The organism is Streptomyces sp. NPDC048560, from assembly GCF_040650955.1.
Classification (GTDB): Bacteria; Actinomycetota; Actinomycetes; order Streptomycetales; family Streptomycetaceae; genus Streptomyces.
The window spans coordinates 168,373-224,777 of the sequence record NZ_JBEZIJ010000009.1; the positions used below are offsets into that span (position 1 = coordinate 168,373).

Below are 56,405 nucleotides of genomic sequence, written 5' to 3' on the forward strand. Positions count from 1 at the left end.
CGCGACGCGGACGCCGTGAGCCACCATGCTTGCGCCCGTATGGAGACGGCAGTGGCGTGACCATCCGTTGCGACGACGCGTCGACCTCCTGGAAGCGTGGGCGTTCCTGGTCCTCTCCGCGCTCCTGGTCCTGGGCGCCCCGGCGGCCGGCGCGGCCGCGGCACGGGCTGTGTACGCACACGACCTGGCTGTCGCCGCCGACCAGGAAGCTTCTCGGAGGCAGGTCCCCGCCGTGGTCGTCCGCCGAGTTCTCCCGGCCGACTTCTCTCTGGGAGAAACAGGCCACGGCGAGACCGTACGGGCCCTTGTCCGCTGGACCGCGCTGGAGGGAGACCCTGACCGCGGCACCGCGCTCGTTCCGGCGGGCCTGGAACGAGGGGATCGCACCACTGTGTGGCTGGACCGCCGAGGCCATGTCACTGCTCCTCCGCTCAGTCATGAACACGTCGTGGCGGGAGCGTTCACCGTCGGGGCCTTCACCGCGGCCGCGGGAGCGGGAGCGGCCGCTGCCACCGGACTCGTCGTGCGCCGCGTGGCCGGTCGCTACCGAATCACGGAATGGGAGCGCGAGTGGCAACGGGTGGGCCCCAGCTGGAGGCGTCACGACGCATGACACGAAAAGGCATGTCCGCCCTCGACGAAGGAGTCCGCCGATGACCGCCTCGCCCCACACCGTGAGTGATGTCATGACCCACACCGCGGTCGCAGTAGGACGCCGCGCGTCGTACAAGGAGATCGTCCAGCTGATGGAGCAGTGGAAGATCAGTGCCCTGCCTGTACTCGAGGGTGAGGGCCGGGTGATCGGCGTGGTCTCGGAGGCCGACCTGCTGCCCAAGGAGGAATACCGGGTCGACGTGCCGACGGCCTCCGACCGGCTGCCGAGCGACGTGGCGAGGGCCGGTGCGGTCTGTGCGGAGGAGCTCATGTCGAGCCCCGCGGTCACCGTGCACCCTGACGCCACCCTGGCCGAAGCGGCGAGGATCATGGCGCGTCGGCACGTCAAGCGGCTGCCCGTGGTGGACCGCGTGGGCATGCTCGAGGGAGTTGTCAGCCGTGGCGATCTGCTGAAGGTGTTCCTGCGCTCGGACGAAGAGATCGCAGCGGAAATCCGCAGCGGTGTGCTGCCGAACGTACCTAACACGACGGGGGTCGAGGTCTCGGTCAGGGACGGGGTGGTCGTTCTGGGCGGGCACCTGGACGACCGGGCACTGGTGCCACTGCTGGCCAGGGCCGTCCGTGCGGTGGAGGGGGTCGTGGACATCCGGCTGGACCTCACACGCGTCTGAACATCGCGGCCTCCGCCCGGGCACCGGCGCCGGCGGCGGTGATCAGGCCAGGGTGAGGAACAGCTTCTCCAGTTCCGCCTCGTTCATGGTGGGGGCACCGCTCTCGGGGACGGTCAGGCATTCCCGCATGCGGGAGGCGATGATCTTGAATCCGGCACGGTCCAGCGCACGGCTGACGGCGGCGAGCTGGGTCACCACGTCTCGGCAGTCGCGGCCTTCCTCGACCATCGTGATCACTCCGGCCAGCTGCCCTTGTGCGCGGCGCAGCCGGTTGAGTACCGCGCGGGCCGAGGCTTCTTCCTCGGCCCGCGCAGCCTCCTGGGTCGCAGAGGTCTCCGGGGCCGTGTCCGGCAAGGTCTGGTTCATCGGTTGAGCTCCTCGGCAAGTTGGGCAAGCGCGATGTCCAGTCTGCGGGTGGCCTCGTCCGCGACCGCGCTCATGGCGTCAAGGCCGGTCGAAGTGACCATGGTGGCGGGGTCGAGTGCCTGCACCACCGTCGTGGAGCCCTCGGTGCGAACCACCACGTTGCAGGGCAGCAGGAGCCCGATGTCCCGGTCGATGTCAAGTGCCCTCTCGGCCAACTGGGGGTTGCAGGCGCCCAGGATCACGTAGTCCTCCATGTCCCGGCCGATCTTGCTCTTGAGCGTTGCTGCGACATCGATCTCGGTGAGCACTCCGAATCCTTGCGAGGCAAGGGCTTGGCGGGCGGCATCCACAGTCCTGGCAAAGCCGGCATGGACGCGCACGGTCCGGGCGTATCCCATGGTTTCCCCTTCTGATGCGACAAGAACGGCAATTCACCTCATGATACCCCTAGGGGTATCACTTACCCGGATTTGATGCGCAGGTGGTGCTGATCTGAGGAAGTAAGCAGGGACCGGTCCGCGCGATACCCACGCCGGACCGCGCCACAGCCGTTCCTATGATTCCCCTCGCACGGCGGTGCTGCCGGGCCGCCGCATCCAGAAGTGCCCACTGAGCCGCGCCGCCACGAAGGCCGGCACAGCAACGGCGGCTGCCAGAGCGAGCTCCGACCAGCCGAGTGCCACGGTGTCCAGTACCGCGCGCAGGAAAGGTACGTAGAGGGCCGCGACCGCCAGCCCGGCCGACACCACCACAGCGGCAGGCAAGAACATGTTCTCCCTGGTCAGCAGCCGGTCCCGCAAGCCGAGCACGACGCCGAGCTGCGCCATCAGGAGAGACAGGAACAGCACGCTCTGCCAGGGCCGGTCGAGGGCGTGGGCCCAGAGTCCCGCTGTCAGCGAGGTCACGGTCACGACCGCCCCCAGGAAGAACATGCGCTGCCACAGGCCATCGCCCAGCACATGCTGCTCCGGTGGCCGCGGCGGCCTCCGCATCGACCCGGGGGAAACCGGCTCGGCGCCCAGTGCCACTCCGGTGAGGCCGTGAGTGAGAAGGTTGATCCACAGAATCTGACCGGCACGCAGCGGAAGCGGAAGTCCGAGGAGAGGGCCGACCAGCATCACCAGGATCTCGGCCATGCCGCCGGCCATCCCGTAGAGGAGAAACCGGCGGATGTTGTCGTACACGCGGCGCCCTTCCTCCACCGCGGCCACCACTGTCGAGAGTTCGTCGTCGGTCAGCACCAGGTCGGCGGCTTGGCGGGCCACTTCCGTGCCGCGGCGGCCCATCGCTACGCCGATGTCGGCGCGGCGGAGCGCCGGACCGTCGTTCACGCCGTCCCCGGTCATGGCGGTGACATGTCCACGAGCACGCCATGCCTCGACGATGTCGAGTTTCTGCTCGGGATCGGTGCGTGCGAACACTCTGACCCGCGTCGGGTCCGGCACCTCACCTGCTGCCAGCGCTCGCCCGGTGACCACATCTGCGGGCGACGCCCCGTGGTCGAGCACACCGACGCGCGATGCGATCGCCTGCGCGGTCGCCGGATGATCGCCAGTGATCAGTACAGGCGTGATGCCCGCGGCCCTGCAGTCGGCCAGCGTCGCCTCAGCAGCCTTCTTGGGCGGGTCGCTCAGGCCGGCGAGTCCCAGCAGTCGCAGTCCGGTCTCACCGTCCCGCAGCGGCGTGGGTGCCTCGTCCCGGAGGGCCGAGGCGATGGCGAGGACCCGGTATCCTTCGGCTGCCAGCGCGGCCGCGTGCTCCCGGGCATGCCGGATGAGCGCTGCGGGTGCGTCGATCACGGCTTCGTCGAGCACGACTTCGGGCGCACCCTTCAGGCAGATCAGGAAGGGGCCCTCGGGTGTGCCGTGCAACGTCGTCATCCTCTTGCGGAGACTGTCGAAGGGCTCCTCGCCCCTTCTCGGGTACCGCGCGTTCAGTTCCTGCTGGTCGTCGCAGCCGGCCTTGGCGGCCGCTGCGAGCAGCGCGGCCTCGGTAGGGTCGCCCAGAGCGGTCCAACGGCCGTCGTCGGCCTCCGACGGCGGACGCAGGCGAGCGTCGTTGCACAGTGCGGCAGCTCGGAGCACTTCCCTTACGGAGTCGGGGCCCCCGCTTCCGGACACCAGGACGTCGCCGGCCGGGTCGTACCCGGAACCGGTGAACCCGGCCTCAGCCTGTGGGGTCCACAGCCGCTCGACGACCATGCGCCCTTCTGTCAGCGTGCCGGTCTTGTCCGTCGCCACCACGGACACCGAGCCCAGGGTCTCCACGGCCGACAGGCGGCGGATCAGAGCGTGGCGCGCGGCCATGCGCCGCGCGCCGAGAGCCAGAGCCAGGGTCACCACGGCTGGGAGTGACTCGGGAACAGCTGCCACCGCAAGGCTGATGGCGGTCACTGCCATCGTCCCGACATCCGTTCCGCGGGCCAGGCCGAGCCCGAAGACCAGGAGGCACAGTCCCAGCGTGACGAGAGCCAGAACTCTCCCCAGCGCCGCCAGACGGTGCTGCAGGGGCGTGGTCTGGGGACGGGTGTCCAGCAGCTGCGCGATCCGGCCCAGGGCACTCGCCTTCCCCGTGGCCGTCACGTGGGCGACCCCCCTTCCACGGAGCACGATGGTGCCGGCCTGGAGCCTGGCCGCCTCCGGGGAGCCGGGAAGAAGCGCCTTGTCCACGGGGACGGCCTCACCGGTCATCATGGACTCGTCGAGCAGCAAGGCGGAGGCGTGGCGGAGCTGGGCGTCCGCCGGGACGATGTCTCCCTCACCCAGCAGAACGAGATCTCCCGGAACGACATCGGCGGACGGCACTTCTCGTTCGAGGCCGCCGCGTCGCACTCGCGCGCCGGGAGCCGACAGGGCGGACAGAGCGGAAACCGCGTGATCGGCTCTGATCTCCTGCACGACGCCGACGGTGGTGTTCACGACGATCACGAGGGCGATGACAACGGAATCGGCATGGTCGCCGATGGCCAGCGTCAGGGCGATCGCTCCGAGCAGAACCATGATCAAAGGGTCGCGGAGCTGAGCCGCGACGCGGGTACGAAGCCGCACCGCGTGCTCCGCCGCCACCGTGTTCGGTCCGTAACGCGCGAGGCGACTGGTGGCCTCTTCCTCCGTCAGGCCGTCGTCGCGGACGGCCACTTCCGTCGGCGTCGGACCTTGCTCATGACCTGACACGGTATCTCCGTTCGACAGCGGGGCGCGCGGGCTCGTACCGGTCGGCGCTCAACCGTGCCGGTGCGTGGGCACGGTGATCACAGGGCATTGCGCCCTGTGCAGGAGGCCGTGCACCACGGAACCGAGTCGCATGCCGCTGTAACCGCCATGTCCGCGCCGCCCCACGACAACCGCCTGTGCCTCCGCCGAAGCCGTGGCAAGCTTCTCCACCGGGTGTCCCCGCAGCACTTCCTGAGTGACCTCCACATCCGGATACGTCTCTCCCCACCCCGCAACGGTTTCGGACAGCACCCGGCGCAGTTCCTCGACGGCGGCGGCCTCGTCACCGAGGTGGACGATCGGCCGGTGCCACACCGCCACGGCATGGACAGAGGCTCCTCGCACACTCGCTTCCTCCGCTGCGAAGGCAACGGCTGCACGTGACGTGTCGCTGCCGTCGACACCCACGACGAGGTGAGGGCTGCCGCTCCGGCCCGTGGGTTCGGGCCGTGCGACCACGACGACCGGACAGTCCGCCCGGGCGCTCACAGGTACGGCCACGGAGCTCGCGCTGATGATTTCCTCGGGGCGGCTCAGACGCCGGGATCCGACGACCACCATCCGCGCCTGGGCCGCCGCCCGGCAGAGGACCGCGGCGGGCACGCCGTCGAGCAGTTCCGTTCCCACAGGGACCTCCGGGCGCATACCCGTCACCACTCCGGCCGCCGCGGCGAGAGCTCCTTCGCCCTGTGCCTTCAGAGCTCTGTAGTGCGGGAGCGTGTCGACGTGATGGGTGTCGCGCGTGGGCGGTATCGCTACGACGAGGCGCAGGGGGATCCTCCTGCGGGCAGCCTCCTCGACCGCCCAGCTGAGCGCCGGGACCGATTGCTCCCGGGGGTCGACGCCGACGAGTATGCCGTTGCGTACGGCGGGAATCGTCATGGCACTTCCTCGACCGGTACGACCTCCACAGGACAGTGGGCATGGTGAATGAGCGCGTGTGCCACTCGGCCGACTCCGGATCCCGGACCCCTGGTCCGGCGTCGGCCTCCTACCACCAGCAGGTCTGTTCCCCGACTGGCCTCGACCAGGACACCTGAGGAGGACCTTCCGGACCGGACGTCCGTATGGACGGTGAGGCTGGGAAACTCGTCGCGGAGCGCTTCCCCGAGGCCCACGACGAGCTCTACGCGCCGCTGGGCGAGTTCGTCCACGTCGTCGAGCATGGTCACGACACTGCCGACGGAGTCCAGTACCTTCCACACGCTCACGAGGCGCAGTTCCGCCTTGCGCAGAAGTGTCTCCTGCGCGGCGTGGCGGAGCCAGCGCAGATCGGTCTCCGCGCGCACCGCCGCGGTGACCGTCCCGCTCTCCGGCCGGTCGAGGTCGCCCCGGACCACGATGACAGGAACCTCGCTGCGCGTCGCCACACCCAGCCCGACGGAACCGAGCAGGAGTGCCGAGAAGCCGCCGCGGCCGCGGTTTCCCACCACGACGCACCCGCCCGGGTCGGCGTATCCGAGCAGGGCGTCCACGGGCTCCCGTCGGCTGAGTTTCCGGGTGACTCCCAGCTCTGGAAAGCGCTCCTGCACCACTTCGGCGGCGTCGGCCAGCAGAGCACGACCGGCTTCTCGATAGCGCTCCACAGTCTCGACGGACAGGGCGATGGACAGTCGGTCCAGGTCGGCGCCGTAGACGAGGCACAGCTCGCTGTCGCGCCGGTTCGCCTCGGCCGCCGCCCACAACGCTGCCGACCTGGATTCGGAAGAACCGTCCACCCCCACCACGACCGTGCCGGCTTCCGCAGTGCCGGTTTCGCCGTTGCGCATGATTCCTCCTCGGGCAGGAAACTCGGCTTCCTGATTCAAAACTGTCAGCGCGGAACCTGGCGGACGAGGGCCGCGAGGGTCCGCCAAAGGGCCGAAGGTCCCTGGCGGAGACCCGTGTCCCTGTGGCTCGCGCGGGGCCGGTCGGCCCTATCAGACCTCGGGCGCCGAGTCCCATCCTGGAAACACCGCACGCGGCCCCTTCGGAACCCGGTGACGAGAGCGGCGAGCCCCATGTCCGACATCACCACGACCGATCTCTACGAAGTGACGATGGCCCTGTCCTACTCGAAGAAGGGATGGACAGGTCCGCGACTTTCAGTCTCTTCGTCCGGGGTCTGCCGAGCCGGCGGGGTTTCCTGGTGAGCGCGGGACTGGAGTCGGCTCTCGATCACCTGGCCGGCTTCCGCGTCACTTCGGACGACGTCCAGGACTTCGCGGACGCTCTGGGCAGACCACCTGCGGAGCTGAGGCCCCTTCTCGGCCTGGCTTTCGACGGCGAGGTCCGGGCCGTCCCGGAGGGCCGCGTCGTGTTCGCCGGGGAACCGCTGCTGGAAGTGACCGCGCCACTGCCGCAGGCCCAGATGGTGGAGACCTACCTCCTCAACCAGGTCAGCCACCAGACGGCGCTCGCCTCGAAGGCGGCACGGTGCGTGCTCGCCTCAGCCGGACACCCCGTCGTGGATTTCTCCCTGCGGCGCACTCATGGGCCGCAGGCAGGGTTCCAGGCGGCGCGCGTGGGCAGCCTGGTGGGGTTCGCCGGCACCAGCAATGTCGCCGCCGCGACACGCCTGAATCTCACCGCTTCGGGGACCATGGCCCATTCGTACATCGAGGTGTTTCCGGGCGAGGAGGACGCGTTCAGGGCCTTCGCACGCACGCACCACGGCCCGGTCGCCTTCCTGGTCGACACCTACGACACGGTCTCGGGCGTGACGACCGCTGCCCGGGTGCTGCGGGAGCTGGGCAGGCCGGGCTGCGCGGTCCGGCTCGACAGCGGGGACCTGGGAGAGCTCGCCGGACGGGCGCGCGCGATCCTTGACGAGGCCGGACTGCCGGACGTCAGGATCATCGCCAGCGGCGGCCTGGACGAGCACGCCATCGACGCTCTCGTGAAGGGCAAGGCGCCTATCGACGTGTACGCGGTCGGTACACGCGTGGGTACGTCGGCCGACGCACCCTACGTGGATTCGGCCTACAAACTCGTCGAATACGACGGCCGTCCCACCATGAAGCTCTCCTCGGGAAAAGTGACCGCTCCCGGGCGCAAGCAGGTCTTCCGAGCCCCCCTGACCACCGACGTGATCGCGCTGTGGGACGAGGCTCCGCCCACCGGGGCCGATCCTCTCCTTCGCACAGTGATGCGCGAAGGATCCCGGCTCGGCCCCCGGGACGATCTCGCCGCAGCGCACGAGCGGTTCGTCGACGACGTCGCCGCGCTGCCCGCATCCGCTCGTCGCATCCGCGATCCCGAGCCACTCGAACCGACCGTCTCGCGCCGCCTCGCAGCACTGACCGGAACCGTTCGCCGAGATCTCGAAGCGCGGCTCCTGGGCGGGCCGGGCCACGGAGGAACGTGGAAACGTCAGGCCGATCCCACCTGACCGTGCGAAGGAGTTGACTCCCATGACGACACCTCACGCCGTCTATCGTCCTGTACGGGTCGAGGCGACCCCGGAGGCGCCGCTGTCACAGTGGCTGTGGCTCGTGAAGTGGCTTCTCGTGATCCCGCACTGTGTGGTGCTGTTCTTCCTTTGGACAGCGTTCTTCCTGGTGGGCGTGGTGGCGTTCTTCGCGATTCTGTTCACCGAGCGGTATCCACGGGCGTTGTTCGACTTCAATCTCGGGGTTCTGCGCTGGACGTGGCGGGTCTCGTACTACGCCTACGGCGCCCTCGGAACGGACCGGTACCCGCCCTTCAGCCTGGGCGAGGTACCCGATTACCCAGCCCGGCTGGACATCGTCTTTCCTCAGCGCCTGTCGCGAGGACTTGTCCTGGTCAAGTGGTGGCTTCTCGCCCTCCCCCACTACGTCGTGACCGGCTTTTTCATGGGGAGCTTCCAGAGCGTCTGGTGGTCGGGAGGGCTGATCTTCGTGCTCGTCGTCATCGCCGCCGTCGCCCTCACCTTCACCGGCACGTACCCCCGCGATCTCTACGACCTGGTCATGGGGCTCAACCGATGGGTGCTCCGGGTCTGCGCGTACGCGAGTCTGATGACGGACGACTATCCACCGTTCCGGCTGGACATGGGCGCGGCCGAGCCGGACGGCGGGCACCAGCCATGACGTCGGCCTCACCTCGCAGGGGCCGTTCGGGCCCGATCCGGGCCCCTCGGCCCCTCCCGCCGCGTGCCGACGTGCGAGGACTCTGAGGACAACCCCTTCCCCGACGGCCCCGTCCGAGGAGTGATCCACATGAGCGGATTCGTCACTGTGGGCCTGGACGGCTCCCCCGAAAGCCTTGCCGCGACCGAGTGGGCCGCACGTGAGGCGGAATTGCGTGGGCTCCCTCTGCGGATCGTCTACGTGCGCGAATGGCCGGTCACGCCCGAGATACCCCTGACGTACTCCGAAACGGACGTCCAGCGGGCTGACTCCCTGCTCCGGAGCGCAGCGGACAAGACCGGGCAGGATCACCCCGGTGTACCGGTGAGCACCGACAGTCTTCCCGGCCGGGCGGCCGAGGTGCTCGCCGCCGAAGCCGGCGCAACGGCGACTGCCGAGTTGCTGGTTCTCGGTTCCCGAGGACTCGGCGGGGTCAGGGGCTTTCTCCTCGGATCCGTCGGGATGACAGTCCTGGGCTCGGCGCGGCGGCCGGTCGTCCTCGTGCGAGCGGCTGCGGGGCGCGCGCGGGCACCGGATGCTACGACGGCAGGACGCAACGGCGACCTGCTGCTGGGGCTCGACCTCTCCCGGCCCAGCGACGACCTCCTCCGTTTCGCCTTCGACGAAGCCGCCTGCCGTGGCTGCACACTCCGCGTGCTGCATGCCTGGTCGCTGCCGGCCTCCTACGGGCGCGCGGAGATCATCGACCCGGACATCGGCCTGGAACTGGGCAACCACGTCGCCCGGAGCCTCAAGGACACGCTGTCGCCCTGGCGTGAGAAGTACCCGTCGACGCGGGTGTCCGAAAAGGCGGTGGTCGGTGCGCCAGGCCCACAACTCGTGTACGCATCCGCCGACGCGGGCCTCGTGGTCGTCGGGCGTCATGTCGGGCGGGCTCCGGTCGGTCTGCACATCGGCCATGTCGCACATGCGGTGATCCATCACTCCGCCGCTCCCGTCGCCGTTGTTTCCCACGGGTGACCGTCCCGGACACCTCGTAAGCGCACGGAGGTTCTCGTGACCGCTCAGACAGTGGATCCGGCCGTGGTCTCGGCGTTCGTCGCGGATGCCGTCGCCGCCCCGTCCATGCACAACATCCAGCCTTGGCGGTTCCAGTACATGCCGAGCACAGGCATCCTGCGCCTGCTCATGGATCCGGCCCGCGTTCTGCCCGCGGCCGATCCGCGCGACTGGGGTCTGCATCTCGGCTGCGGCGCCGCCCTGTTCAATCTTCGCGTCGGCGCGGTACACGCCGGGTGGCAGGCACGGTTCTCCCTGCTGCCCGACGCCGCCGATCCCGAACTGCTCGCGGAGGTCGCTTTCGTACGGCCGCCCACGGCCGACGAGGATCTGGAAGGTCTGTACGCGGCGATACGAAGGCGGCACACGAACAGGAATCCGTTCACCGACGTGGCCGTCCCACCCGAAGTGCGCGACGGACTCAAGGGCGCCGCCGTGGCCGAGGGCGCCCGCCTGGCCTTCCTGAGTCCCTGGCAGGTGGAAACCGTCCTCGACCTGGTACGGGATGCCGAGCACGAGGAAGCCACGGCTCAGGACGTGCGCGAGGACATCGCCCGCTGGACCCGGGCAGGCTCCGGCCGCACGACAGCGGAGGGTATTCCGGAGTACGCCTTCGGTCCCCGCCGTTACGGGGACCAGGGCCTGGCGCGTGACTTCGCGGGCGAGCGGCAGGTGGAGGGACGAGAGACGGCCGTCTTCGAGAAATCGCCCTGCCTGGCCGTGCTGGGCACCCAACGCGACGGCCGAGTCGACTGGCTGCATGCCGGCCAGGCCCTGGAGCGTGTCCTGCTCCAGGCCACCCTCGACGGACTGGCGACGTCCCTCAGCTCCCACGCGCTCGAATGGCCGGAGCTGCGCTGGGCGGTGCGCGACCCGCGCTCTGCCATGGGATACGCCCAGATGCTCCTGCGCCTCGGGTACGGCCCCGTTGTTCCGGCGACCCCGCGCAGAGCGGTGAGCGATGTTCTCGACATCATCTGACCGGCATCCGCCGGGCCCGCGGGAATTGTGGTGGCCACCGCGTCCGAGAGGGCACCCGATGGTCCGTGAGGCAGCTCCGCGCGTGCAGTCCGGCGACGAGATCCTCCTGCCGTCGACGCCGCCGCAGAATCCAGGCGGCCTTCCGGTGAGGCGGGCCTCAGCGAGAAGGCCCGCTCCCGCAGCACTCAAGCCGGCGCGTCACGTACGAAGATCCGCCGGCCGGTGACGCGGCTCGCCCGCACGGAAATCCAGAGGTGTCGCTCTCCGCCCGCCCATGGCTCGGTGTGTGCACGTTGCGTGAGCTCGCGCCGGATCGCGGGGTCTGTCACCTCCCTCGCACTGCCGACGACCAGAACGCTCCATCCCCGGCTGAACGCTTCGTCGATGCGGTCCACCTCGAAGGCCACCTCGTGGTCCCGGGCCCGGGCCGGAAGCGCGTCGTCCGCCGTTCTGAAAGCCACGTTCCCGTCGTTCACCACGTAGTTGACCGGCACGATCGCCGGGCCCTCATCGGTGGCCATTGCCACCCGTCCTACGCCGTGCGTGGACAGCAGAGCCCAGCACTCCTCACTGTCGAGTTCCAGCAGCTCCGGGTGGTAGGCGGCCCGGCCCGTACCGGGCGGCAGGTCCACCGTCGTCCCGGACAGTTCCTCGAGGGAGGTCCCCAATGCGTGGGCCAGCCGTAGCAGGAAGCCGATACCCGGCGTGGCCGACTGTTCCTCGACGTACGAGATGTATCCGGGCGCCGTTCCGGCCCGGTGTGCGACTTCATCCCTGGAGAGTCCGAGCTGTCTCCGGCGCGCCGCCACCCTCCGGCCCAAGTCCCCGGGCACGTGCTCCGGGCCTGCAGGACCCGCTGGCGGTTGTTCGGACATCGTGACGTCCCTCCTCGTTCCGCGTTCCACTCGTGCCCGGCGGTCAGTCGTTACAGCGGCCGATTCCCTATCCCTTTTCATACCCCGACATGAGGCTCCCGGCGACACGCGCGGGGCCGTGGAGCGAGGACGCGTCAGGTGGCGGACCTCGCCCGTGAAAGGCGTACCCCTGAGAGTGGACGGGGAGGGCGTGAGATCACTCGGTCTCGCCGTCGGCCACGGACGACGCTCCCGGGCCGGTGAGCGCGCAGCGGACGTCCACCACGCCCTCCACGGCGCGGGCAAGCCGCTCCGCGACCGGGATGAGGGAACTGTCGCGGACCCGGCCGCTGAGCGTGACGCGCCCTTCCTCCACCTCCACGTCGATGCCCGCGTGTGACACAGGGAAAAGCCGGTCGACGACCTCCTGACGGACCTCGGAGGCGAGTTCCTCGTCGGGCCGCAGGAACACCTTGAGCAGGTCCGCGCGGCTCACGATGCCCTTGAGGACTCCCGTCCCGTCAACCACCGGAAGACGCTTCACCTGGTGCCGCACCATGAGGCGAGCGGCCTCGGGCAGCAGGGCGTCGGGGTGAACGGTAACGGCCGGACTCGTCATGAGGTCCCGGGCACTGACCGCCCCGGCCTTGGCGTATTCGGCGAGGCGCCTCTTCTGGTCAATCATGGTGGGCTCCGTGTCCCGGAGCTCCTCCTTGGCCAGCAGATCCGCCTCGGACACCACACCCACCACCCTCCCCTCACCTTCCAGCACAGGAAGCGCGGTGACCCGCCACTGCCCCATGGTCGCGACGATCTCCTTGAACTGTGCGTCCAGACCTACGGCGACCACCACGGTCGTCATCACGTCCGCCACCGTGTGCGGCGATCGATGAGTCATGGCTTGACGTCCCTTCTCGGGTGCACCGGGGGTGAACGCGGGGCCGCACCACCAGCTTGTCCACCCGTCAGACGGCTTGCGGTACCACTGCGACCGGGCAGGCAGCACGGTGTGCCCTACGCGTCCCAGCTGCGTACCCGTCTGTCCGCTGTGCCGACGAGCGCCGACCACGAGCAGGTCCGAAGCCGCCGAGCGTGCGGGCAGCACCTTGCGCGCCGGTACCTCGGCCGCGGCGCGCCGGACGCGTACCTCCGGATATGACTGCTCGTGGGGCGTCAGCACCTCATACAGCAAGATCGCCACCCCCCTCCTCGCCGTAGCGGGCGAGCACGCGCCCCTCCCAGCGGTCGTATCGCTTCCGCACAGACGCGTGTACCAGGCGCAACGGCAGGCCATGGCGCTGCGCCTGGTCCGCCGCCCAGTCCGCCGCGCGCAAACTGGGTTCGGAACCGTCGACACCGGCGACCAGGGGTGGCTCCATGGCCCTTCCCGCCTCTCGTCATGCCGGCCGGGCGGGCAGTGCCACGACATCGTGCGGAGGACCGCCCAGCACGACCTTCAGGGCGCCGGTCTCGGCGGCCCGGGAGAACACGTCGTACGCCTCCTCTATCTGGTGCAGCTCGAAGCGGTGGGTGACCAACTGGGCCGATGGCAGCCGCCCCGCCGCCATCATGCGCAGCAGAAGCGGCGTCGAGTACGTGTCGACGAGCCCCGTCGTGATGGTCACGTCCTTGATCCACAGGTCTTCGAGGTGCAGGGAGGCCGGCTTGCCGTGGACGCCGACGTTGGAGACGCGCCCCCCGGGGCGCACCATGCGGGTACACAGTTCGAAGGCTTCGGGTACGCCGACCGCTTCGATCACGACGTCCGCGCCGAGCCCTTCGGTGAGATCCCCGACCAGCTCTTCCGGCAGTTCGTCCGCTCCGACGGTGGCGTCGGCACCGATGGCGCGCGCGGCTGCCAGCCGGGGCTCGGCGAGATCGACGGCAATGATCTTGCCTGGTGTGTAGAGCTGTGCGGCGGCGACGGCGGCCAGACCGATCGGCCCCACCCCCACCACCACGACCGTGTCTCCGGGCTCCACCCGCCCGTTGAGGACGCCGACCTCGTAACCGGTAGGAAGAATGTCGGCCAGCAGGACGGCGTCGGCGCTGTCGACGGAGTTGGGCAACGGGTGCACCGAGAAGTCCGCGAAGGGCACTCGTGCGAATTCCGCCTGCGTCCCGTCGATGAGGTGGCCCAGAACCCAGCCGCCGCCTCCACGGCACTGCCCGTAGCGGTTCTCGCGGCAGAACCGGCAGCGTCCGCACGCCGAGATGCAGGAGACGAGGACCCGGTCGCCCGGGCGCACCGTGCGTACCTCACTCCCGGTTTCCACGATCTCGCCCACAGCCTCGTGGCCCAGCACCGTTCCCGGCGCCACTTCCGGCACATCACCCTTGATGATGTGCAGATCCGTCCCGCAGATGGTCGTGGTGTCGACGCGCACGACCGCGTCGGCGGCATCCTTGATCCCCGGTTCCGGAACACTCTGCCAAGAGGTCTTCCCCGGGCCTTGGAATACGAGAGCCTTCATGACGTCGTCTCCTTCTCCCACGTATCTGCCTCACCTCCAGCGTGGCGCGGAGAAGGAGTGGACGCTTGGGCCGATCGGTACCCCTGGAGGACCTGACGGCCCAGCCCCTCGCCGCCCGGCGCGGGCTCTTCCCAGGTCCCCCGGCCCCCTGACGCACCTGGCATCCGCACGACGGACGTGCTCCGGGCTACGACTCGCGGGTCGTTGGCGCTGCCCAGACGACTCGGCTGCCGCCCTCCCGTGGCGTCTGGATGTCCAGGGTCCCGCCCAGGCTCCGCGCACGCTCGGCAAGGTTCCTCAGCCCGCTGCGCCGGCCCTCGCGGGGAATGCCCACACCGTTGTCCACGACGCTGAGGACGACTGCCTTGCCGGTTGCCTGCAGCGCCACCTCCACCCGCGTCGCGTGCGCATGCCGGGCGACGTTGCTGAGTGCCTCCTGGAGCGCCGCGATCACATGGTCGGCCACGTGCGGTGGCACGTCCGTGTCCAGCAGTCCTTCCATGCTCAGGCGCGGGGCGTATCCCAAGATGACCGCCGCTTCGCCGACGGCACGGGCCGTCCGCGCACGCAGACTGGAGCCCTCTTCGCCAGCGTGGTCACGCAGCCCGAAGATCGTCGAACGGATGATCTTGATGGTTTCGTCAAGGTCACCGACAGCTCGCGTGACACGCTCCACCGCCGGCGGGTTCTCGATGAGCCGTGCCGCGCTCTGGAGCGTCATGCCCGTCGCGAACAATCGCTGGATCGCCAGGTCGTGCAGATCCCGGGCGATACGGTCCCGGTCCGCCACCAAGGTCAGCTGTTCCGCGTCGCGCCGTCGCTCGGCGAGTTCCAGCGCGAGCGTGGCCTGCCCCGCGAAACTGAGCAGCGGCTGGAGCTCGGCATCCATGAACACCGGTTCCTCGGTGGAACGTGCCAGCAGCAGGACGCCTCGCACCTGTTCCGTCGCCGCGGTTCCCAGCGATACGGCCACCGCCGGCCCCAGCCCTTCGAACCGCCGTGAGTGCGCGCTGAAGCGGCCGTCATGCTCGATGTTCTCCGAGGTCACCGGCACGCCGACTCGGTATGCCGCTCCCGAAAGCGTCCCTGCGGCCGGCATGACCATGCCCAGACGCTCGTGACTGCCCGCACCGACGGCAAGTTCCACGACGAGGTCGTTCGTACCCGGGACCAGCACGGACACCTCCGCGAGCCGGGCCCCGGTGATCTCCCGTGCCCGCCGTGCGATCAGTTCCAGTACGTCAGCCCTGGGGTTCCCGGCGAGCAGGCTCTTGGTGATCTCACCGCCTGCCTCCAGCCATCGCCGCTGGCGCTGGGAATCCTCGTACAGCCGGGCGTTGTCGATAGCCACCCCGGCAGCTACCGAGAGGGTGGACAGCACCACCTCGTCCTCGGGCCCGAACTCCTGCCCGCCGCGCTTGTCGGTCAGATAGAGGTTACCGAAGACCTCGTCCCGCACACGGATCGGCACACCCAGGAAAGTACACATCGGAGGGTGATGAGCGGGAAATCCGTACGAGGCGGCATGCTCACTCAAGTCGGTGAGCCGTAGCGGTTCGGGGTTGCGGATGAGTTCCCCGAGCAGTCCGTGCCCCGCCGGCAGATGGCCGATCCGGGCAGTCTCCTCGTGGGTCATGCCGACGGTCAGGAACTGCGACAGGCTGCGTCCGTCGGGGCCGATCACACCCAGTGCCCCGTACCGCGCGTCGACCAGCTGCGCGGCGGCTTCCACGATCCTCCGCAGCACCTGCCCGAGGTCCAGTTCCCGGCCTACGGAGAGAACGGCCTCCAGCAGACTGTGCACCCGGTCCCGGGTGCCGCGCGCCGTGTTGATCCGGGCCTGGAACTCCTCCAGCAGGTCGTCCAGACGCATATGCGAAACTCCTGGCAACGGCTCGTCCACGCCCACCGGCCACTCCTCGCGTCGGCACCGGCCCGCGAACCCCCAGGATATCGGCACGCCAGAAGGTCCCGCCATGTCATCGCCACGGCCACGGCCGCGCCGGGTCGGTCGGAGGAGCGAGCGACACGACGGTCGAATATCGCCACTTTCCTCGCCGGATGGCACGGACGTCGACTTCGACGTGCACCACCTCGTGGCCGGCGCGCCGACCGGACGCAGACCCCCGGCACCTTCTTGACGCCGCTCGCCATTCGAGGCCGATCTCGCCCGGCTTCCGGAGACGGCCCGGCACATCCGGAAACCCGCGGCCCCTGCCCCCATCGTGTCCATCCCGTCCACCCGTCCGAGGGGGCGGGGGGGCGCCGCCACCGGGCTGAGATCGCTGCTTCGGCGCGGGAGCCCGCCGTCGCTCGGGGAAGGATGCCGGAATGACGTGGCTTCCGACGCTCGTGGGCGCTGTGCTGGTCCTGTTCATCCTCAGGGACGTGTTCCACACGCTCTGGCACCCGACCCGGCACGGAGGGCTGAGCAGACTGGTGATGATGTCCATGTGGCGACTGTCCGCCCGGTTCGGCGCCAGGTGGCGGCCGGCCGGTCTCGCGGGCCCGCTGGGCATGGTGATCGTCTTCGCCGCGTGGGCGCTGACCGTGGCCCTGGGATGGGCGCTCATCTACTGGCCCCACATGCCGGAGAGCTTCTCGTACGCGACGGGGCTGGTCCCCTCCGAACACGCAGGGCCGGTGGATGCGCTCTACATCTCCCTGGTCACCCTGGCCACGCTCGGTCTGGGAGACATCGCACCGACCTCGGGATGGCTGCGCGTGCTCGCCCCCATGGAAGCCCTGGCGGGCTTCGTCCTGCTGTCGGCCATCGTCGCCTGGATCCTCGGCGTCTATCCGGCCCTCGCCCGCCGCAGGGCGCTGGCCCTGCGGCTGTCACACGTCCGCCGCAGCCGGGCCACCTCTCAGGCCCTCGACTCCGGCGGGGGCGCCGCGCTCCTGGACAGCCTCGCCTCGGCGCTCTCGATCATCACGGTCGACTTCATGCAGTACGCCGAGTCCTACTACTTCTACGACGGTGACGAACACACCTCCCTGTCCGAGCAGCTCGGCTACGTCGCCGGCCTGGCCGAGCATGCCGCCGACGCGAATCACCCGGATGTCCGGTTCTCCGCGTCGGTGCTGCGCACAGCGCTGGATGACCTGTCCGCCGTGCTGGACGACCGCTTTCTGCGCACGGGAGCAGCCCCGGGTGACATCTTCGCGGCCTACGCCGCCGACCACGGTCGCCCCCCGGACAGCGAAGGCGGACGGTGATGGCGCCGCCTCGCACGCCGGAGCTCGTCCGTGCCCCACACGAGGACCGGGAAGGTCGCGACGAGCACGACCACGTCCAGGGGGAGGGCAGTCGTGCCGAAGAGGTCCTGAAGCGGGGGCGCGTAGACGAGGGCGGCCGTGAACGTCAGCTCGAAGGCGATACCGACAAGCAGCAGCGGGTTGGTGAACAGCCCGATGTCACGCAGCGCCGCGTGGTCGGTGCGGGCCGCGAAGGCGGTGCCGACCTGGCAGGTGACGATGCCGGCGAAGGTGGCCGTGGTGGCGGTCACATACGCGTGGTGCAGGGGACTGCCGGCTCCGGTGGGGTCGCCCGGCTGCCAACCCGCGCGCCACAGCACGTAGAAGAAGCCCGCCATGACGAGCGCCGCCGACACCAGGCCCAGGTAGCCCCAGCTGCGGACGAGCATGTCGCGGGAGATCACGCCTTGGCGCCGCGGCCTGGGAGGCGCTCCATGATGCCCGGTTCGGAGCGTTCGCGCCCGAGCGCGAGCGCCGGCAGGGTCTCCGTTCCGAGGTCGATGGCGAGGATCTGCAGCACAGTGAGCGGGAGCGGGACTGTGCCCGCGGACAGCGCGAAGACGAGGAAGGGCACGATCTCCGGGGTCGCATGCGCAAAGATGTAGACGATGAACTTGCGTACGTTGTCGTAGACGCGGCGCCCGGACTCGATCGCTGTCACGATGGTCGCGAAATTATCGTCCGTCAGCACCATGGTGGCCGCTTCGCGGGCCACGTCGGTGCCCGAACGTCCCATGGCCACGCCGATGTGGGCGCGGTGCAGCGCAGGGGCGTCGTTGACACCGTCCCCGGTCATGGCGACGATCCGGCCGTCCGCCCGAAGCGTGTCGGCCACCTTGAGCTTCGTCTCGGGTGAGGACCGGGCGAAGACGATCTCGGCGTCGCCGTCCACGAGGAGCCGGTCCAGCTCATCGTCGCCCAGTGACTCGGATGCCGGGACCATGTGCAGTCGGGGCACTCCGATGCCGACCTCCCGGGCAACAGCCGCTGCGGTGGCACCGTTGTCACCCGTTACGACGTGCACCCGCACCCCTGCCTCGTGGCACCGGCGCACCGCGGCCGCCACCTCGGGGCGCGGCGGGTCGTACAGGCCTACGAGGCCGAGCAGCGTCAGACCCGTCTCGACATCCTGGCGGCGCGACGGGGCGTCCACGCCGCGTGGCAGGTCGCGTACGGCGACGGCCAGCACCCGCATGCCGCGCTTGGCCAGCTCATCCGCCGCACTCGGGGCCGCGTCCGCTCCGGGTCCGGGGAGGACGCGGGTCAGAACCGCCTCGGGTGCTCCCTTGACGATGATCCGCGCGCGCCCGCCCGTCTCGTCGTCCTGCACCACCGACATGAGCCGCAGCCGAGGATCGAAGCGAAACAGCGCTCGTCGCCCGGAGTCACGCCCGCCGATGTCGACCGGCGCCCCCCACTCGGTGGCCCCGGCGACGAGGGCCACCTCGGTGGGATCGCCGTGCAGCACACCGTCGGCCTCACGGGTGACCGTCGTACAGAAGGCGCTCACCCGCACCAACTCCTGGGACCAGGGGCCGGGTTCCGCACCGCGAGCGACCGTCCAGACGGCATGCAGGCTCATCCGGTTGTTCGTCAGCGTGCCAGTCTTGTCCGTGCAGATGACACTCGTGGAACCGAGGGTCTCCACGGCGCTCAGCCGCTTGACCAAAGCTCCCCGGCGGGCCAGCGAGCGGACGCCGACGGCGAGCGCCAGCGTGATGGTGGGCAGCAGCCCTTCGGGGACGTTGGCGACGAGCAGTCCGATGGCGAACATCAGGGAGTCCGTGACCGGCAGCCCGACCACCACACCGATGACGAGGAACAGGACCCCCATGCCGACGGCGACGCCGGCAATGAGCCACGCGACCCGCTTGACCTGCTGCTCAAGAGGGCTGGCCTCGCGTCGGGTCCGCTGGCTCAGGGCGGCGATCCGCCCGAGTTCCGTGTGGTTCCCGGTGGCGAAAACGATGGCCCGCGCCTGCCCCTCCACACAAGTCGTCCCGCTGAAGACGAGATTCGGCTCCTCAAGCAGCGGGGCTCCCAGGAGACCCGCTGCGGCCACCCGCTCAGCCGGGGCGGACTCCCCCGTGAGCATCGACAGATCGACCTCGACCCCGCCCTCGGTGACACGCGCGTCGGCGGGGACCTTGTCGCCCTCCTCCAGAACGATCACGTCGCCCGGTACGAGGTCTCGGGCCTCCACGGTGACGGGCCGCCCATCGCGCACGGCAAGGGTGTGCTCGGGCAGGTAGCGCGCGAGGGTCTCCACCGCTCGCTCGGCCTGCCGCTCCTGGAGCAGTGCGAAGGCCGCGTTGACGGCGATCACCGCCAGGATCGCCCAGCCGAGCACTCCGAGGTCCGCGACAAAGGCAAGCGCGGCGGCGGCCCAGAGCAACAGGGCGAGGGGATGAACCAGCTGCGCGAGCAGGTCCCCCGCCAAGGATGTGCGGACCTTGCGTCGCACCTCGTTCGGGCCGTGGACAGCGAGCCGCCGGGCGGCCTCACGTGCCGACAGTCCGTCGGGTCCTGTGCCCAGTTCGCGGCGCAGCCTGGGCAACGGCTCGCTGGGGTCGAAGGACGGTTCCTCGGCGGGTGCGGTGGCCCGTTCCCCGTCGGGGCGGCTCCTGGCATGGTCAGCCATCGCCTGCCCCTGAACCGCCGCCCCTGCGGAGCCGACCTGACCAGACGGGCTCCACCTGTTCCCACTCGCGTTCCCAGGCCGCCAGGCTGCGGGCTTGGGTTCGCCGTCCCGCGAGGGCAAGAACCGCGACTCCCGAAGCCCCCACGACACCCGCCGCCGCGGCCCCTCCGGCGAACGCGCGCTCGCCGACGCTGCCCGGTACCCGGGCAGGGCTGCCGGCGCCGTCGACCCAGATCGTCATCACGCGGCCTTCGGGCGTCCGGGGAGGAACCTGAATGGTCCCGGACCGCCGAACGCCGTCTGGGTATTCCCACACCGCGGGCGCGAGGAAGCGCGGCTGCGCGCCGTGCCGGGCGGCTCCCGACGGATCCTCTGCCCGCTCGGTGGTGGTCGCCCTCACCTGGTGGCGGTGGTCGGTCAGCTCCCGGTCGGCCTCGGTTCCTGCCTTCCATGGCAGCCCGGCTGCCACGGCGCCGCAGATCAGAGCGATCGTCGTGACGAAGATCAGGGCGGTGCGTCCGAAGTCTTCTCTCGTGGGCAGGAAGGTCCGACCGCCCGAAGGCTCGTGGTGGAGCATGCCGTACCTCCGGGAGGGATGACCGTCGGCGTCAGGGCGCCCTTCAGCCAGGGCATCGTTCAGTGGGTGGCACCCAGTTCGGTTCCGATGTGATGGGCCCACTTCCGGATCATTTCCGGATTGCGGAAGTCTCCCCCCTTGCCTCGGCTCACCATGGCCCGAGCTACCGGGTCCGAGGTCTCGGCAGTCACGGCGCCGCCGAAGGTTATGTGCTCACGCGCTCCGAGCTTCTTCATCCGCCGGGCGACTCCGCGTACGGGCGGTATCTCGTGCTGCTCCGCGGAACTGTCGACAGGACCGCTGCTGAAAAGCCAGAGGGGCCGGTGCCTGAGCTGTTCGGCGTTGCGCCGGGCGCACCGTCGGGCCTTGCCGTTCCAGTGCCCGGCGTAGAGGGCCCCACCGAGGACGACTGCGTCGTAGCCACTGACGTCGGTGACGGTGTCCGCCGGGCGTACGACGGCGTCGAAGCCGTCGTCGCGGAGGGTCCTGCCGATCTCGTCGGCGATTCCGGCGGTCGCGCCGCTCTTGCTTCCGTAGGCGACCAGGACACGTGGGGAGCTCATGACGCAGTTCCCTCATCCGTGGAGTCCGGGCGCTTGACGGTGATGGTCCTCTCGGTAGTGGTCTCCTCGTCGGGCATAGGAATCCGGATGGTGAGGATGCCGTCCGAGTAGGAGGCGTCGACGCCTTCGGCCGGAATGGTCGCGGGAAGGCGTACGGTCCTGCGGAACGAGCCGTAGCGGAACTCCGAGTGCTCCTTGTCCTCCTTGGTCTCCCGGTGCTGCGCGCTGACGGTGATGAAGTTGTCGTCGACGGTGACGCTGATGTCGTCGGCCGGCTCCATTCCCGGCAGTTCGGCGCGCAGCACGTACACGCCGTCCCCGCTGGTCATCTCGATCGGGATGGAATGGGCGGCCGTGGCGGGACGCCACCCGGGCAGCCCGGGGAACTCCCTGCTGAACCAGTCGTTGAAGTCGGGGAAGTGGCTGTGCCTGTGTTGCGCCTTGCCTCCGGTCATTTTCTGCTCCTGGTGTGCGGGTCCGTTGACGGTCACCGTGGGCCCCGTGCCAGTACGGGAGGACAGCCGGGCGCCATGCACAGGTAGAACCGCGCCGCCCCGTGGGGCCGCGGGAACCCGTCTGGTCCGCGGAACTCCACCATGGTCACCGTCTTGGGCTGAGGACTACTGAGCCGGGTCCGGCTCCGTAACCCACTCTTGCTCCCTGGCCCTGTCCTGGCGCAGTGCCCAACGGGGTGGTCCAGGAGAGCCGGATGGGCCCCACCGAGAAGGACCGACCGGCCCATGACCATGTCTCCGCGGATACTCCCTGGTCACGGGGCCATGTCGCGGCGGCGGAGCAGAAGGCGGGCCGCCAGGAGGCCGGCCGCGCTCACGCCCGACAGGAACCGCGAGACGGCACCAGAGGACGTTGCCCCGGGCGAGGGCGTCGTCTGGCGTGTTGACACTCGAACGGGCTGAGGCAGCACAGTTTCGCCGCGGGCTCCCGGGCGAGGGCGACGAAGTCGACGCCGACTTCCACCGAGCGTCACGCGGAACCACCGGGCACTGGCCTCGCGCAGGCGCCGCGAACCGCTCGACGGCCGACATTTCGGTTCCCCCGCCGGTGACCGGGTCGGCTCCACGGTCAGAGGAAGAACTCGTTGACCCGGATGGTGTGGACCGGGCGGCAGGAAAGCGCTTCCATCCTCTCTAGTGAACGCTGCAGGGTCCTGGACCGCCTGGGCAGCACGTCTCCCGTGCCCTCCCGCCGCCCGTGTCGCGCCGGGGGCTCGGCTTCCCGGGCGGCACGGCGTCGCTTCTTCTGGCTCATGGTCGCTCCCCGTCTCGTCCGGCCCCGCTCTCCAGGGCCGCTTCCGCTTTCGCCACGTGCTGTTTCACGGCCGCGAAGCTGTCCGGCGCCACAGAGATCGAGTCGAGGCCCGCCTGGACGAGGATCGCGGTGAACCCAGGGTCGTCGCTGGGTCTCTGTCCGCACAGACCGACGGGACGGCCGGCCGAATGGGCGCGGGCCGTGAGGAGCTGGATGCTGCTGACGACGGCCGGGTCCCGCTCGTCGAAGACGTGGGCGAGGGCCTCGGAGTCCCGGTCGACCCCCAGGGTGAGCTGGGTCAGGTCGTTGCTCCCGATGGAGAACCCGTCGAAACGCTCCGCGAAGTCCTGGGCGAGGATGATGTTGGCCGGTATCTCCGCCATGACGTAGACACGCAGGGCGTTCGCACCGCGTACGAGTCCTTCCTCGGCCATCACCGCGAGCACCTGGTCCGCCTCGCCGAGCGTCCGGCAGAAAGGGATCATGACGACGACGTTCGTCAGCCCCATCCCCTCACGGACCAGGCGCAGGGCACGGCATTCGAGGGCGAACCCCTCTCGGTAGCCCTCGCTGTAGTAGCGGCTCGCACCGCGCCAGCCGATCATCGGGTTGGCCTCGACCGGCTCGAAGGGACGGCCGCCCAGAAGTTTGGCGTACTCGTTGGTCTTGAAGTCGCTGGTCCGTACGACGACGGGGGCGGGCCAGCGGGAAGCGGCGATCCGGGCGACCCCGTGGGCCAGACGGTCGACGAAGTACTGTCCGCGGTCCAGGTAGCCGTCGGTGAGCCGGTCGATCAGATGCCGGTCGCGTGGTTCGAGCGGCTCCGGGTGAAGCAACGCCATCGGGTGGACCTTCACCTGGTGGGCAACGATGAACTCAAGACGCGCGAGGCCGACTCCGTCGGCGGGGAGCCGCCACCAGCGGAACGCGGCCGACGGGTCGGCCAGGTTCAGCATCACCCGGGTGTGCGTGGTGGGAAGCTCCGCGAGATCGGTCAGGGTCTCTTCGTAGGCGAGCAGCCCGTCATGAACGCGTCCGCGCTCACCCTCGGCACACGAGACGGTCACCCGCTTGCCCTCCTGCAGCACCTGGGTGCCGGTGCCGGTGCCGACGACGGCGGGAACGCCGAGTTCGCGGCTGACGATGGCGGCATGCGAGGTGCGTCCGCCATGGTCGGTCACAATCGCCGATGCCCGCTTCATCACCGGCTCCCAGTCGGGGTCGGTGACTCGGGTGACGAGAACCCCACCCTGGGGGAAGCGGTCGAGGTCCACAGGGGCGTCGAGGGCGACGACGGGACCCTGGCCGATCGCTTCGCCGACAGCGATGCCCTCCACGAGCGGTTCGGTGGGCGCGGCGGTCAATCGGCAGCGGCGCAGCGTCGTGGACCGCCGGCGGGACTGCACGGTCTCAGGGCGCGCCTGGACGATCCAGAGTTCACCGGTGCGGCCGTCCTTGGCCCATTCGAGGTCCATCGGGCAGCCGTAGTGTTCCTCGACAGCGGCCGCCCACGCAGCAAGCTCGCGGATCTCCGCGTCGGCGAGGACCCGTCGGTTCCGCTCGGCTTCGAGCGTGTCGACCGTGCGCGTCAGCCCGGTGCCCGCGTACACGGTCTTCAGCCGCTTGGTGCCGACCCGTACATCGATGACAGGGTTGAGGGAGGGGTCATTCATGCTGGGCTTGAACACCGTGTACTCGTCGGGATCGACCTGTCCGCTGACGACGGTCTCGCCCAGGCCCCAAGCGGCACTGACCACGATCACCTCGGGGTAGCCGCTCTCCGGGTCCAGGGTGAAGGCGACCCCGGCGCCTGCGAGGTCGGAACGGACCATGAGCTGGACGCCGACGGAGAGGGCGACGGCGAGGTGGTCGAAGCCCATCCGCTCCCGGTAGTCGATTGCCCGGTCGGTGAACAGGGACGCGTAACAGCGCAGGCATGCCTCAAGAAGACCCGCGGATCCACGTACGTTCAGATAGGTCTCCTGCTGTCCTGCGAAGCTCGCCTCGGGCAGGTCCTCGGCCGTCGCGCTGCTGCGCACGGCGACCTCGGGCGCCTCCCTGCCACTCTCCTCGGCAAGCCGCTCGTACGCGGCGAGGACAGCGTCTCCCAGAGACGGGGCAGCGGCTGCGCGAGGAAGAGCGAGCGGATGGCCGCTCCGACCTCATCGAGCGGGGCCCCTGCGCGCAGGCGGCCGATCTGCTCCTCGATGGCGGCGCGCAGTCCGCGGACCGCGAGGAGTTCCTCGTAAGCGCCGGCGGTGGTGGCGAAGCCGGGCGGTACACGTACGCCCGCGGCACCGAGATGGTTGGTCATCTCTCCCAGCGAGGCGTTCTTGCCTCCCACCCGGCCGACATCTTTCCTGCCAAGCTCGGTGAAAGGTACGACTTTCGGCATCGGTCCCATGGCATCCTCCGCGTCTCTCAGGCGCCTTCAGTACGGGAGCGCTCTGCCGGACGGGGTGCGCAGATCGATAGGGGCCGGCCTGCGGGGCCGGCGGGGCCTGGGGCTGATCCGGATGCGCTGCATGGTGCTCACCTCTGCACGGAGCCGGTGGACGGATACGAAGCCGTCCTCTCGCCTCACTGTCCCGCGTGGGCCCGACCGCACCGCAGTGCCGAGCGGGTCACAGCGCCAGGGCCGGTCGGTCCGTACGGGAAGGGGACCAGTCGGCCCCTGCCAGGTCGCCGACCCGCCGCTCGCGCTCCAGAGTCCCGCTCCGGTCACCGTCGTCCCGCTCGTGCGGTCGTCCTGCTGACGGCTCGGTACGTGAGCCGACGCCGCCGGCCCGAGCCGACGCGGCGGAGCGACTCGGCAGATCGCCGGGAGGGTTCCCAAGAGGCTGAGGCGCTGTTCAGCCCGCTCGCCTTCGCAGTGCACTCCGCTCACGGCTCTCGCCGGACTTCCGCACCGGGCGCTCCGCGTACGAGGATCCGCCGCCCGGTCACGCGCCGTGGTGAGAGGTCCATGACAGTGTCGCGCCTGCCTCCTGGCCAGGGCTTCGAGTACGCCGCGTTCCTGAGACGCCCGGCAGCGACCTGGTCCGAGACTGTGCGGACGACGCCGACGAAAAGCACGCTCCATCCCTGGCTGAATGCCTCGTCCAGATGGTCCTCCTCGAACGCGATCTCCGTGCCTGACATCCCGGCGAGCGGCGAATCCCCGGCGGTCATGAAGAGGATCTCCTCCCCGACGACCTGGTAGTTCACAGGGAAGACCGCGGGCCCGTCGTCGGTGGTGACGGCGACCCTGCCGACGCCGTGATCGCCGAGCAGCGCCCAGCACTCCCGCTCGTCGAGCTCGTCCATCCGCGCGTGGTATCCGGCCCGGATCCGTCCGACAGGAAGGTCGGCGGTGTGCCCGGTGAGCTCCTGAACGGTCGTCTCCAGGGCATTCGCGAGCCGGAGCAAGATCTCGATTCCGGGGGCGGAACGCTGCTCCTCCAAGTACGCGATGTAGCCGGGCGCGGATCCGGCGCGTACAGCCACCTCCTCACGGGACAGCCCGAGTCGCCTGCGCCGGGCGGCGATACGACGGCCGATGTCGCCGGTGGGGCGCTTCGCAGCGGCCGTGTTCATCATCCGTCTCCCTCCGTGGACACACGGTGGTACTGAGGGACGACAGCTACCGGGCACGAAGCATGGTGCAGGGCGCGATGCGCGACCCTCCCCAGCTCCATGCCGACGATGCCGTCCCTTCGCCGCGCCCCGACCACCAGCAGGTCGGCGGCGGCGGAACGCTCCACAAGCACCTTGTGGGCCGGCCCTTCGAGGACGCTCCTGCGCAGGGCAACCTGGGGATGGTCGCGGGCCACCGCGTCCAGAGCCCTGTCCAGCGCTTCGGACGCCGCCCCCTCGAAGTGCGGCGCCGCGTCACCACTGGTGAGAAGCGGGTGATCCACGGGCGAAGCGGTCGGTCGTCGCCAGGTGCGGACGACATCGAGCTCCGCGTTCCTCGCTTCCGCCTCGCGGAAGGCGAAGCGCACAGCGAGGCTGTCGACGTCGTGGTCACCGATGCCCAGCAACACCCGCTCGTGGCGTGCTTCCAGAGCCTGCCGGTCACCACGGACGACGACGACAGGGCAGCGGGACCGGGCGGCGACGACGAGGCCGACAGATCCCAGCAGAAGGTCGGCGAACTCTCCCCGGCCCCGGGAGCCGACGACCAGGGCCACGGCCTCGTGCCCCTCCCGCAGCAGCGCACTCGACGCGTCCTCGGCGAGGACCGCGGTCGTGACGGTGAGGCCGGGCGCACGACGCCTGGCGCGCTCCGCCGCCACGCCGACAACGTTCTCGGCGAACACCTGCCCCGAGGGCCGGTCCACGGTCCAGGTCGGCACGGTCCCTTCGTACCGCTCCCACAGCGAGGCGTGGACCATGCGCAGCGGAAGGCCATGCCGTACCGCTTCGTCGACGGACCAGTCCACCGCCGTGAGGCTGGCGTCTGAACCGTCCACTCCTACCACCAACGGGGTCTCCATGATCCCACCGCCCTTCGGGTGTGAGGTGGCCTGCTCCCACGCTCGCATCCAACCGGGGAGCACGGGTAGGGCCGGTCGGTACCGCCGGGGTACCCGGTCCGGCCGGACGGCTCACGCCGCTCGGGCGCACACACCGTTCGGTCCGCGTTCTGCTACGTGGTCGCCGTCGGAACGAAGCACCGCCAAGTCCTCGGCGCCCTGCGTCGCCCGTCAGCCATCCGGCTTCGCGGGAACGACCCGCACCGCTGTGACTTTGTACTCCGGGCATGAGGTCACGGTGTCGGAATGGTCCGAGGTGAGGGTGTTGACACCACTGACCGGGAAGTGGAAGGAGCAGAAGACCTGTCCTGGGGCGAGTTCCGCACCGACGGAGGCGATGAGGCGGGCCCGTCCATGGCGGCTCTCGACGGTGACGGGGGCGCCGTCCCGCAGTCCGTAGCGGGCAGCGTCCTCGGGGTGCAGGTCGAGGCGGTCGTGGGCGTCGAGGAGGAGGTTGTCGCCGCGCCGCGTCATGCTTCCCGAGTTGTAGTGGGCCCAACGGCGCCCCGTGACGAGCAGCAGCGGGTAGTCCTGGTCCGGCCGCTCACCGGGCGGGAGGTAAGGGGCGGCGGACAGGTGGGCACGACCGTCGGAGGTGTTGAACGATCTGGTGTACAGCGTGGCTTCGCCCGGCCCGTCCGGCGAAGGACAGGGCCATGGCACCGCGCCCTCACGGTCGAGCCGCTCGTGCGAGAGACCCGCGAAGAGGGGCGTCACCCGTCCGCACTCGGCGAGGGCACTCGCAGGCGTGGGGCAGCCCAGGTCGGCGCCGAGAGCTTCGGCGACGGCATGTAGGACATCGAAATCGGAACGGGCCTCGCCGGGTGGAGCAACCGCCGTCCGTACGCGCTGGAAGCGGCGGTCGAAGTTGACGAATGTCCCGTCCTTCTCCAGCCACGAAGCCACGGGCAGAACGATGTCGGCGTGCCGGGCGGTCTCGCTGAGGAAGAGCTCGTCGACCACCACCAGCGGGCAGGCGTCGAGCGCCTCGGCGACTCGTCGGCTGTCGGGGTCGGTGGCGCAGACATCCTCGCCGATGATCCACAGGGCATGCAGCCGCCCCTCGCGGGCAGCTGTGAACATCTCGGGAATGCGCAGTCCGGCTTGCGCCGGGACGGGGCGGCCCCACACCTCTTCGGCACGTGCGCGCGCCTCGGGGTCGGTGACCCGGCCGTAACCGGGAAGCAGGTCGGGAAGAGCACCCATGTCGGAGGCGCCCTGGACGTTGTTCTGTCCACGCAACGGGCTGATGCCGTAGCCGCGTCCGGTGCCGCCGACGGCCCCGCGCAAAATGGGCAGGTTCGCCAGGGTCCGTACACCGTCGGTGCCGTGCAGGTGCTCCGTGACGCCGAGACCGTACAGGACGGCTGGGCGTTCGGCCCGGCCGAAGAGCCGGGCAGCGGCCATGATTTCCCCGGCGGGGACGCCGGTGATCTCGGCGACGCGCGCGGGCGGGTAGTCGGCGAGGAGCTCGGTGAGTTCGCCGAGTCCGGCGGCACGTTCGACGAGAAAGTCCGGGGCGGTCATGCCTTCGTCGACGAGGACGTGGGCGATACCGTGAAAAAGGGCGACGTTGGTTCCGGGGCGAGGGCGCAGATGCACGTCGGCGTGGTGTGCGAGACCGACGGCACGGGGGTCCACCACTATCAGGGAGGCTCCGCCGAGGGCCTGTTGAAGGAGGCGCGCACCCACCACCGGGTGCGCCTCGACGGGGTTGGCCCCCACGACCATCAGACAGTCCGCGGTCTCGACGTCGTCGAAGGGGTCGGTGCCGCCTGCGCGTCCGAAGGAGGCGGTGAGTCCGGCTGCCGAGGGAGCGTGGCAGAGACGGGAGCAGTTGTCCACGTTGTTGGTGCCGATGACGGTCCGGAGAAGTTTCTGGACGAGGTAGTTCTCCTCGTTGGTGGCGCGGGCCGAGGAGACGGCGGCGACCGCGTCGGGCCCGCCGATCTCGACGGCAGTGCGCAGCCCGTCGGCGAAATAGGCCAGCGCTGCGTCCCAACTTGCCTTCTCAAGAGTCCCGTTGCGGCGGATCAGTGGCTCGGTAAGGCGTTCCGCGGAAGTGAGGTATCCGTACGAGTAGCGCCCCTTGACGCAGGCGTGGCCTCGGTTGACAGGTCCGTCCTTGGCGGGGAGGACGGCCGCGACCCGTTCCTCATCGACGACGACGTCGAGGGTGCAGCCGACACCGCAGTACCCGCATGTGGTCCGCACCTGGTCGGGGTGCGACTGCTGGGAGGTGAGGCCGCGGCCGGGCCCCGGCTGGGTGAGCGCGCCGGTGGGGCAGGTATCGACACAGCCGCCGCAGGAGACGCAGTCGGAGGCCGCCCAGGGACCTCCGGTGCCGGGAGCGACGACCGTGTCGGCGCCGCGTCCGGTGAGGGTCAGGGCGAAGGTGCCCTGGACGTCCGCACACATGCGGACGCAGCGCCCGCATGCGATGCACAGGTCCCGGTCTAGATGTACGAAGGGGTGACTCTCGTCCTGCCCGCGTCCGGGGTCACCGACCGCCGTGTCCGCCGGGACGCCCAAGGCCCTGCATGCCTCGGCCAGTTCACTGTGCGTGCTGTCGGCAAGTGCGTACGGCGGGAGTTCCGAGGCGATCAGGGTGAGCGCGTCCCGGCGCAGATTCCGCACCTCCTCGTCCGCGGTTTCGACAGTGAGGCCTGACGTAGCGGGCGTGACGCATGCGGCGACGGTCCGTCCGTCGGCGCGAACCAGGCAGGACCGGCAGGAGCCGGCCGGCCGGAGTCGGTCGTCGTGGCAGAGGGAAGGGAGTTCGGCTCCGGTGGCACGTACCGCGTCGAGCAGTGAGGTCCCGGCGGCCAGTTCTACCGGAGCGCCGTCGATCTGGAGCCGTGTCATCGATCCCATCCTTCCAGGGCCGGACCGTAAGCGCGGGCCAGGCTGCGGACAGCGGCGGGCACTCTGCGTCCGAAGGCGCAGAGGCTCGCCTCGGCCATCAAACGTGCCAGTCGTTCATATGTCTCCCCCGGCCCGTCCCGGCCCTGGGCGAATTCGAGCCCTCGCCGGGTACCCACCCGGCAGGGCGAACAGGCGCCGCAGCTCTCATCGGCGGCGAACTCCCAGATGTGTCCGAGGAGTTCGTGCGGGTCCGTGGCGTCGTCGAAGGCGACCATGCCGGCGTGACCGAGGGCGGCCCCGCGCTCGGCGAGCGCGGCCGTGGTGAGGGGGACATCGAGCGCGTGCACAGCGAGGAAGCCGCCGAGGGGGCCGCCGATCTGGAGCGCGACGAGCTCGCGGCCATCCCTGAGGCCGCCACCGATCCGGGTGACGATCTCGTCCACGGGTGTGCCGAGTTCGACCTCATAGGCGCCGGGGCGGGCGAACCGCTCGGACAGGCAGACCAGTTTGGTGCCGGTCTCGTCCGGTACGCCGCGCCGGGCGTAGGCCGTGCCGCCGTGACGGACGATCCAGGGCACGGCGGCAAGGGTCTCCACGTTGTTGACCACAGTCGGCGCGCCCCACAGGCCGTGGTCCGTGGGGTAGGGAGGCCGGGGGCGCGCGCATCCACGGGCGCCCTCCAGGCGGGCGATGAGGGCGGTCTCCTCACCGGCCACGTAGGAGCCCGCGCCCTCGACGATCTCGATGTACGGGCGGGGACCGGTCCGGTCGGTTTCGTGGTCCGAGGGGGCCAGGTCGCCGGACACTGTCGCGCGCTCCACCGCGCGGCGCAGTCGCGCCAAGGCTTTGGGGTATTCGGAGCGCACCATCACGGTGCCGCGCCGGGCGCCGCAGGCGAAGCAGGCGAGGGCCAGCCCTTCGAGGACCCGGTCAGGGTCCTCCTCCATGAGCAGCCGGTCGGCGTACGAGCCGGGGTCGCCCTCGTCCCCGTTGGCGACGACGATCGCGTCCGGCTGTCCCAGCACGGACGCCCACTTGGCGGCCACGGGGAATCCCGCGCCACCCCGCCCACGCAGTCCTGAGACCGCGACCTCCTCCTGTACGTCCTCGGGACGCTGCCCGGCCATCGTCCGGCGCCAGACGTCCCAGGCGGGTTCCCCCTCGACGACACCGGCAAGCAGTACGGGCGCTCCGGTCATGTCGGACACGGGGATCGCGGGCGCTCGCGGCTCCGTCCGCCGACTGAGCTGGTCCGCGAGATCGTTACCGGTGCAGGGCGTGGTGCCGTCCAGGGCGGCGGGGCCTGCGTAGCAGTAGCCGAGGCAGTGCACCGCCTGCAGGGAGGTCCGGCCGTCGGCGTCCGCCCGCCCCGCAGTCACACCCAGTGCCTGTTCGGCCTCCCCCAGATGATGTCCGCCTCGTGCGGCGAAGCACGCCGTCGCAGTGCAGACACGCACATGCCTCTCGCCGCGCGGGGCGGCGAGATCGGCGAAATACGTGGCGGGGCCGAGCCCTGTGGCGGCGGGCAGTCCGGCTGCCTCCGCGACGTGGGGCGCCCACGTCTCCGGCCCTTCGGTGGTGCTCTCCCTGGCCCGTTCCAGCGCCGGCGGCAACAGTCCACCGCGCCGTCCGTTCCGTGCGGTCAGCTCACGGAACGCGTCATGGTGTCCGCCCGGCTCCCCGGGCATCCGAACGGCCATGTTCCCAGAGTGACCGGGTGCGTCGCCGAGCGCATCCCGGCGGGCGGCTGCGCTCACGTGGCTCCATTCCGCAGGGCTCTCAGGCGTTTGCCGCGAACAGCGAGGCTCGAGGGTCGTCGCCTCGGGCTCTGTCAGGAGGCAACCACCATCCGAGGAACGGAAGCCACCCGTCGCGCGAGGTACTCCCACGACCGTGGCGGAGATATCGGCCTCCACCTCGCTCTTCTCATCCCTGGCAGCGTCGGATCACACGGTTCGTCCGCAGCGACCGACGCGGCTCGGAATATACCCCCCGGGGTAATGGTGTTACGGTGACTACATACCCCGGGGGGTAATACTCGAGAGGAGTAACTCAGTGTTCTTCGTTGACACCATCGAGCTGGAGGGCCTCGGCAACCGCAGCTATCTGGCCGGCGGCGAGCGGACAGCGGTGGCGGTCGATCCGCCCCGGGACATCGACACGGTCCTCGGGGCCGCCGCCCGGCGGGGGGTGCGTATTTCCCATGTGGTGGAGACGCACATCCACAACGACTATGTGACCGGCGGTCTGGAACTGGCGCGGATCACCGGAGCCGCCTATCTGGTGCCCGAAGGTGCGCGTGTCCCGTTCGCCCGGACCGCGGTTGCCGACGGCGACACCGTCGACATCGACGAGGCGCTGACTCTGACAGCCGTGGCGACCCCGGGGCACACACCGCACCACACCGCGTACGTACTGAGCGAAACCGGCCGGCCCGTCGCGGCCTTCACCGGCGGCTCCCTGCTCATCGGTACGGTCGGCCGACCCGATCTCGTCGAGCCACGCCTGACCGAGCAGTTGGCGCGCGCCCAGCACGCGTCGGCGCACCGTCTCGCCGACACCCTGCCTGACGAGACGGAGGTTCTGCCCACCCACGGGTTCGGCAGCTTCTGCTCCTCAGCGCAGGCCGACGGGGACTCGACAACGATCGGCAAGGAGAAGACCGCCAACACGGCACTCACCGTCGACGTGGACACCTTCGTCGCCGACCTCATCGCCGGCCTGGAGGACGTGCCCGCCTATTACGCGTACATGGGCCCCGCCAACGCAGCCGGCCCCGCGCCCGTCGATCTGACTCCGCCCGCGGTCGCCGATCCCGATGAGATCGCCGCCCGGCTCGCAGCAGGAGAGTGGGTGGTGGACCTGCGCAGCCGGATCGCGTACGCCGAGGGACATGTCGCGGGTTCGTTCAACTTCGAGGCGGACGGCAAGATCGCCACGTACCTCGCCTGGATGATCCCGTGGGGCAAGCCCGTCACCCTGCTTGCCGAGTCCGTCGACCAGCTTGCCGCCGCCCAGCGAGAACTGGTGCGCGTAGGCATCGACCGCCCGGCCGCCGCCTCGATCGGCGGGCCCACCGACTGGCTCCGCGACAACGAGAGCGCCGTGTCGTTCCCCCGCTCCACGTTCGCGGAGCTCGCGGCGCAGGACAAGGCCCGGATTGTCGTGCTGGACGTGCGCCGCGACTCCGAACGCGCGGACGGCTGGATCGAGGGATCGGTGCACATACCGGTCCACCAACTGCACGGCCGCACGGACGAGGTGCCCGACGGCACGGTCTGGGTGCACTGCGCCGGCGGCATGCGCGCGGGCATCGCCGCCTCACTGCTGGATGCCGCAGGGCGGAGGGTGGTAGCCGTGGACGACGGCTTCGACGCCGCCGAGGAGGCCGGACTCACCATCGTCACCGCGGCTGACACAGGGAACACCCAGCCGGTCCAGGCCTGATCACACCCGACAGAAAGGGGACGTCGACCATGTTCCTCACGCACAAGAGTGTCCTGCGCCTGTCCGTACATGAGGCGCGCACCCGCACCAGCGGCGACCGGCCCGAAGCGATGCTGCTGGACGTACGGGAGGACCCCGAATGGAGATCCGGCCACGCCCCCGGCGCGGTCCACGCACCGCTGACCGGGCTGGTCGCCGGCGCCGCACTGCCAGAAGCGGCCCAGGGGCGTCCGCTGGTGGTCATCTGCCGCAGCGGGCACCGATCCCGGCGGGCGGCGAAGCTCCTCGCCGAGCGTGGCGCGGACACCACAGACGTCAAGGGCGGCATGAACGCGTGGGCCGCCGCCGGATTCCCGGTCGTCGATGAGCGCGGGAACCGCGGCTCGATAGTGTGAGCACCCTCATTCTCGCCCTGATCGCCGGAGCAGTCATCGGTCTGGCACTCGGAGCTCTCGGCGGCGGTGGCAGCGTCCTTGCCGTACCCGCTCTGATCTACCTGCTCGACTTCTCGCCGGCTTCGGCCACCACAGCCAGCCTGATCATCGTGACCGCCACCTCGGCCACCGCCCTCTATGCCCATGCGAGGGAAGGGAACGTGGCCTGGAAGACGGGCGCACTGTTCGCCGCGGCCGGCATCGTCCCGGCATTCCTCGCCGGAGCCTCCGCCGGCCACCTGCCCGAAGTGGCCCTCACCACGGCTTTCGCGGTCATCGCCGCGCTGGCGGCGCTGCGGATGCTGCGGCCCTCCAGCACCGAACCGCCGGAGCGGATACGGCCCGTCAAAGCGGCCGGAGCGGGTGCGGGACTCGGAGCCGTGACCGGATTCCTCGGCGTCGGCGGCGGCTTCCTCGCCGTCCCCGCCCTGGTGAGCGTCCTCGGCCTGCGCATGAAACAGGCCGTGGGCACCAGCCTGCTCGTCATCACCGTCAACTCTCTCGCCGCGCTGACCGCACGGACGGGAACCGGCGGCGACCTGCGCTGGGAGGTGATCGCACCGTTCACCGGTGCCGCGATCCTCGGCGCATGGGACGGCAAACGCCTGGCGACGAAGATCCCCGGCACCACCCTTCAAAGGATCTTCGCCGGGGTCCTCCTGGCAGTCGCGGCCTTCATGCTCGTCGACGTGATCGTCTGAACAGCCGGGCCCCGACCATCAGGCCAGCGAAAGGAACAGCTTCTCCAGCCGGCCCCGCATCTCGTCCCGGTCCTCGCCGGAACGACGACCGTCCTCCATCTCGGACAGACACTGCTGGAGCCCGGTCGCGATAATCGCGAACCCGGCCCGGTCCAGAGCCCGCGAAGCCGCCGCCAACTGCGTGACGACCTCCTCACAGTCCCTGCCCTCCTCGATCATCCGGATCACGCCGGAGATCTGACCCTGGGCCCTGCGCAACCGGTTCAGGACCGACTTCAGTTCCGCCCCTGCCAGGTCAAGTTCCATCATCACTCCTCATAAATACCCCCAGGGGTAATGTACTCCCCATGATGGGGGCACCCTCGACGAACGAAGGATGACACTGCCATGACCACGCCCACCGCCCTCGGCACCTACGAAGCACGCACACGCCTGCACGAGCTGACAGTCATCGACGTGCGCACCCCGGGCGAATTCGCCGGCGGCCACGTGCCCGGCGCCCTCAACATCCCTCTGGACCAGATCCAGCGAGCTCTGACCGATATCCGCCACGCCGCCGACCGCGGAGACGTACTCGTGGTGTGCGCATCCGGCGCCCGCTCCGAGAACGCTTGCCGGATTCTCGCCGAGAACGGCATCAGCACCGCCACCCTTTCCGGTGGCACCGGCGCCTGGGCGGCCGACGGTCACGACCTGCAGCGCCCCCGGGGAACCACCCGGACGACGTGGGGGATGGAGCGGCAGGTCCGCCTCACGGCCGGAGCAATCGTCCTGCTCGGCCTTCTCCTGGGCCTGCTCATCCACCCCGCTTTCCAGATCCTCTCCGCGGGCATCGCCGCCGGCCTGGCATTCTCCGCCCTCACGAACACGTGCGGCATGGCCGCCATGCTCGCCAAGCTCCCCCACAACCGACCGAAGGCCGCCGACCTCGACAACACCCTCGCAGTACTGCGCAGCCGCTGAGCCGGCCAGGACGCGCGCGGGACGAGTCCCGCCCATATGTGACACGAGTACGGTGCAAGATCGGGAAGGCGCCCGGCCCCGCGGTCATCCAGGCACGAGGACGGCGGCGCCGCGCACCCGGTCGTCAGCCAGATCCCTCAGAGCCTGGTCCGCGCGGCTCAGCGGATAGGGGCTGACGGTGACTCGCATGCCGATCCGTGCGGCCGTGTCCAGGAAGTCGCGGCCGTCCTGCCGGGTGTTGGAAGTGACGCTGCGCAGGTTACGTTCCTCGAAAAGATGCCGCCGGTAATTGAGCACGGGGATGTCAGTGAGATGGATGCCCGCGACGGCAAGCGTTCCCGCACGGTCCAACGCCTCCAGCGCCACGGGCACCAGGTCGCCCACCGGTGCGAACAAGATCGCTGAATCCAGTGGTTCGGGCGGTCGGTCGTAGGCCCCACCCACCGAGGAGGCGCCCAGGTCCGCGGCGAGTTCACGGGCGCGTGCCGAACGGGTCAGCACGTGCACGGCCGCACCTTCAGCCAGGGCAACCTGCGCCGCCAGATGAGCTGAGGCCCCGAAGCCATAGATCCCGAGCCGCCCGCCGGGCGGCAGGACGCTGCGACGCAGTGCCCGGTAGCCGATGATCCCGGCACACAGCAGCGGCGCCAGCAGCGCAGCGTCCTGATCCTCCGGGAGCCGGTAGGCGTAGTCGGCCGGGACGAGGGCGATATCGGCGAAACCGCCGTCCTCGTCCCAGCCGGTGTACAGGGAGGCCGGGCAGAGGTTCTCCCGCCCCGCCCGGCAGTAGCGACAGTCGCCACAGGTACTGCGCAGCCACGCCCCACCTGCCCGGTCACCGATCCGGAACCCTGTGACGGACTCGCCGACGGCTGCCACCCGCCCGACGATCTCGTGGCCGGGAACGGTCGAAACCCTATGCGGGCGCAGGTCACCCTCGGCAAGGTGCAGGTCGGTACGGCACACACCGCATGCCTCCACGCTCAGCAGAAGGTCACCGGGCCCTGGCGACGGCACCGCACGCCGCACATGCACCAGCGGACCCTCCGCGACCGGACCAGGGCTCTCAACTGCCCATCCGGTCAACGTTTCCGAAGCCTGCTCGCGCTCCATACTTCCAGCCTGGCCCCGGCTCACAGGTCCGGCAAGCGCTCACCACGGACCGGAGGACCGCAGCTGCACACCGCTGCATTCCGTGATGCGCAACGACGGGGCCCTGACCGCGAACCACGCTTCCCGTAAAGAACTTCGCCGCCGGCCGCTGGGTATGATCGACACCTGTCGAAGCGATCAGCGCCCCTCATCTCCACGCGGGCACATCAGCCCGTGCGGGTGACGAGAAAGTCGGCGCTGCCGGACAGCGTGGTCAGCTGGGGCGTGTCCTCGTCCTCGATTCGAACGCCGGACCGTTCGCTGAGCACCTCGACAAAGCTCAGGAAGTCCAGGGAGTCCATCTCCAGCGAGTCACGGAACGCTTCGTCGGACCCCAGTTCGGCGAAGTCGGCGTCCGGGACGACCTGAGAGATCGAATCCCTCACCATGTCCAGTGCTTGGGTTCGGTTGATGTTCACAGCTTCTCCGGGTTCTGGAGGAGGCGGGTGACGGCCGTGAGGTATCGGGCGCCGACGGCGCCGTCCGTCGCTCGGTGGTCGGCCGAGAGGGTTGCGGTGACTACGGGTCGCACGCCCAGCATGCCGTCGACGGCGCACGGCCGGTCGGCCACCCGCCCGAAGCCGACAAGGGCCACCTGCGGCGGGTAGATCACTCCGAACACGGTCTCCACTCCCTGATCTCCGAGGCTGGTGACCGTGATCGTGGCGTCCGACACCTCGGAAGCCCGCAGTCTGCCCGTACGGGCCCGGATGACCAGGTCCTTCAGGGCCGCCATCAACTGCGGGAGTGCCAGCGTGTCCGCGTGGTGCAGTGCTGGGGCGACAAGCCCTCCGCCACGCAGCGACACAGCCACGCCGAGATGTACACCCTCGCCGGCCTTGAAGTGGTCGTCGGTCCAGGAGCCGTTGAGTGCGGGGACGTTTTGGGCCGCCAGGGCCGCGGCCTTGAGCAGCAGAGCTGCGGGGAGGAGCCGTTCACCGACCGGGCTGTTCCGGTTGTGCTCGTGGAGCCAGTCCATCGCAGCGGCCATGTCCACGGTCGTGGAGAGGTAGTAGTGCGGAATGTCCCGGTTGGCGCGGCTCATCAGACCGGCGATCGCCTGCCGCATGGCCACACCTCGGTGCCCCGAACGACGCTTGTCGTACGGACGTGCCACTGAGTCGCCGACATGAGCGGGGGGCGCCGCGGCCACGGTCGCAGGGCGGGAAGCCGCCTGACGTACGTCCGTGGCACGCACGGCCGAATCCTTGCCCGTCCCTCGCACCGCGGCCGGATCGACGCCCAGTTCGGCTGCCAGTCGCCGGGCGAGAGGGGTTATCCGAAGGCGCGGTTTCCTGCCGGCCGCCGCTTGCTCGACGTCAGACCGGGTGATCCTTCCCCCGGGTCCCGAACCATGCAGCGACTCCAGGCGGACCCCGCTCTGCTCCGCCAGGTGCCGGACCAGCGGGCCCTCTTCCATGTGGTCACCCTGTCGAGGGCCGGATGGTACCGGGGTCGGTTCCGTGGCGGGTTCGGGAGCAGTTGACGGGAGCTTGGCGGACTCGCTCTTCTCGCGACGGGCCGCTCGTCCCTTCGTCGCCTTTCCGGTCTCTCCAGGGCCCTTGGGTTTCCTGGCCTTTCGCGGGTCTCGGGTGGTGTGCGGCTTCTCCTCGCCGCCCGGGCGCTCGGGCTTCTTCGTCGGCACCCCGATCCGCGCGAGCGGTGTACCGACCGGCACCGTCGTGCCGGGCTCGGCGAGGAGTTCGGCCATGGTTCCGGTCTCGAAGCACTCCACCTCGATGGTCGACTTCGCGGTCTCGATGACGGCGACCGGTTCGCCCTTGTGGACGAGGTCGCCGGGACCCACCAGCCACTCCACGAGCGTTCCCTCGTCCATGTCGGCGCCGAGAGACGGCATCCTGAACTCGGCCATGATCAGTCCACCGCCCGGTGGACGGCCGCGACGATGTCGGCGGTCTGCGGCAGGGCCGCCTCCTCCAGCTGCCGGGCGTAGGGTATCGGCACCTCTGCGCTGCATACCCGCTCGACGGGCGCGTCCAATTCGTAGAAGGATTCCTCAGCGATACGGGCGGAGACCTCGGCGGCGAAGCTTCCCGTCCGCCATGCCTCGTCGACGACCACGGCACGGTGGGTCCGGGCCACGGAAGCGGCGACCGTCCGGGCGTCGTAGGGCCGGAGGGTACGCAGGTCGATCACCTCGGCGCTGATCCCCGCGGCGGCCAGCTGGTCCGCCGCAGAGAGGGCCTTGGGCAGCGAACCGCCGTACGTGATCAAGGAGATATCGGAACCGGACCTGCGTATCGCCGCGTGGTCCAGATCCTCGGGTGAGGCGGTCGGCAGGAGTTCGCCGGAGGCGTTGTAGAGGCTACCGTGCTCGAAGATCAGTACGGGGTCGGGATCTGCGAGCGCAGGAGCCAGCATGTGGCGGGCGTCCTCGATGGTGGCGGGGGCGAGGACTCGGATTCCGGGGATGTGTGCGTACCAGCCTTCCAGGCTGTGCGAGTGCTGGGCGGCGAGCTGCCGTCCGGCGCCCGTGGTCATACGGATGACCAGCGGAACGGGCAACTGGCCGCCCGACATGTGCAGCAGCGTGGCGGCGTTGTTGAGAATCTGGTCAAGAGCGAGCAGGCTGAAGTTGACGGTCATGATCTCGACGACCGGCCGCAGCCCGGCCAGGGCAGCGCCGATGCCGGCGCCCACGAACGCGGACTCCGACAGCGGGGTGTCACGCACACGTTCGGGCCCGAACTCCTCCAGCAGGCCAAGGCTGACGCCGAAACATCCGCCGTAGCGGCCCACATCCTCACCCATCAGGAAGACGCGGTCGTCGGAGCGCATGGCGTCCCGAAGCGCTTCGCGCATCGCCTCGCGGTACGTGGTCTTCACCGCCACCGGTTGCTTGCTCTTCCCCATGGTCAACTCACCTCCGACGGAGCACTGGTGACGTGGCGCAGGAGGTGCTCCACCGGCTCCTCGGGCGCTTGCTCGGCCGCCCCTACGGCGTGGTCGACGTCGGCCGCGACCCGGCGCTCGATCCCGGCGAGTTCGTCGTCGAGCGACACTCCGTTCTCACGCATGCGGTCGAGGAGCCGGTTGATCGGGTCTCGGTCCTTCCACCGCTCGATCTCGGCCTTGTTGCGGTAGCGGTCCGGGTCGTACATGGAGTGCGCGCGGTAGCGGTAGGTGCGCAGTTCGAGGAAGTGCGGCCCGGCCCCGGCCCTGACCGCCTCGGCGGCGCGGCGGGCGGCCTGTTCCACCGCCTCGACGTCCATGCCGTCAACAGCCCAGGCGACCACGCCGTACGAGGCGGCCCGCATGGCCAGATCAGTCTGCGCCTCGTGTCGTGCCAGGGCCGTTCCCATGGCATAGAGGTTGTTCTCGCAGATGAGCAGCAAGGGCAGGTGCCACAGGGCGGCGAGGTTCGCCGTTTCGTGGAACTCTCCCTCGGCGAAGGCTCCGTCACCGAAGAAGCAGCAAGTGACACGGCCCTGCCCGCGCAGGCGATCGGCGAGCGCGAGGCCGGCGGCCAGCGGGAGTCCACCGGCGACGATGGCGTTGCCACCGTAGAAGCGCCGGCTCGCGTCGAACAGGTGCATGGATCCGCCCCGACCACCGCTGCACCCCGTCGTCCTGCCGTACATCTCGGCCATGACGGCCTCTGCCGTGATTCCGCGGGCCAGAGCGTGGCCGTGCTCGCGGTAGGTGGCGACGACCGCGTCCTCGGGTGTCAGTGCCTCGTTGACGCCTACGGCGACGGCCTCCTCGCCGATGTACAGGTGGACGAAGCCTCGGATCTTCGTAGCGCTGTACAGCTCGACGCACCGCTCCTCGAAACGCCGGATGCGCAGCATGGCCTCCAACAGGTCCCTGCGGTGCCCGTCGGTCGTACGGCCGGGCGAAGAGCCGACGCCAGTCTTCCGCCTGGTCTTCTCAGCCTTCTGGAGAACTGGGTCCTTGCGTGCGCCGGTGGGGCGGGCCGGGCTCATGAGGATCCCTCCAGGGTGGACAGGTCGCCCGTGGGCAGGCCGAGTTCGCGGGCGCGCAGCAGACGGCGCATAACCTTCCCGCTGCGGGTCTTGGGCAGATCCTGGTCGAAGGCGATCTCCCTCGGCGCGACGGCGGGCCCCAGCTTGCGGCGGCCGAAGGCCAGCAGCTCCCGCTCCAGGGCCGGAGTCGGCGAGACACCGGGACGCAGCGAAACGAACGCTTTGACGACGTTCCCGGCGACCGGGTCCGGCCGTCCGATCACGCCGGCCTCTGCCACTGACGGGTGCTCCATCAGTGCGCTCTCCACCTCGAACGGGCCGATCAGGTGGCCGGCCGACTTGATGACGTCGTCGGCGCGCCCCACGAACCAGTACCAGCCGTCCGCGTCTCGGCGCACCAGGTCACCGGTCAGATACCAGCCGTCCGCGAACGAGGCGTCGTAGCGTTCCTTCTCATGGAGATAGCCACGGAACATGGACGGCCAGCCCGGCCGCAGAGCCAGCTCGCCCTCGACATCGGCGCTTCGCACCTGCGTGACCCGGCCGTCCGTGACCAGGGCCCGACCGTCCTCGCCCTGTTCGAGCACGGTTGCCTCGACCCCGGGCAGGGGCCGCCCCATCGAGCCGGGCCGGATCTCGCAGGCGGCAAGATTGGCGATCATGATGCAGCCGGTCTCCGTCTGCCACCAGTTGTCGTGCACCGGCAGGCCCAGCACGTCCCTGCCCCACAGGACGGCCTCCGGGTTGAGGGGCTCGCCGACGGAGGCGATGAAGCGCAGAGCGGTCAAGTCGTGTGAGCGTGGCAGATCGTACGGTCCCTGGCGCGGTGTGGCGCGCATCAGCATCCGCAGGGCTGTGGGGGCGGTGTACCAGACGCCGACCCGCTGCTCGTCGAGGATCCGGTACCAACGCCGGGCGTCGTAATCCCCCTCGTCGACGACCACCGTCGCGCCGAGGACGAGTGGGGCGATGATCCCGTACGACATGCCCGTGACCCAGCCGGGATCGGCGGTGCACCAGTACACGTCCTCCGGGCGCAGGTCGAGGGCATACGCCGCTGTGACGTAGTGGGCCACGACGGCCTCGTGAACGTGCACCGCACCCTTGGGGGTGCCCGTGGTCCCGCTGGTGAAGTGCAGCAGGGCCATGTCTTCGGAAGCGGTCGACGGGATGGTGAAGGTGTCCGGGGCGGCGGCCATCAAGTCGTCGAAGGAGACGGTGCCGGGCAGTTCCGTGGCGCCGGGCCCGACGATCAGGACGTGCTCCAGTCCTGCGACGGAGGCCCGCCGTTCAGCGACCTTGCGCCGGTACAGGGCCGCGGTGGTGACCAGGACGCGGGCGTCGCCGAGCCGTAGCCGCTGCTCCACCGGGTCGGGGCCGAAGGCCGAGAAGAGTGGGCACAGCACGCTGGTGTTCTTCAGGGTGCCGAGCACTGCCGTGTACAGCTCGGGGCAGCGGCCGAGCAAGGTGAAGACCCTGTCTCCGCGGCCGACGCCGAGTGACCGCAGAAGGTTCGCGAAGCGCGCCGTACGTCGCGCCAGTTCCGCGTACGTGACGGTGGAGACCGAGTCGTCCCGGGCCACACAGCGCAGTGCGACCTTGTCCGCGTGGTCGGATGCCGCATGCAGATCGACCGCCTCGTGGGCCATGTTGACGCCGCCGCCGGGAAGCCCGGCCAGCTGACTGCGTGCGTGTGCCCAGGTGAATTCCGAGCAGGCACGGTCGTGGTCGGCGAGACGGGGCGGGACGAACGATGTGGTGTCCTTGTGGATGGTGTCCCAGTGCATCGGATCTCCTCCCGGCACTGCGGCCCACGGACCGGCCGGCCCGTTGGGCTCTGCTTCCGGGCTCCTCCCTCTCCCGGTGCAGCACGACGCCTCCCCGTGCAACTCGACTTCGAAGGCAGCTGTGGCGGCGCCCTGCGTAAACTCCCCGCAGGCGTGGTCCGTCCGGTCGAGGCCGGAGGTGTGGGTGACCAACCGGCCGCTGTCGAGGCGAACGGCGCCATCACCAGGCAGCCCGGACGCAGACGGTGAACCGGTCTCCGAGGCAGCGCCCACGGCTTCGTCGCCGCGGACCGTCCCCGGTCGCACGCCAGGGAAGTCTCCTCGCAGGATGTGCAGGTCGCCCCGGCAGAAGGTGCTGGTGCCGACACGCACGATCACGTCGGTCGCCTCCTCCGTCAAGAGGTCCGGGACGGTGTCCCACCCCGGCCCTTGCAGGCGAGCGCTCGCACGGACTCACTCCCTCACTCCCCTCGCTTCCACGGTCTCCCCAACGCGACACTCCGGCAACAGGTACCGCCCCTGCCGGACAGCCGGCCCTGCTCCCCTCGAAGGGCCGCCGGCCTGCCAAGTGCTCGTAACAGGGGACTCCGGCCGGCCCGGGCTACACATTCGGCGGTCGGTGGCAGTGCCGGGAAGCCGGCCGAACACGATGGCGGCACGGTCATCGGCGGAACACGATCGCGCGGCGGGCTCGTGTCCCCCGCGGCTCGGCTATCGTCGGCGACGGAGGTACCGGTATGGCGGAGCAGTACACACGAGCGGTGGGCCTGGCAGCACGGCTCCTGCTCGTCGTGGTGCTGGCACTAGGCGTGTTCGTGATGCACACCGTCGGTCACCCCGGTGCCGACTCGGGTGCGGGGATGGTCCACTCCTCGCACGAGACAGGCACGGGCACGATGCCCAGTGGGCACGGACACCACACGGACGCCACCACCGATACGGGTCCGCCTACTGCCATGGCGGCCGTGGCCCCGTATGCCGTCCCGGCGCCGACCGGTGCCGTTGCACCGCCGGATGCGCCGGGCGAGGCCATGGACATGGCCTCGCTGTGCGTGGCAATTCTCGGCACCTGGGCTATGGCCGCACTGCTGCACGGGGTGTTCATGGGCCGACGCGGCCGGCTCGCCGAGTTCGCTGCCGAGGTTCTGACCGCCGTACGCCCTGATCCTCCACCCAGAGCACCAGCCCTCGCACAACTGTCGGTTCTGCGCATCTAGGCCGGTCGTCCCGCGCGGTGAGCCCTACCGGGCCGACCGCCGAACACGCCTGCTCAGCTGCTCATCGTGAATCGACCACACGAGGTACATGAACATGATCAACTTCAAGCGTGCCCTCCACCGGCCACTGCACCCCCGCGTCGCGGTAGCAGGAGCCGTCGCCGCCGCGGCACTGCTGCTCGCCGCCTGCGGCGACAACAGCCCTGACTCCCCCTCTTCGTCGCCGGAATCCAACGCGTCGGCCGCGCCCCGCGCGTTCAACGACGCGGATGTCACGTTCGCGCAGGCGATGATCCCGCACCACCAGGAAGCCCTGGAGATGGCTGGCATGGCCGACGGCCGCGCGTCAGACCAGAGGATCAGGACCTTGGCCGGACAGATCGAGGAAGCCCAGGCCCCCGAGATCAAGACCCTGCGGTCGTGGCTCACGTCGTGGGGCAAGCCTGAGTCGCCCGGCATGGAGCACAGCGGGACGGGACATGGCGGTGGGGACATGCCGGGCATGATGTCCGACGAGGACATGGATGCGCTCGTCGACGCCGTGGGCACGGACTTCGACCGCAGATTCGCCCAGATGATGATCGAACACCACAACGGGGCCATCGACATGGCGAAGGACGAGCAGGAGAACGGCCTCAGCGGGGCGGCCAAGAAGTTCGCCGGCAAGGTCATTGACGACCAGTCCACCGAGATCAAGCAGATGCAGAGCGTCCTCGACCAACTCTGATCCGCACCGTTCACGCCGCTGTTCCGGCTTCAGCACGAGGGCCCGGAACAGCGGCATCCCCTTACCCTCGGCAGGACCAGGAAGATGAAGAACATACTGCGAAGGCCCCTCGCCACCACAGCGGTGCTCGCGCTCGGACTGACCGCCTGTTCCAGTTCCTCCGGCACCGACTCCGGCACCGCGGTCACAGAGTCGCCCGCGTCGGTACACGGCCACGTTCACGGGCTGGGCATCGACCCCGCCGACCAGCAGTTGTACGTCGCCACCCACGAAGGGATCTTCACCCCGGGCAAGAACGGCGCAGCCGTACGGGTAGGTGACAGTGAGGAGGACTTCATAGGCTTCACCGTGGCCAAGGCCGGAACATTCCTGGCCATGGGCACCCCTACCCCGGGCACCGGCGGCCCGGCCGGACGCGGGCTGATCGAGAGCACCGATTCCGGGAAGACGTGGAAGAGCCGCGATCCGGCCGGGAAGGTCGACTTCCAGGCCCTCGACTACGCCCACGGCACCATCGTCGGCTATGACGGCACCAACGCCGCGATCCGCGTCAGCAAGGACGGCGCCACCTGGGACGACCGGGCCACCTTCCAGGCACTCGACATCGCGGTCAGCCCGGTCGACCCGGATGTCGTGCTGGCCACCACCGCCGACGGGATCGCGAAGAGCACCGACGGCGGCAGAACGTTCGCCGCGGGCCGGCATCCGGTGATGGCCTTCGTCTCGTGGGCCACCTCCCGGGCCTTGTACGGGCTCGACGACTCGGGCGGCCTCCACCGGAGCACCGACGGTGGTGCAACCTGGCAGCGGACGGGCACCGTGCCCGGCGGACAGACCCAGGCGCTCACGGCCGTCGACGCCCAGCACATCCTGGCCGCCGCCTATACGGGCGTCTACGAATCCAGGGACGGCGGCAAGACCTTCGCCAAACGGTTCGAGGTCGTCGCCGGCGACGGTCACTGAACCGCGGGTGCTCGGATTGCCGGCAGAGCTCTTCCCTCGATCCGAGCACCTGCGGGCACTGGAGGTGTCCCCTCGGCGGGTGGCCCTGTTCAGGCCCTCCTGCGGCCGCAGGAGGGTGCCCGTCATCGGCGGGTGACGCCGAGTGCCCGTGCCGCTGTTCCCGGCCCCTGGAATCCATCTGCGACAAGCAGGGCTGACGGCAGTTCACGCGCGCGTGCGTCTTCGGCGCCGGACCAGGCACACCGTCGGCGACGGCACGTCCTGGACCTGGAACGGCCGCCTCCCCGAGGGTCCGAAGGCAGCCGTGCAGACTGCGGGCCCCACCCGTCTCCTGGCCGCACAACGGTCACGGCGTCCACCTGCCGGTCCCCGCCAGCGCCAGCACAGGGCGCTGACCCGCCCTCCGCCGGCATCAACCCACTGTCGTACGGCACCCGGCAGGGGATGCCAGCCGGGCGCAGGCACCTGGCCCCCTGCCTTGGGCCGGAGGACTACGCCGTCGGCGGCTGCCCGCCGCCGAGCAGAACGGCCAGCAGCCGCCGGGTGGTCGCCTCCGCGGTCTCTCCCTGTCCAGGAACGCGTGTCATCAGCAGGTGGTGAACCGTGCCGACCAGCGCGAGCGCGATGGTGGCCGTGTCGGCGCCGGCGGCCAGCCGGCCGCCGCGCTGCTCCGCCTGCAAGTAGGCGGTGAAAGCGTGCTGGATCGCATCGAAGGCGGGCGCGCCGGACTGGAACCCCTCCCGGGTGTGCAACGCGGCTGCCGGACGGGTCATCGCCAGCCCCACCACTGCCGCGGGCAGCGCCTCCAGCAGGTCGAGGACGACCTCCTGGAGGTTGCCCGCGACCGTGCCCTCGCCCACCTTCACCTCCAGCGCCCCGGCCTGACGGGCGCTGCGCGCGAACCGGTCCAGGAGCAGCTCGGCGACGAACTCGTCCAGCCCGGTGAAATGCGTGTGCAGGACCCCCTTGCCGCAGTCCGCCTCCGCGGTGATCGCGCGGCTGGTCAGAGCCGCAGCGCCGTCCCGGGCCACCACCCGCTCCGCAGCCGCGAACAACCGCTCACGCAAATCCGGAATCGCCACTCCACGAGGTGACACAACCGCCCCTTCCCTCAATCCCATTGCAAGTATGGGCATCCGCCCATACTGTTTGGGCACTTGCCCATACTAGGGTCGGGGCGCCCTGCCGCGTTCCGGCGGGAGGGAGTCACTCATGGCTCAGTTCACCAACACCGCGCAGGCCGAGGCATGGAACGGATACGAGGGCGAGCAGTGGGCCCGCAGCCAGGACCGCTGGGACGCGGTCAACGACGGCTTCAACCAGCCCCTCCTGGATGCCGCGGCCGTCGCGGAGACCGATCGGGTGCTGGACGTGGGCTGCGGGGCCGGCCGCACCACCCGCCTCGCGGCCCTGCGTGCCGGCCGGGGGCAGGCACTGGGGCTGGACCTGTCCGGCCCGATGCTGGCGAAGGCCAGGGAGAGCGCCGCGCGGGAGCGGGTGAGGAACGTCTCCTTCGTCCAGGGCGACGCGCAGGTGCACGCGTTCGACGCCGAAGGCTTCGATGCGGTCATCAGCCGGTACGGCATGACGTTCTTCGCCGACCCCGTGGCCGCGTTCACCAACCTCCACCGCGCGCTGCGCCCCGGCGGCCGGCTGGCCTTCGTCTGCGCGGCCGGAGCAGAGGCCAACCAGTGGCTTGAGGCGCTGTCCTCCTTGGAGGCCATCGTGCCGCTCGGCGGCTTCGGCAAGGCCGACGGCCCCGGCATGTTCTCCCTCACCGACCCCGACCGCATCCGCGCCCTGGCCACCGCGGGCGGGTTCACCGGTGTCGACGTGCGGCGCGTCGAGGTGCCGGGGAAGTGGGGTGCCGACGCGCGGGACGCCGCGGGGTTCCTGCTGGACTCCGGACCCGGACGCCACCTGCTCAGCCAGGTCACCCCGCAGCAGCAGACCGAGGCGCGCCAGGCGCTGACCGATGCTCTCAGCCGTTATGAGGCGGATGGAGCGGTGTGGCTGCGCAGCAGCTCATGGCTGGTCACCGCCGTACGCGGGGGCACGAAGCAGCGCTGACCGGCCCGGGCAGGTCCGTGGTGGATCAGGAGCGGACCATGCGGGCGATCGCATGGGACGCCTCGGCGATCTCGTCCTGGGCCCCTCGCCGCCTTGCGGGCTATGGCGTCGGCCGGTCGGCTGCGGCGGGGGATGGGTTCGGCGGCGCGTACGGGACTGGACCGAAGCCGGCGTACTGCCCCGCCTGTATGAGTTCCTGCTCGCAGAACCGCACAGAGAGGGCCGGCTGGAGACGGATGACGCCGCGCTCGACGGCTCGCCCGTCAGTGCGCTCAAGGGCAGCTCACACCGGACCTTCCCGGGTCGGCCGTGAGGCGGTGCACCTGGCCTTCAGGCCGTCCAGAATGCTTCGCGCAGTAGCGGTCCGGCCGGCCCGAGGGCGACCGGATACAGTGCGCGGGACGGCAGCCTGGTTTGTGAGGGGAAGCGTGACCGACACCAGCGACACCCGACCCGCCGACAGGGACGCGCAAGCGCCGCGGCAGAGCCGACTGCACCGCGTGATGCGCTACATCCCCCTGATCGCCCCCGTCCTGCTGTGGGCCGTGCCCTGCTGGGTGCTCCTGTACAGCGGCCAGCACTGGCCGCTGTACGTCACGCTCGTCGGCACCGCCCTGTTCGTCCTCGGGCTCGTCGGTATGCCGCTCGCGATGGGTCGCGGCCACGGCCGGCGCCAGCAGGACCGGGCGGCGATCGTCGGTGACACCCTGCTGGGCGCCAGCTGGGTCCTGTTCACCTGGTCCGTTCTGCTCGGCGTCCCGTTGCGGCTCGTCCTGAGCGTGGCCGGCGTCGACGGGAGTCAGGACCGGGCTCGAATCGTCACCTGGGCCGTCCTCGGCGTAACCGCCGTACTGCTCGCCTGGGGCTACGCCGAAGCCCGCCGCGTGCCACGCGTGCGCCGGCTCGACGTGCGACTCCCCCGGCTGGGTGCCGGGTTGGACGGCATCCGCGTCGTCCTCATCAGCGACACCCACTACGGTCCCCTCGATCGCACTCGCTGGTCGGCACGGGTATGCGAGAGGGTGAACTCCCTGGAAGCCGACCTGGTCTGCCACACCGGTGACATCGCGGACGGCACGGCCGAACGCCGCCGCGCCCAGGCCGCCCCTCTCGGAACCGTGCGGGCCACCCACGCCCGTGTGTACGTCACCGGCAACCACGAGTACTACAGCGAGGCCCAGGGCTGGGTCGACCTGATGGACGAGCTGGGCTGGGAGCCGCTGCGCAACCACCATCTGCTGCTCGAACGCGGAGGCGACACCCTCGTGGTCGCCGGCGTGGACGACGTCACTGCCGAGTCCTCAGGGCTGGCGGGTCACCGCGCCCACCTCGCCGGAGCCCTGGACGGCGCCGACCCCGACCTGCCCGTCCTGCTCCTGGCACACCAGCCCAAGTTCATCGACCGGGCGGCGGCCGAGGGCATCGACCTCCAGCTCTCCGGCCACACCCACGGTGGCCAGATCTGGCCCTTCCACCACCTGGTCCGTCTCGACCAGCCCGCCCTCGCCGGCCTCAGCCACCACGGCGCCCGTACCCTCCTCTACACCAGCCGCGGCACAGGCTTCTGGGGGCCGCCGTTCCGCGTCTTCGCCCCCAGCGAGATCACCCTGCTCGTGCTCCGCTCCCCGCAGCTGCCCACCTCGATGTAGCCCTCGACGAGCGACACATCCTCTCGGCGCAGACCACGAGCCGAGGTCCGGAACACATGCGGGCCCAGATGTCGGCCGGACGGGCACAGGGCGCCGGGGAAGCCGCGGCACCGGCTCCCACGGCGCCGGTCCGCGCCCTCTCCCCGGCGGGCCTACTCGTCCGGGGTGGCGACCGCGGGTCCGGTAACCTCCGCGCTGTCCTCCAGGACAGGATGCTCGGGATTCTCCAGCCAGACCTGGAACGAGTCCCACCAGGCCACGACCGGTGCCTCCTCGCGAACCGGGTCGTCGGCACCGCCTATGACGTGCATGTTGTAGCCGGCCAGATACACGAGCAACAGGGCGCCGACCACCTTGTACGAGGCGCGGGAGCAGGCACGCATGGCCTTGCCGACGCCGCCGCCCGCCGACGTGACCCAGTCCGTGACGTTCTCCACCCACCGCCCGTACAGCCGCAGCGGAAGCGGGATGCCGCGGTCGGCCCGGACGAGCAGCAGCGTGCAGCCGTACTCGGGTGCCAGCAGCACGCTGCCCAGCAGCCGCGAGAGTTTGGCGCCGGCCCAGTCGGCGACACCGTGCAGGGCGGGCAGCACACGGTGGAGCACGACCCGGAGCACCACGGCCGACGCGACGACCAGCGCCACGATCCGGAGGGGGTAGACCAGCCAGGAGAAGGCGTCGGACCAGAGGTCCCCGAGCAAGCCGAACAGGTCGGTCACGGCGCCTGGTCCTTCGTCCCGCCGTCGTTGTCCTGGGGCCGCTCGTCCTCGCGCCTGCGGTCCCTGCGCCGAGGCCTGCCGCCGGCGAGTTGCTGGATCGGGGAGGAGGACGGGGCGGAAGGCAACTCTGCCCGCGCCCTCGGCAACGCGCCGCCGAGCCGCTCGACCAACTGGTCGATGGCCGCGACCCTTTCGTGTTCCTCGCCGCCACCGGCCGAGTGCACCGCCTTGACCACCTCCAGATGGGCGGCCACCGCCAGGTGCCTCTCCTCCTGGTGGGTGCGGAGGAAGTCCACGACGGAGTCGGGATTCCTGACCAGCGCCTCGGCCATCAGCCCGATCTCGCCCTCGTCGAAGATCTCCCGCGCGTTGCCCCGCTTGAGCCGGTCGAGCCGGCCGGTGCGGGTGATGTCGGTGACCTCGCCGTCGGGCCGCAGGACGCAGGACACCTCCAGGACCTCCAACACCGTGTCGGCCATCGAGAGGGTGGACAGCTCGCTTCCGATCCAGGCCTCGAAGTCCGCGATCTCGTCCAGCTCGTAGCGCCGCGCCTCCGCCGTCAACTGGCGCAGCAACCGGCGCTCCAAGAGGCGCGGCACGTCGATGGGGCCGTGCTCCGCCGCCGCACGGGCGTCGCTGATCCGCCAGTCCACGTCGATGCTGCCCTGAAAGCGCAGCCCGCGGTCCGCACTGTCGAGTTCGACGTCCAGCGTCGTGGTGTGTTCCCGGAGGTCCACGATCCAGTACTCGTCCCGTGCCCGGAACCAGTTCATGCCCGATGTGGGCACTTCGCCCTTGGGCAGCGGCCGCAGGTGCGTGCCCGCCCGCAGCACGGCGCACTCGCCCGCGCCCGGCCTGGCCTCGGGAGGTACCTCCCGGGGGCGGACCACTGTGAAGGGCCCGCGCACCGGCCCGTCGGCGTCGATCGTCACTGTGACTCCCTGGTGATGTCGTTCAGCGGAGCTTGTCGAGTTCCCGCGAGGCCAGCTCCGCCGTGTGCGAGGGCTGGGAGGAATCGCGGGCCATGCGCGAGAGAAGGTGGTCCATACGGCGGAAGTCGCTGGGGGTGTCGACGAGTTCGTCGAGCAGGTCGAGCAGGGCCTCGCGGGACTCGCCGTGCCGGTCGGCCTGCCGGATCCATGAGCCCAGTGTCCTCAGCGCCTCGGCCGAGGTCGCCCGGTGGGAGAGCGCCGCCTGCCACAGCTCGATCACGTCCTGGTCGGTGTCGGCCGGACCGTCGCGCTGCTCGGAGGCATCGGCGCGGCCGCCGCTCTGGAACCGGTCGAACAGCCACAACGGCGTCGGCCAGTGGACCGCGTCCGGACGGCCCTCCGTCCCCCGGACCCGGCACACCCGCAGGAACGCGCCGAGCAGGTTACGGCGGGCGGCGCCTTCGGCGTCCCGCAACCACACGCCCATCGCTTCGAGTACGAGGCCGGACAGGCCGCCCGCGAAGGCTGCCGTCAGGCCGGCCTTCGCCGACCAGGCCACGCCCGCGTCGTCCGTGCCCAGGAGATCGCCGAGTCCCTGGACGCCCGCGACCGGATGCGCGGGACTGACCGCCAGTCCCCAGGCCAGCGCGGCGGTCATCCGCCGGTACCGGTTGCCGGCCGCGCTCCAGGACTCGACCAGGCCCAGCGCGTGGGCCGCGACGGTCGGGTCCTGGACGGAGACCGAGAGCGCGATCGCCGCGGCCACCCTGTCCCGGTGGTCGGAGGACAGCGACCAGGGCTGGAACACCTGCTCGGCGATCTGTGTGAAGTCGAGCAGCGAGAGCCGGCCCAGCGAGACCGCGGCCCGGCGCCGTACGGCCTCGGACGGGTCGTGGACCAGGTCCGACAGCCACCTCAGGAGCGGTTCGGAGTCGTCGTAACGCCAGACCACATCCACCAGGGCGGCGGCCAGACCGCTTCCCGCGAAGTCCACCACTTCGGTGGGGCTGCTGCCGTACCGGGTGTGCGCGATGCCCTTACGCGTGACGGCGTGGATGTCGTCAAGCCGGCTTTGCCGCGTCTCGGTGAGGAACTGCCGTGAGCGGGGCGTGTCGTGGCTCCCCGCCTCGTGCACCAGGTCTGCCAGCAGGTGCTCCAGCTGACGCACCGTGGCGTAGGGGAATCCGCCGAAGAAGGCGGTGGATATGGCGAGTTCGCGGGCGGATCCGGTCGCTTTGAGCAGTTCACCGGCGACCCGCTCGGCCTGGCCGGTGACCTGTGCCATACAGGTGGCGACGGCGGACTCGTCATCGGTGGTGAGCGCCAGCTCACGGGCGATGCGGGCGATCTCGCCGGGAGGTGGCGACTCGGTCAGCCACGCCGCGATCCGGGGGTCCCGGAGCAGCGTGTCGGCGCGCCCGGACCGGTCGGGGAGCCGGTGGCGCAGATGGCTGCGGAACACGGCGGCGGCGTCAGGGCGGCCATCCCCGCACACCGTCCACTCCCTCAGGTCCTCCGGCAGTCGTGCGGCGTCCTCCACGGTGATCACCAGGTAGGCGTGGCGGCGCGTCATGAGTCCCGACAGCCGGGTGAGGGCGAAGTCGGTCAGCGCGGACCCCGCGCCTGCCTCCAGGACGTAGGCGCAGTCACGCCGGACGTCCTCCGTGGTCAGGGTGTCCGGGTGGGTGCCGGGTTGCAGGAAGCGGCACTCGCCGTCGTCCGGGAGTACCGTCACCGCGAGGGCCGAGGCCAGGAAGCGGCGTCCGGTGTGCCGGGCACCGCTGAGTACGACGAGGTGCTGACGCCGCAACAGCTCCTCGGCGGCGTCGGCGCATCCCGGCCGGACGTACACCTGTTCCAGCTCGGTCCTCCCGGCTGCCGACAGCCGGTACCAGCTCGGCCGCCGGGCGCCGCCCATGTTGAGCACGAACTGGTCGCCGCCGACGATGGAGTGGGCCCTCACCCGGCGGGCGAAGTTCATGGAGGCCGCTCCGCCGAAGCGGTCCACGTCCTCGTCGAGGTCGGACCGCAGCCGGTGCATGACGTCGGGGTCGAACTGCCCGTCGCCGTAGGCACTGTCGCCGTCCGCCTCGTCCGGGCCGGCGTTGTCCTGGCCCCTGCCGTCCGTCCGGTCCGGATCGACCTCGGACTCCGCGGCGCTCATCGATAGCTCACGTGATCGCGACCGATCACGTTCCTCGCCCGGACGTCGCCGTGGAAGGTCATGCCGCCCGAGGGGGCCGGATCCCTCCGGTCGGAGGCGGGCGGGTTACCGGGGTCCTTACGGGCGGCGCTCTCCTCGCGGACCCGGCCCGTGCCCCCGACGGCCGGAGTCAGCCAGACGGGCACGGCCGAAGCGCCCTTGACCGTCAATCGGTACGGGGTGAAGTCGTTCGGGTCCAGCTCACCGTGACCGTGCCGGACCGCTCCGTGCCAGATCGACTCCGACACGGCCAGCGCGTACGAGCCACTGCCGTCCGCGAGTGCGCTGCGCAGCTCTTCGGCGTCCAGCAGCCCGTGCAGGAGGTTGACGTCCGCACCGTCGGCGTCGGTCCCGTCGGCGGTCGGCAGCAGATACCCGCCGTGCACCACGAGTCGCAGCCCGAGCCCGAGCGCTTCCGACGACCTCTTGTTGTGGCGGCGCAGCAGCCTGCCCAACTCCACGGTGACCGCCTCCACCACCGGTACCGGAGAGATGCCCGGCCGGAAGTCGTAGCGCCCGCCGTCACCCCGGCTCCGGAGCTCGTAGTCGTCCGGTCCCACCCCTTGCCGCCGCAGCGCCTCGGCGACCAATTCCGTGTGTGCGGCCCGGAGTTGCGGCAGCAGGCTGTCATCGCGGGCGGGGTGCGAGGAGCCCTTCACATCCACGCCGAGCATGACGTGGTGGATGGGGTTCGGTCCGGAGATGTGCGGCATACGTCCTGCTTCCGAAGTTGTGCACGCGCCGGAAATCTCGCGCCCGGCCCGACCTGCGGGCTGCCACCCGCGAAGGTGAGGACGCGAGAATAGCCACGTGCGGTGTTATTTACCAATTGATCATCAGATCATGTCCACAGGAATACGATGAGTGACGCCAGGAGTGCCGCACCGGCCACAAGGGCCCAGATCAGAGCCTTGCGGAACGCGGCGAACTTGCGTTCCGCGATGGTCGCCAGGTCCGCTGCGTGCCGCCAGGCCTCGTGCCGCACGGCCCCGGGTTCACCGGCCATGAGCGTGGCCGGTTCCCTCGTGACGAGCGTCGGCCAGCCGTACCGGGTCGACGCGCTCGTGGTCGACCGTGGTGACAGCGTGCGCAACAGGTACCAGCCGGACGCCGTCACCGCAGCCGTCGCGATGACCGTCAGGGCAACCGTCATCACCTCGGCGGCGGAGTGCGGAGGGGTCATCGCACGCAGCGACCGCGCCTGCGTCAGCAGCCCGCCGGTGAAGATCCCCAGCGCGGTCGCCAGCAACCCCGCCTTGGCGTCGGCCGCGAAGATGACACCGCTCACCTGCGAGATGGCCAGCGTCGCATCCGCACCCGGCTCGAAATCCCCTGCTGTACGGCCCTCGTCCACCATGCGGTCCCCCTGGTTCCGATCACGTCGAGCGGTTGACGGCGTGCCCCGCGGGCGCCGTCCGATGACGCACCACGCGACAGCGGACACCCGCCACCCGGTTGTCCGTGTGCGGTCGACGCGTCGACCGTCACCCCCGTGTGTGACGGGCGACGCGTCGGCCGCCGCCCTCCATGAGTAGTCCCCTCGCGCGCCGACTTCTGCCTCAGATGACGCAGAGAGCGGCGTCAACCGCAGTCCGGGTTCCAGCTGTTGAGCCTCGCGGGGTCCAGCACCACGATGATGCCGCGCGCCGTGCCGACGATTCCGAGGTCGTGCAGGTCCCGCAGGGTGCGCACCACCGACTCGCGTGAAGTCCCCGCGGCTCCTGCGAGCTCCTGTTGTGTCATCGGCACGGCCAGTGCGGCCGGCGCCCAGTCGGAGGCCGGCGTTCCGTGGCGTTCGGCGAACTCCAGGAGCACGTGGGCGATGCGCACCCCGGCGGAGCGGGAGCCCAGCGCTTCACGGTGCCCGTCGGAATGCCTCAGCCTGCCGCTGACACCGCGCAGCACCGCCAGGGCGAGATCACCGTGCTCCTGGAGCAGTACGGCGAAGCGCGCCGCCGCGATGATCACCCCACGCACCGGGCGCACGGCGGTCACGGTCGCCGAGCGGTTACCACCGTCCAGGACGGCGAGCTCGCCGACCAGCTCACCGGGCCCGCGGAACGCCAGCAGGCTGGTGTAGCCGTTGACTGCCTCGGTGGTGATCTTCACGAGTCCCTGTTGCAGGAGGATCGCGCGGTCGCCGGGCTCGCCCCTGCGCATCAGCACCTCGCCGCGGGACCAGCCGTGGACGACACCGGCTTCACCCAACAACGCGAGGTGGTCCTGGCCGAGCACCGCAGGCCGGCTCGGCGGACGGCCCTCGGCACCACCCGACCGTGTACGCCCCTCCATGTCCCCCCTCACCCGTCTGCGGCCCTGGACGACCGGGCACGCACTGACGGGAGGCGCGGAAGCTTCGCGTGTCAGGGTGCCGATGTCCTGGTGGCACCGGGCCACGCCTCACCCTAGAACCGCGGGGAGCGTGCGGGGGCTCTTTCGGCGCACCCCGGGCAGCGACCGGACACCACCCCGCCTCCGGACGCGCCCCGCCGGACGCCCGGTCCCGCCCTCCCGGCACACGAGGGCGTTCGTTCTGCCGACCCGCCCCGAGCCGTCTCCTTGATGCAGGCGACGAAGTCGCCGGTGTTCGGGCGATGGCCGCTCGGGGCTTCGGCGAGCTCAGCCGCGTGGGCCCGCTCCATGCAGCAGGGTGTCGATGATGCGGGCGGCGAGGGTGTCGATGTCGATGCCGGTTTCGTCCGGGCTTCCGCGCAGGGACGCCCCGAGGAGCGCGTAGTAGACCCGCCGCACCCAGTGGAGGTCGGCTGCCTCGTCGATGAGCTTGTCCGCCCGGGCCCGTTCCAGCACGGTGATGCAGCGTCGGCCGATGTGCTCATGGAGGGCTGCCGCCTCACTGTCCGGATCCGCCGGCAGTTCCAGGGCGAATGCCCAGGCGCCCTTCACTTCGAGCACATTGGCAGTGATCCGGTGCAGTGCGACCGAGGGAGGGGCGGTGTCCGGCCGGCCGTCCTCCACGGCCTGGTGGAGCTGGCGGGCGGCCGACAGAGCCAGGGCGTCGACCAGTGCCTGCCGATGCGCGAACCGCCGGTGGATCGTCGTCCTGGCCACCCCCGCCGCAATCGCGATCTGCTCCATCGACGCGCCGGGATCCGTGGAGAGCACACGTTCGGCTGCCTCCAGGATCGCGCGCACGCTGCGCTCCGCGTCCGCCCGCAACGGCCGTGCCACTGTCTCGTTCATGGCGCCTCCCGCTCATCTGCTTGACTTCGAAATGATACACCGTTGGACCATCTCTCCATTAATTGCATCGGACCTGTTGCAGTTACGCAAGAGATGAGTACTCTTCTGTCTTAGTTCCTCGTCGAGCAGGAGAATTCCCGTGCATAGTGCAGCGCTCATCGCCGGCGCCTCATCCGGACTCGGGGCGGAGTTCGCCGCGCGGCTCGCCGCTCGCGGCCCGAGCGTCGGCCTGACGGTCGACATCGTCGGCCCCGCACGGGTCCGCGGCACGCGGGAGCGCTGCACGGGCGCGGTCGTGAACGCCGCTCTGCGCACACCG

General features: G+C 70.2%; 50 protein-coding genes and 4 pseudogenes (2 of these 54 only partly in view). 19 read left to right on the top strand and 35 right to left on the bottom strand.

Annotated features, from left to right (window positions below; translation table 11 throughout):
* The 3 genes in view from AB0C82_RS24070 to AB0C82_RS24080 are tightly spaced (at most 40 nt apart) and all read left to right on the top strand, a layout consistent with a single transcriptional unit that may run on beyond the window.
* Nucleotides 1-19 carry the final stretch of a flavodoxin domain-containing protein gene (locus AB0C82_RS24070; protein WP_362845526.1) on the top strand. The gene continues 494 nt to the left of window position 1, outside the view, so 19 of the gene's 513 nt are visible here — the last part of the coding sequence; its start codon lies off the left edge, out of view; it ends in the stop codon at nt 17-19.
* Between the two features lie 6 nt (nt 20-25).
* A complete protein-coding gene (locus tag AB0C82_RS24075) occupies nt 26-613 on the top strand; it encodes a hypothetical protein (RefSeq protein WP_362845528.1) in 588 nt (195 codons plus the stop codon).
* Between the two features lie 40 nt (nt 614-653).
* Nucleotides 654-1,286, top strand: a complete 633-nt coding sequence (locus AB0C82_RS24080) for a CBS domain-containing protein (RefSeq protein WP_362845530.1) — start codon at nt 654-656, stop codon at nt 1,284-1,286.
* A gap of 42 nt (nt 1,287-1,328) precedes the next feature.
* On the opposite strand, the gene AB0C82_RS24085 is transcribed toward AB0C82_RS24080, so the two are convergent.
* From AB0C82_RS24085 to AB0C82_RS24105, 5 genes are all read right to left on the bottom strand, one after another.
* A complete protein-coding gene (locus AB0C82_RS24085; protein WP_362845532.1) occupies nt 1,329-1,652 on the bottom strand; it encodes a metal-sensitive transcriptional regulator in 324 nt (107 codons plus the stop codon).
* Entirely contained in the window at nt 1,649-2,050 is a 402-nt protein-coding gene (locus tag AB0C82_RS24090; RefSeq protein ID WP_362845534.1) for a DUF302 domain-containing protein, read from the bottom strand. The genes AB0C82_RS24085 and AB0C82_RS24090 overlap by 4 nt, the downstream gene beginning before the upstream one ends.
* Before the next feature lie 156 nt (nt 2,051-2,206).
* On the bottom strand, nt 2,207-4,825 hold the full coding sequence (locus AB0C82_RS24095) for a cation-transporting P-type ATPase (RefSeq protein WP_362845536.1): 2,619 nt from the start codon (nt 4,823-4,825) through the stop codon (nt 2,207-2,209).
* 48 nt (nt 4,826-4,873) lie between these two features.
* Nucleotides 4,874-5,746: a universal stress protein gene (locus AB0C82_RS24100; RefSeq protein ID WP_362845538.1), complete on the bottom strand. Its 873-nt coding sequence runs from the start codon at nt 5,744-5,746 to the stop codon at nt 4,874-4,876.
* Complete coding sequence (locus AB0C82_RS24105; RefSeq protein WP_362845540.1) at nt 5,743-6,633, bottom strand: universal stress protein; 891 nt, start codon at nt 6,631-6,633, stop codon at nt 5,743-5,745. The genes AB0C82_RS24100 and AB0C82_RS24105 overlap by 4 nt, the downstream gene beginning before the upstream one ends.
* A gap of 296 nt (nt 6,634-6,929) precedes the next feature.
* On the opposite strand from AB0C82_RS24105, the gene AB0C82_RS24110 reads away from it, so the two are divergent.
* The 4 genes from AB0C82_RS24110 (at nt 6,930) to AB0C82_RS24125 (ending at nt 10,956) form a co-directional block, all read left to right on the top strand.
* Entirely contained in the window at nt 6,930-8,234 is a 1,305-nt protein-coding gene (locus AB0C82_RS24110) for a nicotinate phosphoribosyltransferase (protein ID WP_362845542.1), read from the top strand.
* Between the two features lie 22 nt (nt 8,235-8,256).
* Entirely contained in the window at nt 8,257-8,916 is a 660-nt protein-coding gene (locus AB0C82_RS24115; protein WP_362845544.1) for a DUF4389 domain-containing protein, read from the top strand.
* Between the two features lie 129 nt (nt 8,917-9,045).
* Nucleotides 9,046-9,936, top strand: a complete 891-nt coding sequence (locus tag AB0C82_RS24120) for a universal stress protein (protein WP_362845546.1) — start codon at nt 9,046-9,048, stop codon at nt 9,934-9,936.
* Between the two features lie 36 nt (nt 9,937-9,972).
* Entirely contained in the window at nt 9,973-10,956 is a 984-nt protein-coding gene (locus tag AB0C82_RS24125) for a nitroreductase (protein WP_362845548.1), read from the top strand.
* Between the two features lie 185 nt (nt 10,957-11,141).
* Here the strand turns inward: AB0C82_RS24125 and AB0C82_RS24130 are convergent, their stop codons facing one another.
* The 5 genes from AB0C82_RS24130 to AB0C82_RS24150 form a co-directional block, all read right to left on the bottom strand.
* Entirely contained in the window at nt 11,142-11,789 is a 648-nt protein-coding gene (locus AB0C82_RS24130; protein ID WP_362845549.1) for a pyridoxamine 5'-phosphate oxidase family protein, read from the bottom strand.
* Between the two features lie 238 nt (nt 11,790-12,027).
* Nucleotides 12,028-12,708, bottom strand: coding sequence for a CBS domain-containing protein (locus AB0C82_RS24135; protein ID WP_362845551.1), 681 nt, complete (start codon nt 12,706-12,708; stop codon nt 12,028-12,030).
* 283 nt (nt 12,709-12,991) lie between these two features.
* Complete coding sequence (locus tag AB0C82_RS24140; RefSeq protein ID WP_362845553.1) at nt 12,992-13,189, bottom strand: universal stress protein; 198 nt, start codon at nt 13,187-13,189, stop codon at nt 12,992-12,994.
* 18 nt (nt 13,190-13,207) lie between these two features.
* Nucleotides 13,208-14,284 (bottom strand): alcohol dehydrogenase catalytic domain-containing protein, encoded by a 1,077-nt coding sequence (locus AB0C82_RS24145; RefSeq protein ID WP_362845555.1) that lies wholly within the window; start codon nt 14,282-14,284, stop codon nt 13,208-13,210.
* Nucleotides 14,285-14,471: 187 nt separating this feature from the next.
* Nucleotides 14,472-16,157 carry a GAF domain-containing protein gene (locus AB0C82_RS24150; protein WP_362845557.1) on the bottom strand — a complete coding sequence of 562 codons (1,686 nt, stop codon included), beginning with the start codon at nt 16,155-16,157 and terminating at the stop codon, nt 14,472-14,474.
* Nucleotides 16,158-16,615: 458 nt separating this feature from the next.
* Between AB0C82_RS24150 and AB0C82_RS24155 the strand changes: the two genes are divergently transcribed.
* Nucleotides 16,616-17,503 (top strand): potassium channel family protein, encoded by an 888-nt coding sequence (locus tag AB0C82_RS24155; RefSeq protein WP_362845559.1) that lies wholly within the window; start codon nt 16,616-16,618, stop codon nt 17,501-17,503.
* Here the strand turns inward: AB0C82_RS24155 and AB0C82_RS24160 are convergent.
* The 9 genes and pseudogenes from AB0C82_RS24160 to AB0C82_RS24200 form a co-directional block, all read right to left on the bottom strand.
* A pseudogene (locus tag AB0C82_RS24160) lies at nt 17,455-20,183 on the bottom strand (cation-transporting P-type ATPase). The gene AB0C82_RS24155 and the pseudogene AB0C82_RS24160 overlap by 49 nt on opposite strands.
* Nucleotides 20,176-20,760 carry a hypothetical protein gene (locus AB0C82_RS24165; RefSeq protein WP_362845561.1) on the bottom strand — a complete coding sequence of 195 codons (585 nt, stop codon included), beginning with the start codon at nt 20,758-20,760 and terminating at the stop codon, nt 20,176-20,178. The pseudogene AB0C82_RS24160 and the gene AB0C82_RS24165 overlap by 8 nt, the downstream one beginning before the upstream one ends.
* Before the next feature lie 59 nt (nt 20,761-20,819).
* The gene (locus AB0C82_RS24170; RefSeq protein WP_362845563.1) at nt 20,820-21,323 is read right to left on the bottom strand and encodes a flavodoxin domain-containing protein; all 504 of its coding nucleotides are present in this window, start codon (nt 21,321-21,323) and stop codon (nt 20,820-20,822) included.
* On the bottom strand, nt 21,320-21,778 hold the full coding sequence (locus AB0C82_RS24175; protein ID WP_362845565.1) for an Hsp20/alpha crystallin family protein: 459 nt from the start codon (nt 21,776-21,778) through the stop codon (nt 21,320-21,322). The genes AB0C82_RS24170 and AB0C82_RS24175 overlap by 4 nt, the downstream gene beginning before the upstream one ends.
* Nucleotides 21,779-22,588: 810 nt before the next feature.
* Nucleotides 22,589-24,996, bottom strand: a pseudogene (gene ppsA, locus AB0C82_RS24180) (phosphoenolpyruvate synthase).
* A 479-nt stretch (nt 24,997-25,475) separates the two neighbouring features.
* Nucleotides 25,476-26,168, bottom strand: coding sequence for a pyridoxamine 5'-phosphate oxidase family protein (locus tag AB0C82_RS24185; RefSeq protein WP_362845567.1), 693 nt, complete (start codon nt 26,166-26,168; stop codon nt 25,476-25,478).
* Entirely contained in the window at nt 26,168-27,070 is a 903-nt protein-coding gene (locus tag AB0C82_RS24190) for a universal stress protein (RefSeq protein ID WP_362845569.1), read from the bottom strand. Before AB0C82_RS24190 ends, AB0C82_RS24185 begins: the two co-directional genes overlap by 1 nt.
* A 210-nt stretch (nt 27,071-27,280) precedes the next feature.
* Complete coding sequence (fdhF, locus tag AB0C82_RS24195; protein WP_362845571.1) at nt 27,281-29,974, bottom strand: formate dehydrogenase subunit alpha; 2,694 nt, start codon at nt 29,972-29,974, stop codon at nt 27,281-27,283.
* The gene (locus AB0C82_RS24200; RefSeq protein WP_362845573.1) at nt 29,971-31,674 is read right to left on the bottom strand and encodes an NAD(P)H-dependent oxidoreductase subunit E; all 1,704 of its coding nucleotides are present in this window, start codon (nt 31,672-31,674) and stop codon (nt 29,971-29,973) included. Before AB0C82_RS24200 ends, fdhF begins: the two co-directional genes overlap by 4 nt.
* Nucleotides 31,675-32,029: 355 nt before the next feature.
* Between AB0C82_RS24200 and AB0C82_RS24205 the strand changes: the two genes are divergently transcribed.
* Genes AB0C82_RS24205 through AB0C82_RS24215 form a run of 3 tightly spaced genes read left to right on the top strand, consistent with a single transcriptional unit; the run spans nt 32,030 to nt 34,556 of the window.
* A complete protein-coding gene (locus AB0C82_RS24205) occupies nt 32,030-33,421 on the top strand; it encodes an MBL fold metallo-hydrolase (RefSeq protein ID WP_362845575.1) in 1,392 nt (463 codons plus the stop codon).
* A gap of 29 nt (nt 33,422-33,450) precedes the next feature.
* On the top strand, nt 33,451-33,816 hold the full coding sequence (locus AB0C82_RS24210) for a rhodanese-like domain-containing protein (RefSeq protein ID WP_362845577.1): 366 nt from the start codon (nt 33,451-33,453) through the stop codon (nt 33,814-33,816).
* The gene (locus AB0C82_RS24215) at nt 33,813-34,556 is read left to right on the top strand and encodes a sulfite exporter TauE/SafE family protein (protein WP_362845579.1); all 744 of its coding nucleotides are present in this window, start codon (nt 33,813-33,815) and stop codon (nt 34,554-34,556) included. Before AB0C82_RS24210 ends, AB0C82_RS24215 begins: the two co-directional genes overlap by 4 nt.
* Before the next feature lie 18 nt (nt 34,557-34,574).
* On the opposite strand, the gene AB0C82_RS24220 is transcribed toward AB0C82_RS24215, so the two are convergent.
* Complete coding sequence (locus AB0C82_RS24220) at nt 34,575-34,862, bottom strand: metal-sensitive transcriptional regulator (RefSeq protein ID WP_362845951.1); 288 nt, start codon at nt 34,860-34,862, stop codon at nt 34,575-34,577.
* Between the two features lie 81 nt (nt 34,863-34,943).
* On the opposite strand from AB0C82_RS24220, the gene AB0C82_RS24225 reads away from it, so the two are divergent.
* A complete protein-coding gene (locus tag AB0C82_RS24225) occupies nt 34,944-35,519 on the top strand; it encodes a rhodanese-like domain-containing protein (protein WP_362845581.1) in 576 nt (191 codons plus the stop codon).
* 84 nt (nt 35,520-35,603) lie between these two features.
* Here AB0C82_RS24225 and AB0C82_RS24230 read toward each other — a convergent pair whose 3' ends face one another.
* The 7 genes and pseudogenes from AB0C82_RS24230 to AB0C82_RS24260 all read right to left on the bottom strand — a co-directional run.
* Nucleotides 35,604-36,632 (bottom strand): zinc-binding alcohol dehydrogenase family protein, encoded by a 1,029-nt coding sequence (locus AB0C82_RS24230; RefSeq protein ID WP_362845583.1) that lies wholly within the window; start codon nt 36,630-36,632, stop codon nt 35,604-35,606.
* 206 nt (nt 36,633-36,838) lie between these two features.
* A complete protein-coding gene (locus AB0C82_RS24235) occupies nt 36,839-37,090 on the bottom strand; it encodes a phosphopantetheine-binding protein (protein ID WP_362845585.1) in 252 nt (83 codons plus the stop codon).
* Nucleotides 37,087-38,544: a dihydrolipoamide acetyltransferase family protein gene (locus AB0C82_RS24240; RefSeq protein ID WP_362845587.1), complete on the bottom strand. Its 1,458-nt coding sequence runs from the start codon at nt 38,542-38,544 to the stop codon at nt 37,087-37,089. Before AB0C82_RS24240 ends, AB0C82_RS24235 begins: the two co-directional genes overlap by 4 nt.
* Before the next feature lie 2 nt (nt 38,545-38,546).
* A complete protein-coding gene (locus AB0C82_RS24245) occupies nt 38,547-39,545 on the bottom strand; it encodes an alpha-ketoacid dehydrogenase subunit beta (protein WP_362845589.1) in 999 nt (332 codons plus the stop codon).
* A 2-nt stretch (nt 39,546-39,547) separates the two neighbouring features.
* Entirely contained in the window at nt 39,548-40,618 is a 1,071-nt protein-coding gene (gene pdhA / locus AB0C82_RS24250; RefSeq protein WP_362845591.1) for a pyruvate dehydrogenase (acetyl-transferring) E1 component subunit alpha, read from the bottom strand.
* Nucleotides 40,615-42,405 carry an acetate--CoA ligase gene (gene acsA / locus AB0C82_RS24255; RefSeq protein ID WP_362845953.1) on the bottom strand — a complete coding sequence of 597 codons (1,791 nt, stop codon included), beginning with the start codon at nt 42,403-42,405 and terminating at the stop codon, nt 40,615-40,617. The genes pdhA and acsA overlap by 4 nt, the downstream gene beginning before the upstream one ends.
* Before the next feature lie 234 nt (nt 42,406-42,639).
* Nucleotides 42,640-42,783 (bottom strand): annotated as a pseudogene (locus tag AB0C82_RS24260) (alcohol dehydrogenase catalytic domain-containing protein); the annotation flags it as partial.
* A gap of 359 nt (nt 42,784-43,142) precedes the next feature.
* Between AB0C82_RS24260 and AB0C82_RS24265 the strand changes: the two are divergent.
* From AB0C82_RS24265 to AB0C82_RS24275, 3 genes are all read left to right on the top strand, one after another.
* A complete protein-coding gene (locus AB0C82_RS24265) occupies nt 43,143-43,622 on the top strand; it encodes a hypothetical protein (protein ID WP_362845593.1) in 480 nt (159 codons plus the stop codon).
* Between the two features lie 94 nt (nt 43,623-43,716).
* The gene (locus tag AB0C82_RS24270; RefSeq protein ID WP_362845595.1) at nt 43,717-44,349 is read left to right on the top strand and encodes a DUF305 domain-containing protein; all 633 of its coding nucleotides are present in this window, start codon (nt 43,717-43,719) and stop codon (nt 44,347-44,349) included.
* Between the two features lie 84 nt (nt 44,350-44,433).
* Nucleotides 44,434-45,312 (top strand): F510_1955 family glycosylhydrolase, encoded by an 879-nt coding sequence (locus AB0C82_RS24275; RefSeq protein ID WP_362845597.1) that lies wholly within the window; start codon nt 44,434-44,436, stop codon nt 45,310-45,312.
* 491 nt (nt 45,313-45,803) lie between these two features.
* Here the strand turns inward: AB0C82_RS24275 and AB0C82_RS24280 are convergent, their stop codons facing one another.
* The gene (locus AB0C82_RS24280) at nt 45,804-46,409 is read right to left on the bottom strand and encodes a TetR family transcriptional regulator (RefSeq protein WP_362845599.1); all 606 of its coding nucleotides are present in this window, start codon (nt 46,407-46,409) and stop codon (nt 45,804-45,806) included.
* 115 nt (nt 46,410-46,524) lie between these two features.
* On the opposite strand from AB0C82_RS24280, the gene AB0C82_RS24285 reads away from it, so the two are divergent.
* The 3 genes and pseudogenes from AB0C82_RS24285 (at nt 46,525) to AB0C82_RS24295 (ending at nt 49,031) form a co-directional block, all read left to right on the top strand.
* The gene (locus AB0C82_RS24285) at nt 46,525-47,382 is read left to right on the top strand and encodes a class I SAM-dependent methyltransferase (RefSeq protein ID WP_362845601.1); all 858 of its coding nucleotides are present in this window, start codon (nt 46,525-46,527) and stop codon (nt 47,380-47,382) included.
* A gap of 142 nt (nt 47,383-47,524) precedes the next feature.
* Nucleotides 47,525-47,659, top strand: a pseudogene (locus AB0C82_RS24290) (IS5/IS1182 family transposase); the annotation flags it as partial.
* Between the two features lie 151 nt (nt 47,660-47,810).
* Nucleotides 47,811-49,031, top strand: coding sequence for a metallophosphoesterase (locus AB0C82_RS24295; protein WP_362845603.1), 1,221 nt, complete (start codon nt 47,811-47,813; stop codon nt 49,029-49,031).
* A 152-nt stretch (nt 49,032-49,183) separates the two neighbouring features.
* Here AB0C82_RS24295 and AB0C82_RS24300 read toward each other — a convergent pair whose 3' ends face one another.
* The 7 genes from AB0C82_RS24300 to AB0C82_RS24330 form a co-directional block, all read right to left on the bottom strand.
* Nucleotides 49,184-49,750: a hypothetical protein gene (locus AB0C82_RS24300; RefSeq protein WP_362845605.1), complete on the bottom strand. Its 567-nt coding sequence runs from the start codon at nt 49,748-49,750 to the stop codon at nt 49,184-49,186.
* Entirely contained in the window at nt 49,747-50,682 is a 936-nt protein-coding gene (locus tag AB0C82_RS24305; protein ID WP_362845607.1) for a hypothetical protein, read from the bottom strand. The genes AB0C82_RS24300 and AB0C82_RS24305 overlap by 4 nt, the downstream gene beginning before the upstream one ends.
* A 22-nt stretch (nt 50,683-50,704) precedes the next feature.
* On the bottom strand, nt 50,705-52,846 hold the full coding sequence (locus tag AB0C82_RS24310; RefSeq protein WP_362845609.1) for a hypothetical protein: 2,142 nt from the start codon (nt 52,844-52,846) through the stop codon (nt 50,705-50,707).
* On the bottom strand, nt 52,843-53,598 hold the full coding sequence (locus tag AB0C82_RS24315; RefSeq protein WP_362845611.1) for a hypothetical protein: 756 nt from the start codon (nt 53,596-53,598) through the stop codon (nt 52,843-52,845). The genes AB0C82_RS24310 and AB0C82_RS24315 overlap by 4 nt, the downstream gene beginning before the upstream one ends.
* A 128-nt stretch (nt 53,599-53,726) precedes the next feature.
* Complete coding sequence (locus AB0C82_RS24320; RefSeq protein ID WP_362845613.1) at nt 53,727-54,242, bottom strand: hypothetical protein; 516 nt, start codon at nt 54,240-54,242, stop codon at nt 53,727-53,729.
* Between the two features lie 224 nt (nt 54,243-54,466).
* Nucleotides 54,467-55,177, bottom strand: a complete 711-nt coding sequence (locus AB0C82_RS24325) for a Crp/Fnr family transcriptional regulator (RefSeq protein WP_362845615.1) — start codon at nt 55,175-55,177, stop codon at nt 54,467-54,469.
* A 327-nt stretch (nt 55,178-55,504) separates the two neighbouring features.
* Nucleotides 55,505-56,086 carry a helix-turn-helix domain-containing protein gene (locus tag AB0C82_RS24330; RefSeq protein ID WP_362845617.1) on the bottom strand — a complete coding sequence of 194 codons (582 nt, stop codon included), beginning with the start codon at nt 56,084-56,086 and terminating at the stop codon, nt 55,505-55,507.
* A gap of 139 nt (nt 56,087-56,225) precedes the next feature.
* Between AB0C82_RS24330 and AB0C82_RS24335 the strand changes: the two genes are divergently transcribed.
* Nucleotides 56,226-56,405 carry the 5' portion of a hypothetical protein gene (locus AB0C82_RS24335; RefSeq protein WP_362845619.1) on the top strand. It continues 165 nt past the right edge of the window, so 180 of the gene's 345 nt are visible here — the first part of the coding sequence; the start codon lies at nt 56,226-56,228; its stop codon lies beyond the right edge, outside the window.

Coding starts and splice junctions, on each gene's coding strand:
- AB0C82_RS24155 (WP_362845559.1), top strand. CDS start 16,616: ATGACGTGGCTTCCGACGCTCGTGGGCGCTGTGCTGGTCCTGTTCATC.
- AB0C82_RS24200 (WP_362845573.1), bottom strand. CDS start 31,674: ATGGCCGTTCGGATGCCCGGGGAGCCGGGCGGACACCATGACGCGTTC.
- AB0C82_RS24145 (WP_362845555.1), bottom strand. CDS start 14,284: ATGAAGGCTCTCGTATTCCAAGGCCCGGGGAAGACCTCTTGGCAGAGT.
- AB0C82_RS24220 (WP_362845951.1), bottom strand. CDS start 34,862: ATGGAACTTGACCTGGCAGGGGCGGAACTGAAGTCGGTCCTGAACCGG.
- AB0C82_RS24135 (WP_362845551.1), bottom strand. CDS start 12,708: ATGACTCATCGATCGCCGCACACGGTGGCGGACGTGATGACGACCGTG.
- AB0C82_RS24115 (WP_362845544.1), top strand. CDS start 8,257: ATGACGACACCTCACGCCGTCTATCGTCCTGTACGGGTCGAGGCGACC.
- AB0C82_RS24165 (WP_362845561.1), bottom strand. CDS start 20,760: ATGCTCCACCACGAGCCTTCGGGCGGTCGGACCTTCCTGCCCACGAGA.
- AB0C82_RS24230 (WP_362845583.1), bottom strand. CDS start 36,632: ATGGAGCGCGAGCAGGCTTCGGAAACGTTGACCGGATGGGCAGTTGAG.
- AB0C82_RS24225 (WP_362845581.1), top strand. CDS start 34,944: ATGACCACGCCCACCGCCCTCGGCACCTACGAAGCACGCACACGCCTG.
- AB0C82_RS24140 (WP_362845553.1), bottom strand. CDS start 13,189: ATGGAGCCACCCCTGGTCGCCGGTGTCGACGGTTCCGAACCCAGTTTG.
- AB0C82_RS24150 (WP_362845557.1), bottom strand. CDS start 16,157: ATGCGTCTGGACGACCTGCTGGAGGAGTTCCAGGCCCGGATCAACACG.
- pdhA (WP_362845591.1), bottom strand. CDS start 40,618: ATGAGCCCGGCCCGCCCCACCGGCGCACGCAAGGACCCAGTTCTCCAG.
- AB0C82_RS24210 (WP_362845577.1), top strand. CDS start 33,451: ATGTTCCTCACGCACAAGAGTGTCCTGCGCCTGTCCGTACATGAGGCG.
- AB0C82_RS24320 (WP_362845613.1), bottom strand. CDS start 54,242: ATGGTGGACGAGGGCCGTACAGCAGGGGATTTCGAGCCGGGTGCGGAT.
- AB0C82_RS24330 (WP_362845617.1), bottom strand. CDS start 56,086: ATGAACGAGACAGTGGCACGGCCGTTGCGGGCGGACGCGGAGCGCAGC.
- AB0C82_RS24080 (WP_362845530.1), top strand. CDS start 654: ATGACCGCCTCGCCCCACACCGTGAGTGATGTCATGACCCACACCGCG.
- AB0C82_RS24265 (WP_362845593.1), top strand. CDS start 43,143: ATGGCGGAGCAGTACACACGAGCGGTGGGCCTGGCAGCACGGCTCCTG.
- AB0C82_RS24315 (WP_362845611.1), bottom strand. CDS start 53,598: ATGCCGCACATCTCCGGACCGAACCCCATCCACCACGTCATGCTCGGC.
- AB0C82_RS24185 (WP_362845567.1), bottom strand. CDS start 26,168: ATGAACACGGCCGCTGCGAAGCGCCCCACCGGCGACATCGGCCGTCGT.
- AB0C82_RS24275 (WP_362845597.1), top strand. CDS start 44,434: ATGAAGAACATACTGCGAAGGCCCCTCGCCACCACAGCGGTGCTCGCG.
- AB0C82_RS24325 (WP_362845615.1), bottom strand. CDS start 55,177: ATGGAGGGGCGTACACGGTCGGGTGGTGCCGAGGGCCGTCCGCCGAGC.
- AB0C82_RS24240 (WP_362845587.1), bottom strand. CDS start 38,544: ATGGCCGAGTTCAGGATGCCGTCTCTCGGCGCCGACATGGACGAGGGA.
- AB0C82_RS24310 (WP_362845609.1), bottom strand. CDS start 52,846: ATGAGCGCCGCGGAGTCCGAGGTCGATCCGGACCGGACGGACGGCAGG.
- AB0C82_RS24120 (WP_362845546.1), top strand. CDS start 9,046: ATGAGCGGATTCGTCACTGTGGGCCTGGACGGCTCCCCCGAAAGCCTT.
- AB0C82_RS24085 (WP_362845532.1), bottom strand. CDS start 1,652: ATGAACCAGACCTTGCCGGACACGGCCCCGGAGACCTCTGCGACCCAG.
- acsA (WP_362845953.1), bottom strand. CDS start 42,405: ATGCACTGGGACACCATCCACAAGGACACCACATCGTTCGTCCCGCCC.
- AB0C82_RS24090 (WP_362845534.1), bottom strand. CDS start 2,050: ATGGGATACGCCCGGACCGTGCGCGTCCATGCCGGCTTTGCCAGGACT.
- AB0C82_RS24285 (WP_362845601.1), top strand. CDS start 46,525: ATGGCTCAGTTCACCAACACCGCGCAGGCCGAGGCATGGAACGGATAC.
- fdhF (WP_362845571.1), bottom strand. CDS start 29,974: ATGACACGGCTCCAGATCGACGGCGCTCCGGTAGAACTGGCCGCCGGG.
- AB0C82_RS24100 (WP_362845538.1), bottom strand. CDS start 5,746: ATGACGATTCCCGCCGTACGCAACGGCATACTCGTCGGCGTCGACCCC.
- AB0C82_RS24175 (WP_362845565.1), bottom strand. CDS start 21,778: ATGACCGGAGGCAAGGCGCAACACAGGCACAGCCACTTCCCCGACTTC.
- AB0C82_RS24170 (WP_362845563.1), bottom strand. CDS start 21,323: ATGAGCTCCCCACGTGTCCTGGTCGCCTACGGAAGCAAGAGCGGCGCG.
- AB0C82_RS24190 (WP_362845569.1), bottom strand. CDS start 27,070: ATGGAGACCCCGTTGGTGGTAGGAGTGGACGGTTCAGACGCCAGCCTC.
- AB0C82_RS24245 (WP_362845589.1), bottom strand. CDS start 39,545: ATGGGGAAGAGCAAGCAACCGGTGGCGGTGAAGACCACGTACCGCGAG.
- AB0C82_RS24270 (WP_362845595.1), top strand. CDS start 43,717: ATGATCAACTTCAAGCGTGCCCTCCACCGGCCACTGCACCCCCGCGTC.
- AB0C82_RS24105 (WP_362845540.1), bottom strand. CDS start 6,633: ATGCGCAACGGCGAAACCGGCACTGCGGAAGCCGGCACGGTCGTGGTG.
- AB0C82_RS24110 (WP_362845542.1), top strand. CDS start 6,930: ATGGACAGGTCCGCGACTTTCAGTCTCTTCGTCCGGGGTCTGCCGAGC.
- AB0C82_RS24075 (WP_362845528.1), top strand. CDS start 26: ATGCTTGCGCCCGTATGGAGACGGCAGTGGCGTGACCATCCGTTGCGA.